Origin of the sequence: Plastoroseomonas arctica (assembly GCF_018128965.1) — a bacterium.
In the GTDB taxonomy this organism is placed as follows: Bacteria; Pseudomonadota; Alphaproteobacteria; order Acetobacterales; family Acetobacteraceae; genus Plastoroseomonas; species Plastoroseomonas arctica.
In genome coordinates, this window is the sequence record NZ_JAAEDH010000013.1 from 1 (window position 1) to 55,720 (window position 55,720).

The 55,720-nt window shown below is 71.0% G+C and carries 55 protein-coding genes and 1 tRNA gene (1 of these 56 cut by a window edge); 27 read left to right on the top strand and 29 right to left on the bottom strand.

Annotation, left to right across the window (positions count from 1 at the left end; genetic code table 11):
- The 3 genes from GXW79_RS12110 to GXW79_RS12120 all read right to left on the bottom strand — a co-directional run.
- On the bottom strand, positions 1-888 hold an 888-nt coding region (locus GXW79_RS12110; RefSeq protein WP_211874656.1), incomplete at its 3' end, for a 3-hydroxyacyl-CoA dehydrogenase NAD-binding domain-containing protein.
- Positions 888-1,805, bottom strand: a complete 918-nt coding sequence (locus GXW79_RS12115) for a dihydrodipicolinate synthase family protein (RefSeq protein ID WP_211874657.1) — start codon at positions 1,803-1,805, stop codon at positions 888-890. The genes GXW79_RS12115 and GXW79_RS12110, both read right to left, overlap by 1 nt.
- Positions 1,802-2,047, bottom strand: coding sequence for a DUF6489 family protein (locus tag GXW79_RS12120; protein ID WP_211874658.1), 246 nt, complete (start codon positions 2,045-2,047; stop codon positions 1,802-1,804). The genes GXW79_RS12115 and GXW79_RS12120 overlap by 4 nt, the downstream gene beginning before the upstream one ends.
- A gap of 79 nt (positions 2,048-2,126) precedes the next feature.
- On the opposite strand from GXW79_RS12120, the gene GXW79_RS12125 reads away from it, so the two are divergent.
- The 3 genes from GXW79_RS12125 to GXW79_RS12135 are packed head-to-tail and all read left to right on the top strand — an operon-like array spanning position 2,127 to position 5,523.
- Complete coding sequence (locus GXW79_RS12125) at positions 2,127-3,377, top strand: TIGR03862 family flavoprotein (RefSeq protein ID WP_211874659.1); 1,251 nt, start codon at positions 2,127-2,129, stop codon at positions 3,375-3,377.
- A 10-nt stretch (positions 3,378-3,387) separates the two neighbouring features.
- The gene (locus GXW79_RS12130) at positions 3,388-4,563 is read left to right on the top strand and encodes a 4-hydroxybenzoate 3-monooxygenase (protein ID WP_367614893.1); all 1,176 of its coding nucleotides are present in this window, start codon (positions 3,388-3,390) and stop codon (positions 4,561-4,563) included.
- A 36-nt stretch (positions 4,564-4,599) separates the two neighbouring features.
- On the top strand, positions 4,600-5,523 hold the full coding sequence (locus GXW79_RS12135; RefSeq protein WP_211874661.1) for an alpha/beta fold hydrolase: 924 nt from the start codon (positions 4,600-4,602) through the stop codon (positions 5,521-5,523).
- Positions 5,524-5,813: 290 nt separating this feature from the next.
- Here the strand turns inward: GXW79_RS12135 and GXW79_RS12140 are convergent, their stop codons facing one another.
- Positions 5,814-7,253, bottom strand: coding sequence for an ATP-binding protein (locus GXW79_RS12140; protein WP_211874662.1), 1,440 nt, complete (start codon positions 7,251-7,253; stop codon positions 5,814-5,816).
- Positions 7,250-7,972 (bottom strand): response regulator, encoded by a 723-nt coding sequence (locus GXW79_RS12145; protein WP_211874663.1) that lies wholly within the window; start codon positions 7,970-7,972, stop codon positions 7,250-7,252. Before GXW79_RS12145 ends, GXW79_RS12140 begins: the two co-directional genes overlap by 4 nt.
- Positions 7,973-8,230: 258 nt before the next feature.
- On the opposite strand from GXW79_RS12145, the gene GXW79_RS12150 reads away from it, so the two are divergent.
- The 5 genes from GXW79_RS12150 to GXW79_RS12170 all read left to right on the top strand — a co-directional run bounded on the left by GXW79_RS12150 (position 8,231) and on the right by GXW79_RS12170 (position 13,174).
- Entirely contained in the window at positions 8,231-8,827 is a 597-nt protein-coding gene (locus tag GXW79_RS12150) for a DNA-3-methyladenine glycosylase family protein (protein ID WP_211874664.1), read from the top strand.
- A gap of 173 nt (positions 8,828-9,000) precedes the next feature.
- A complete protein-coding gene (locus GXW79_RS12155; RefSeq protein ID WP_211874665.1) occupies positions 9,001-9,825 on the top strand; it encodes a hypothetical protein in 825 nt (274 codons plus the stop codon).
- A gap of 78 nt (positions 9,826-9,903) precedes the next feature.
- Positions 9,904-11,880: a DNA topoisomerase IV subunit B gene (gene parE, locus GXW79_RS12160; RefSeq protein ID WP_211874666.1), complete on the top strand. Its 1,977-nt coding sequence runs from the start codon at positions 9,904-9,906 to the stop codon at positions 11,878-11,880.
- Positions 11,877-12,428, top strand: a complete 552-nt coding sequence (locus tag GXW79_RS12165) for a GFA family protein (RefSeq protein ID WP_211874667.1) — start codon at positions 11,877-11,879, stop codon at positions 12,426-12,428. Before parE ends, GXW79_RS12165 begins: the two co-directional genes overlap by 4 nt.
- Positions 12,429-12,712: 284 nt before the next feature.
- Positions 12,713-13,174 (top strand): hypothetical protein, encoded by a 462-nt coding sequence (locus GXW79_RS12170; RefSeq protein ID WP_211874668.1) that lies wholly within the window; start codon positions 12,713-12,715, stop codon positions 13,172-13,174.
- 12 nt (positions 13,175-13,186) lie between these two features.
- On the opposite strand, the gene GXW79_RS12175 is transcribed toward GXW79_RS12170, so the two are convergent.
- The 9 genes from GXW79_RS12175 to GXW79_RS12215 form a co-directional block, all read right to left on the bottom strand.
- Positions 13,187-13,774, bottom strand: a complete 588-nt coding sequence (locus tag GXW79_RS12175) for a c-type cytochrome (RefSeq protein WP_211874669.1) — start codon at positions 13,772-13,774, stop codon at positions 13,187-13,189.
- A complete protein-coding gene (locus GXW79_RS12180; protein ID WP_246503955.1) occupies positions 13,771-14,997 on the bottom strand; it encodes a PQQ-dependent sugar dehydrogenase in 1,227 nt (408 codons plus the stop codon). The genes GXW79_RS12175 and GXW79_RS12180 overlap by 4 nt, the downstream gene beginning before the upstream one ends.
- Positions 14,998-15,167: 170 nt before the next feature.
- Positions 15,168-16,148: a glycosyltransferase family 2 protein gene (locus GXW79_RS12185; protein ID WP_211874670.1), complete on the bottom strand. Its 981-nt coding sequence runs from the start codon at positions 16,146-16,148 to the stop codon at positions 15,168-15,170.
- Positions 16,149-16,150: 2 nt separating this feature from the next.
- Complete coding sequence (locus GXW79_RS12190) at positions 16,151-16,861, bottom strand: class I SAM-dependent methyltransferase (RefSeq protein WP_211874671.1); 711 nt, start codon at positions 16,859-16,861, stop codon at positions 16,151-16,153.
- Positions 16,858-17,616 (bottom strand): class I SAM-dependent methyltransferase, encoded by a 759-nt coding sequence (locus GXW79_RS12195; RefSeq protein ID WP_211874672.1) that lies wholly within the window; start codon positions 17,614-17,616, stop codon positions 16,858-16,860. Before GXW79_RS12195 ends, GXW79_RS12190 begins: the two co-directional genes overlap by 4 nt.
- Positions 17,616-18,014: a GtrA family protein gene (locus GXW79_RS12200; RefSeq protein WP_211874673.1), complete on the bottom strand. Its 399-nt coding sequence runs from the start codon at positions 18,012-18,014 to the stop codon at positions 17,616-17,618. Before GXW79_RS12200 ends, GXW79_RS12195 begins: the two co-directional genes overlap by 1 nt.
- Positions 18,011-18,925: an NAD-dependent epimerase/dehydratase family protein gene (locus tag GXW79_RS12205; RefSeq protein ID WP_211874674.1), complete on the bottom strand. Its 915-nt coding sequence runs from the start codon at positions 18,923-18,925 to the stop codon at positions 18,011-18,013. Before GXW79_RS12205 ends, GXW79_RS12200 begins: the two co-directional genes overlap by 4 nt.
- A gap of 16 nt (positions 18,926-18,941) precedes the next feature.
- Positions 18,942-19,844: a transketolase family protein gene (locus tag GXW79_RS12210; RefSeq protein ID WP_211874675.1), complete on the bottom strand. Its 903-nt coding sequence runs from the start codon at positions 19,842-19,844 to the stop codon at positions 18,942-18,944.
- Positions 19,841-20,659 carry a transketolase gene (locus tag GXW79_RS12215; RefSeq protein WP_211874676.1) on the bottom strand — a complete coding sequence of 273 codons (819 nt, stop codon included), beginning with the start codon at positions 20,657-20,659 and terminating at the stop codon, positions 19,841-19,843. Before GXW79_RS12215 ends, GXW79_RS12210 begins: the two co-directional genes overlap by 4 nt.
- A 150-nt stretch (positions 20,660-20,809) precedes the next feature.
- Between GXW79_RS12215 and GXW79_RS12220 the strand changes: the two genes are divergently transcribed.
- Positions 20,810-22,831, top strand: a complete 2,022-nt coding sequence (locus GXW79_RS12220; protein WP_211874677.1) for a hypothetical protein — start codon at positions 20,810-20,812, stop codon at positions 22,829-22,831.
- 117 nt (positions 22,832-22,948) lie between these two features.
- On the opposite strand, the gene GXW79_RS12225 is transcribed toward GXW79_RS12220, so the two are convergent.
- The 3 genes from GXW79_RS12225 to GXW79_RS12235 form a co-directional block, all read right to left on the bottom strand.
- The gene (locus GXW79_RS12225) at positions 22,949-25,063 is read right to left on the bottom strand and encodes a hypothetical protein (protein ID WP_211874678.1); all 2,115 of its coding nucleotides are present in this window, start codon (positions 25,061-25,063) and stop codon (positions 22,949-22,951) included.
- A gap of 236 nt (positions 25,064-25,299) precedes the next feature.
- Positions 25,300-25,376, bottom strand: a tRNA-Arg gene (locus GXW79_RS12230).
- Positions 25,377-25,427: 51 nt separating this feature from the next.
- On the bottom strand, positions 25,428-26,036 hold the full coding sequence (locus GXW79_RS12235; protein ID WP_211874679.1) for a histidine phosphotransferase family protein: 609 nt from the start codon (positions 26,034-26,036) through the stop codon (positions 25,428-25,430).
- 121 nt (positions 26,037-26,157) lie between these two features.
- Here GXW79_RS12235 and GXW79_RS12240 point away from each other — a divergent pair, with 121 nt between their 5' ends.
- The 6 genes from GXW79_RS12240 to GXW79_RS12265 all read left to right on the top strand — a co-directional run bounded on the left by GXW79_RS12240 (position 26,158) and on the right by GXW79_RS12265 (position 30,171).
- Positions 26,158-26,337 (top strand): DUF3553 domain-containing protein, encoded by a 180-nt coding sequence (locus GXW79_RS12240; RefSeq protein ID WP_211874680.1) that lies wholly within the window; start codon positions 26,158-26,160, stop codon positions 26,335-26,337.
- Positions 26,334-27,080, top strand: a complete 747-nt coding sequence (locus GXW79_RS12245) for a sulfite exporter TauE/SafE family protein (protein ID WP_211874681.1) — start codon at positions 26,334-26,336, stop codon at positions 27,078-27,080. The genes GXW79_RS12240 and GXW79_RS12245 overlap by 4 nt, the downstream gene beginning before the upstream one ends.
- 41 nt (positions 27,081-27,121) lie before the next feature.
- A complete protein-coding gene (gene moaA, locus GXW79_RS12250) occupies positions 27,122-28,120 on the top strand; it encodes a GTP 3',8-cyclase MoaA (protein WP_211874682.1) in 999 nt (332 codons plus the stop codon).
- A 1-nt stretch (position 28,121) separates the two neighbouring features.
- Positions 28,122-28,511, top strand: coding sequence for a hypothetical protein (locus GXW79_RS12255; protein ID WP_246503956.1), 390 nt, complete (start codon positions 28,122-28,124; stop codon positions 28,509-28,511).
- Between the two features lie 77 nt (positions 28,512-28,588).
- A complete protein-coding gene (locus tag GXW79_RS12260) occupies positions 28,589-29,416 on the top strand; it encodes a carbon-nitrogen hydrolase family protein (RefSeq protein ID WP_211874683.1) in 828 nt (275 codons plus the stop codon).
- A complete protein-coding gene (locus tag GXW79_RS12265) occupies positions 29,413-30,171 on the top strand; it encodes an NAD kinase (protein WP_211874684.1) in 759 nt (252 codons plus the stop codon). The genes GXW79_RS12260 and GXW79_RS12265 overlap by 4 nt, the downstream gene beginning before the upstream one ends.
- Here the strand turns inward: GXW79_RS12265 and GXW79_RS12270 are convergent.
- The gene (locus GXW79_RS12270; protein ID WP_211874685.1) at positions 30,161-31,336 is read right to left on the bottom strand and encodes an FAD-binding domain-containing protein; all 1,176 of its coding nucleotides are present in this window, start codon (positions 31,334-31,336) and stop codon (positions 30,161-30,163) included. The two genes, GXW79_RS12265 and GXW79_RS12270, sit on opposite strands and share 11 nt — an antisense overlap.
- A 74-nt stretch (positions 31,337-31,410) precedes the next feature.
- On the opposite strand from GXW79_RS12270, the gene GXW79_RS12275 reads away from it, so the two are divergent.
- Both GXW79_RS12275 and GXW79_RS12280 read left to right on the top strand, forming a co-directional pair.
- Positions 31,411-32,808, top strand: a complete 1,398-nt coding sequence (locus GXW79_RS12275) for a cryptochrome/photolyase family protein (protein WP_211874686.1) — start codon at positions 31,411-31,413, stop codon at positions 32,806-32,808.
- On the top strand, positions 32,805-33,518 hold the full coding sequence (locus tag GXW79_RS12280) for a metallophosphoesterase (RefSeq protein WP_211874687.1): 714 nt from the start codon (positions 32,805-32,807) through the stop codon (positions 33,516-33,518). Before GXW79_RS12275 ends, GXW79_RS12280 begins: the two co-directional genes overlap by 4 nt.
- Before the next feature lies 1 nt (position 33,519).
- Here the strand turns inward: GXW79_RS12280 and GXW79_RS12285 are convergent, their stop codons facing one another.
- From GXW79_RS12285 to GXW79_RS12295, 3 genes are read right to left on the bottom strand one after another with little or no spacing between them, the layout of a single operon-like run.
- Positions 33,520-34,269, bottom strand: a complete 750-nt coding sequence (locus tag GXW79_RS12285) for a creatininase family protein (RefSeq protein ID WP_211874688.1) — start codon at positions 34,267-34,269, stop codon at positions 33,520-33,522.
- Entirely contained in the window at positions 34,269-35,810 is a 1,542-nt protein-coding gene (locus GXW79_RS12290) for a cryptochrome/photolyase family protein (RefSeq protein ID WP_211874689.1), read from the bottom strand. Before GXW79_RS12290 ends, GXW79_RS12285 begins: the two co-directional genes overlap by 1 nt.
- Positions 35,807-36,469, bottom strand: a complete 663-nt coding sequence (locus GXW79_RS12295; RefSeq protein ID WP_211874690.1) for a DUF6134 family protein — start codon at positions 36,467-36,469, stop codon at positions 35,807-35,809. The genes GXW79_RS12290 and GXW79_RS12295 overlap by 4 nt, the downstream gene beginning before the upstream one ends.
- Positions 36,470-36,599: 130 nt before the next feature.
- Between GXW79_RS12295 and GXW79_RS12300 the strand changes: the two genes are divergently transcribed.
- The 8 genes from GXW79_RS12300 to GXW79_RS12335 all read left to right on the top strand — a co-directional run bounded on the left by GXW79_RS12300 (position 36,600) and on the right by GXW79_RS12335 (position 45,953).
- Positions 36,600-37,127, top strand: coding sequence for a SixA phosphatase family protein (locus tag GXW79_RS12300; RefSeq protein WP_211874691.1), 528 nt, complete (start codon positions 36,600-36,602; stop codon positions 37,125-37,127).
- 2 nt (positions 37,128-37,129) lie between these two features.
- Positions 37,130-38,659, top strand: coding sequence for a CYTH and CHAD domain-containing protein (locus GXW79_RS12305; RefSeq protein WP_211874692.1), 1,530 nt, complete (start codon positions 37,130-37,132; stop codon positions 38,657-38,659).
- Positions 38,660-38,799: 140 nt separating this feature from the next.
- Entirely contained in the window at positions 38,800-39,279 is a 480-nt protein-coding gene (locus GXW79_RS12310; RefSeq protein ID WP_211874693.1) for a thermonuclease family protein, read from the top strand.
- 119 nt (positions 39,280-39,398) lie between these two features.
- On the top strand, positions 39,399-40,706 hold the full coding sequence (gltA, locus tag GXW79_RS12315) for a citrate synthase (RefSeq protein ID WP_211874694.1): 1,308 nt from the start codon (positions 39,399-39,401) through the stop codon (positions 40,704-40,706).
- 383 nt (positions 40,707-41,089) lie between these two features.
- A complete protein-coding gene (locus tag GXW79_RS12320; protein ID WP_367614894.1) occupies positions 41,090-41,695 on the top strand; it encodes a hypothetical protein in 606 nt (201 codons plus the stop codon).
- An 87-nt stretch (positions 41,696-41,782) separates the two neighbouring features.
- Entirely contained in the window at positions 41,783-42,523 is a 741-nt protein-coding gene (locus GXW79_RS12325) for a maleate cis-trans isomerase family protein (protein WP_211874696.1), read from the top strand.
- A 63-nt stretch (positions 42,524-42,586) separates the two neighbouring features.
- Positions 42,587-43,552: a tripartite tricarboxylate transporter substrate-binding protein gene (locus tag GXW79_RS12330; RefSeq protein ID WP_211874697.1), complete on the top strand. Its 966-nt coding sequence runs from the start codon at positions 42,587-42,589 to the stop codon at positions 43,550-43,552.
- A 76-nt stretch (positions 43,553-43,628) separates the two neighbouring features.
- Complete coding sequence (locus tag GXW79_RS12335; protein WP_211874698.1) at positions 43,629-45,953, top strand: penicillin acylase family protein; 2,325 nt, start codon at positions 43,629-43,631, stop codon at positions 45,951-45,953.
- 28 nt (positions 45,954-45,981) lie between these two features.
- On the opposite strand, the gene GXW79_RS12340 is transcribed toward GXW79_RS12335, so the two are convergent.
- The 5 genes from GXW79_RS12340 to GXW79_RS12360 form a co-directional block, all read right to left on the bottom strand.
- Positions 45,982-46,581 carry a hypothetical protein gene (locus GXW79_RS12340; protein WP_211874699.1) on the bottom strand — a complete coding sequence of 200 codons (600 nt, stop codon included), beginning with the start codon at positions 46,579-46,581 and terminating at the stop codon, positions 45,982-45,984.
- Positions 46,582-46,724: 143 nt separating this feature from the next.
- Positions 46,725-47,702 carry a tripartite tricarboxylate transporter substrate binding protein gene (locus tag GXW79_RS12345; protein ID WP_281414726.1) on the bottom strand — a complete coding sequence of 326 codons (978 nt, stop codon included), beginning with the start codon at positions 47,700-47,702 and terminating at the stop codon, positions 46,725-46,727.
- Between the two features lie 10 nt (positions 47,703-47,712).
- Complete coding sequence (locus tag GXW79_RS12350; protein WP_211874700.1) at positions 47,713-48,318, bottom strand: carbonic anhydrase; 606 nt, start codon at positions 48,316-48,318, stop codon at positions 47,713-47,715.
- Positions 48,315-49,199: a fumarylacetoacetate hydrolase family protein gene (locus tag GXW79_RS12355; RefSeq protein WP_246503958.1), complete on the bottom strand. Its 885-nt coding sequence runs from the start codon at positions 49,197-49,199 to the stop codon at positions 48,315-48,317. Before GXW79_RS12355 ends, GXW79_RS12350 begins: the two co-directional genes overlap by 4 nt.
- 67 nt (positions 49,200-49,266) lie before the next feature.
- A complete protein-coding gene (locus tag GXW79_RS12360; RefSeq protein ID WP_211874701.1) occupies positions 49,267-50,673 on the bottom strand; it encodes an amidase in 1,407 nt (468 codons plus the stop codon).
- Between the two features lie 97 nt (positions 50,674-50,770).
- On the opposite strand from GXW79_RS12360, the gene GXW79_RS12365 reads away from it, so the two are divergent.
- Positions 50,771-52,069, top strand: coding sequence for a hypothetical protein (locus GXW79_RS12365; protein ID WP_211874702.1), 1,299 nt, complete (start codon positions 50,771-50,773; stop codon positions 52,067-52,069).
- Here GXW79_RS12365 and GXW79_RS12370 read toward each other — a convergent pair.
- From GXW79_RS12370 to GXW79_RS12380, 3 genes are all read right to left on the bottom strand, one after another.
- On the bottom strand, positions 52,051-52,596 hold the full coding sequence (locus GXW79_RS12370; RefSeq protein WP_211874703.1) for a nucleoside 2-deoxyribosyltransferase: 546 nt from the start codon (positions 52,594-52,596) through the stop codon (positions 52,051-52,053). The genes GXW79_RS12365 and GXW79_RS12370 overlap by 19 nt on opposite strands.
- Positions 52,597-52,609: 13 nt before the next feature.
- Entirely contained in the window at positions 52,610-54,190 is a 1,581-nt protein-coding gene (locus GXW79_RS12375; RefSeq protein ID WP_246503959.1) for a gamma-glutamyltransferase, read from the bottom strand.
- A gap of 75 nt (positions 54,191-54,265) precedes the next feature.
- A complete protein-coding gene (locus GXW79_RS12380; protein WP_211874704.1) occupies positions 54,266-54,925 on the bottom strand; it encodes a GntR family transcriptional regulator in 660 nt (219 codons plus the stop codon).
- Positions 54,926-55,132: 207 nt separating this feature from the next.
- On the opposite strand from GXW79_RS12380, the gene GXW79_RS12385 reads away from it, so the two are divergent.
- On the top strand, positions 55,133-55,720 hold the 5' portion of the coding sequence (locus GXW79_RS12385; protein ID WP_211874705.1) for a malate synthase G. The gene runs 1,557 nt beyond the window's last position; the window shows 588 of its 2,145 coding nt (coding positions 1-588); its start codon is at positions 55,133-55,135; its stop codon lies off the right edge, out of view.

Here is a 55,720-nt window from a genome sequence, read left to right on the forward strand (position 1 = left end):
ATCGCGCGCCGCCGCCAGCGCGCGCACGTCGCGGCCGGCCGCCTCCTCGGCGACGCCCGCGACCAGCGCGGCACCCAGCGCCGCATCCACGTCGGGGCGGCCGAGGTCCGCCCACCAGCCGCGCATCGCGGGCAGAAGGTGGTCCAGGAAGTGCTGCATCCCGCCCTCCCCGCCGGCGAGGTGGAAGGTCAGGTGCGGTCCCATCAGCGCCCAGCGCAGGCCGGGGCCCTCGCTGATCGCGGCGTCGACATCGGCGACCGTGGCCACGCCCTCGGCCACCAGGTGCACCGCCTCGCGCCACAACGCCGCCTGCAGGCGGTTGGCGAGGTGGCCCGGCACCTCCTTCGCAAGCGCGATCGGGTGCTTGCCGATGGTGCGGTAGAACGCCATCGCCGCGGCCACCGCCTCCGCGGACGCCTTCGCGCCGCCCACCACCTCGACCAGCGGGATCAGGTGCGGCGGGTTGAACGGGTGGCCGATCACCACGCGCTCGGGATGCGCGCAGCTCGCCGAGAGCTGGGAGGCCATCAGCCCCGAGGTCGAGGACGCGATCACCACATCCGCCGGCAATACCGCGTCGATGGCGGCGAGCAGCGGCTGCTTCACCATCAGCCGCTCCGGCGCGCTCTCCTGCACGAAATCCGCGCCTTGGACGGCGCGCACCGGGTCTGGCTCGAACGTCCAGTTCGCCGGATCGGCGTCCGGCACCGCTCCGAGCTGCGCCAGGCCCGGCCAGGCATTCTCCACCATGCGCCGGATCAGCGCCGGCGCCTCGGGCGAGGGGTCGCTCGCCACCACCGTGAGGCCGCGCGAGAGGAACCACGCCGTCCAGCTCGCCCCGATCGTCCCTGCGCCGATGACCGCGACGCGCTTGATCTCGGCGCGCATCACAGCCGCGACGCCGGATCGCGCGCGCCAAGGCGGGCGAGGATGACCTCGATCTCGGCGATGGTCTCCGCCGTCAGCTTGGGACCCGGGCTGCGCAACGCCGCACTCGCGATCCAGCCGCGGCGCATCAGCACGTGCTTGCGCACCGCCAGCCCCAGGCCCGGCTGCAGCTCGTAGCGGATCAGCGGCAGGTGCAGGTCGAACAGGTCGTGCGCGGCATCGCGCTCGCCCGCGCGCACCAGCGTGAAGACGCGGCCGAGCATCTCGGGGAAGGCGTAGCCGGTCATGATGCCGTCGGCGCCGCGCTCGACCTCCTGCGGCAGGAAGATCCCGCCATTGCCGCCCATGATCGACAGCCGCGCCCCCAGCCGCGCGCGGATCGCGGTCAGCTTGTCGAGCCCGGGATGATCCTCCGCCTTCAGCATCACCAGCCGGGGATCTTCCCCGGCCAGCGCCGCCACCATCGCCGCCGAGAGATGCACCCCGGTCAGCTGCGGATAATCCTGCAGCACCCAGGGCGCATCGCCCACGGCCGCCGAAGCCTGGCGCAGATAGGCCAGCACCGCGTCATCGCCGCGCAGCCCCGGCGCGGGCGCGATCATCACCCCCGCCGCCCCCGCATCCATCGCACCATCCGCCAGCGCACGCATGGCGGCAAAGCCGGGTGCCGAGACGCCCACGATCACCGGCACCCGCCCGGCGACACGGCGCAGCACCACGCCGGTGACCTCCAGAGCCTCCTGCGCATCCAGCTTGGGCGCCTCGCCCATCACGCCGAGCAGCGTGATCCCATTGGCGCCGGCTTCGAGGAAGGCGTCCGTCATGCGCGCGGCGGAGTCCAGATCCAGCGCGCCGGCGTCGGTGAAGGGCGTCGGCGCGATGACGAAGACGCCCGTGGCGGTGTTGTCCAGCCTCATGGCTTGCTCTCCGTCGAGGGTCTCGTCGCGGCCTTGAACAGCGCGCCCATCGCATCCGCCATCCAGTTGGGCTGCGCCATGCGCGTCCAGGCGGCGAGCATCGCCTCGGGCGAGGCGGTCATCTCGACGACCTGCGCCTGCATCCTCTCCAGCATGGCGGCATGGATCGGCGCCACGTCGGGCAGGCCCAGGAAGCGGCGCGCTTCCTCCGGCGTGCAATCGACCTCGACCGTCATCTTCATCGCGGCGCTCCCTGACCCTGGCTTGCACGGGATTCTGGCGCGAAGCGGGCGGCGCGGGAAGGGATGCTATAGGCGGCGCATGAATGCCTCCCCCTCCATCGCCGTGATCGGCGCCGGCCCGGCCGGGCTGATGGCCGCCGAGACGCTCGCCGCCGCCGGCGCGCGGGTCACGATCCATGACCGGATGGCGTCGCCGGCGCGCAAGTTCCTGCTCGCCGGGCGGGGCGGGCTGAACCTCACCCATTCGGAACCGCTGGACGCCTTCATCGCGCGCTACCGCGAATCGGCGCCGCGGCTCGCGCCCATCATCCGCGCCTTTCCGCCCGCGGCGCTGATCGCCTGGGCCGAGGGGCTGGGGCAGCCGGTCTTCACCGGCAGCTCGGGGCGGGTGTTTCCGCGCGCGATGAAGGCCTCGCTGCTGCTGCGCGCCTGGCTGGCGCGGCTCGCCGGGCTGGGCGTGACGCTGCATCCGCGCCAGTCGCTCACCGGCTTCGCGGCCGGTGGCGCAGTGCTGCTCGACGGACAACCGGTGGCCGCGGATGCCGTGATCCTCGCCCTGGGCGGCGCCTCCTGGCCGCGCCTGGGCAGCGACGGCGCCTGGGCGGGTTTGTTCGGTGATGCGATGCGCCCCTTCGTACCGTCCAATTGCGGTTTTACGGTCGCCTGGTCGGCGCCGTTCCGCGCCCGCGCGGCGGGGCAGCCGCTCAAGCGCATCGCGCTCAGCCATGGCGGCGAGACGGTGCGCGGCGAGGCCATGGTCACCGAGGCCGGCATCGAGGGCGGCGCGGTCTATGCCCTCTCCGCCCCGATGCGCGCGGCGATCGCGCGGGACGGCCACGCGACGGCCTCGCTCGACCTGCGGCCGGACCTCACGCTCGCGGATTGCACCACGCGCCTCGCCGCGCCGCGCCGCGGCAACTCCCTGTCGAACCATCTCCGCCGGACGCTGGGTCTGTCGCCGGTCGCCATCGCGCTGGTGCAGGAGGCGTCGCGCGCCAGCGCGCCGACGCAGAAGGCGCATGCGGGTGTATCGGAGCCGCTCGCCGGGCTGGTGAAGGCCTGCCCGCTGCGCCTGGACGCCCCCTTCCCCATCGCGCGCGCCATCTCCTCGGCCGGCGGCGTGGCCTGGGCGGCGCTGGACGAACGCCTGATGCTGCGCGACCGGCCCGGCGTATTCTGCGCCGGGGAGATGCTCGACTGGGAAGCACCGACCGGCGGCTACCTGCTGCAGGCCTGCTTTGCCACGGGGGTCGCCGCGGCGCTCGGCGCGCTCGACTGGGTCGCGCACGCCGGCGCGGGGGCTAGCGCGCCGATCGCCCGGCGCGGCTAGGATGCGCGCCATGCGCACCCGTATCGGTATCATCGGCGCCGGCCCCGCCGGTCTGTTCCTCGCCCACCTGCTGCACCGCGCGGGTATCGAGAGCGTCATCGTGGAGACGCGCAGCCGCGCCGCCGTGGAAAGCACCATCCGGGCCGGGATGCTGGAGGACTGGGTGGTGCGGCTGCTGCGCGCAATGGGCCTTGCGGACCGGCTCGACCGCGAGGCCCATTTTCATGACGGCGTGTCCCTGCAGGTCGGGGCGGTGCGCCAGCACCTGGACCTCGCCGGACTCACGGGCGGCAAGCAGGTGACGATCTATGCGCAGCACGAGGTGCTGAAGGACCTCATCGCCGCGCGCCTGGCCGATGGCGGCGAGATCCGCTTCGAAGCCCATGTCACCGCGCTCGACGGCATCGAGGGCGACAGCCCCGCGATCCACTTCACCGAAGCCGGCGACGCGCGGCGCCTCGATTGTGATTTCATCGTCGCCGCGGACGGCTTCCACGGCCCGGGGCGCGACGCCATTCCCGACGCCGCCCGCCGCGAATACCAGAAGGTCTATCCGTTCGGCTGGCTCGGCATCCTGTGCCACGCGCCGCGCTCCTGGCCGGAGCTGGTCTATGCGCGGCATGAGGATGGGTTCGCGCTGCTCACCACGCGCTCGGACGCGATCCAGCGCCTCTACATCCAGTGCGAGCCGGCCGACCCGATCGAGGCCTGGCCCGATGCGCGCATCTGGGACGCGCTGCATCGCCGCCTCGCCACGCCCGGCTGGTCGCTGACCGAGGGCGCGATCTTCCAGAAGGGCATCATCCCGCTGCGCAGCTTCGTGTGCGAGACGATGCGCCATGGGCGACTGTTCCTGGCCGGCGACGCGGCGCATATCGTCCCGCCGACCGGCGCGAAGGGGCTGAACCTCGCCGTCGCGGATGTGCGCGTGCTCGCCCGCGCCTTCGAACGCTTCTATGCGTACGACGATGCCGCCGGCTTCGACACCTACGCGGCCACGGCGCTTGGCCGCATCTGGAAGGGCGAGCGGTTTTCGTGGTGGATGACCACCATGCTGCACCGCGACCCGAGCGAGACGGACTTCGAACACCGTATCCATGCCGCCGACCTCGCCTATGTCATGGGCTCCACCGCGGCGCAGGCGGCACTGGCGGAGAACTACCTCGGGCTGCCCTTCACCGACTGACCGGCCGCCGCGCCCCATTCCCACATCGGACCCCGCATGAAAATCGCCGCCTACATCCTCGTGCCCCTGCTCGTGATCCTCATCGGGCTCGGCATCTGGCTCTACGACCCGGACAAGCCCCGCGCCGCGCTGGAGGCGCAATATGCGGGCCCGCCATCGCAATTCATCGAGGTCGCGGGCCTGCGCCTGCACATCCGCGACACCGGCCCGCGCGAGGCGCCCGCGCTGCTGCTGCTGCACGGCTTCGGCTCGAGCCTGCACACCTGGGAGGATTGGGCGCGGCTGCTGGAGCCCCGCTTCCGCGTCATCCGCATCGACCTGCCCGGCTTCGGCCTCACCGGCGCCGACCCTACCGGCGACTACACCGATGCCCGCACCATCGCGGTGCTGGCGGCGCTGCTCGACCGGCTCGCCTTGCCGCGCGTGACGGTGGTGGGCAATTCGATGGGCGGACGCATCGCCTGGCGCTTCGCGGCCGCCGAACCCGCGCGCGTCGAGCGCCTGGTGCTGATCTCGCCCGATGGCTTCGCCTCGCCGGGCATCACCTACGACACGCCCGTCGCGCTGCCGGCCATCATGCGCGTGCTGCCCTACACCCTGCCGATGGTGATGCTGCGCGGCACGCTCGACCCCTCCTACGCCGAGCCGCGCCGGCTCACCGATGCGGTCGCCGAGCGCTACCGCGACATGATGCTCGCACCCGGCGTGCGCCGCGCGATCCTGGCGCGCGTGGAACAGCACATCCTGCCCAACCCGGTGCCGCTGCTGAACAGCCTCGCCATGCCGGTGCTGGTCATGTGGGGGGCGCAGGACAAGCTGATCCCCGTGGCCAATGCCCAGGACTACTTGGCGGCAATCCCGCACGCGGCACTCGCCACGCTGCCGACGCTCGGGCACGTGCCGTTCGAGGAAGACCCGGCGTTGTCCCTGCCGCCGCTGGTGGCGTTCCTGGGGGGGTGAGCAAGGTTGGGGGCGCTGCCCCCAAACCCCCGCCGGGGTGTGGAGCCACACCCCGGACCCCACCATCTGTTGGTTCTTGACGGTGGAGGTGGGTTTTTGATGCTCATGCCGTTCGGCTGAGAGGGTGCCGGAGGTCGCGCGTGGCCCCAAGCGCGCTCCGGCACCCTCTCAGCCGAACGGCGCGGCCCCAGACCACCTCACCCCCTCAGGACCAAACCGATGGTGGGGTCCGGGGTATGCCTCCATACCCCGGCGGGGGGTCTGGCGGGGCGGAGCCCCCCAGCCTTGCTTCACGCCGGCAGGGTCGCCACCGCCGTGAGCCCCGCGCCGGCCCGGTTGCGCAGCACCACGTCGCCGCCGTGGGCGCGGAAGATGTTGCGCGCGATGGGCAGTCCCAATCCGGTGCCGCCGGTTTCGCGGTTGCGGCTGGTCTCCAGGCGTCGGAAGGGTTGGAAGACGTTTTCGATCTCGGTTTCGGGGATCCCCGGTCCGTCGTCTTCGATAGCCAGGCGCACGGTGCCGGCCTCGGCGCCGAGGGAGAGGCGCGCGGCGCCGCCGTAGACCAGGGCGTTGCGCACCAGGTTGGAGAGCGCGCGCTTGAGGGCCACGGGGCGTGCGCGCAGCACCAGGTGTTCGGGGCCGGCGTAGCCGATGCGCTCGGCGATGTCGGGGTGCGCGTCCACCGCCTCGTCGGCGACGGTGCGGCAAAGGGCCGCGAGATCGAGCGCGGTGGCGGGCTCGTGGGCGGCTTCGTCGCGCGCGAAGGCGAGGGTGGCGGCGATCATCGCCTCCATCTCGTCGAGGTCGGCGAGCATCTTGCGGCGCTGCTCGTCATCGTCGAGGAATTCGGCGCGCAGGCGCAGGCGGGTGATCGGCGTGCGCAGGTCGTGCCCGATGGCGGCGAGCATCTGCGTGCGGTCGGCGACGAAGCGCCGGATGCGCCCCTGCATGGTGTTGAAGGCGTGCGCGGCCTTGGCGATCTCGGTGGGCCCGCCTTCCTCGAGCGGCGGCGCGTTGACGTCGCGCCCCAGCCGGTCGGCGGCGGCGGCCAGGACCCGCACCGGGCGCGTCAGGCGGTTCACCGCCCATAGGATCAGCAGCACCGCCGCGCAGGTCATCAGGATGAAGGCCGCGAGGAAGGTGTCGGAATGCCATGGCCGGGGGGGCGGCAGTTCGACGCGCAGGTTCACCCAGTCGCCATCGGGCAGTTGCAGCGAGGCGAGGAAGCCGAACGGCCCGTTATTCGCGATCAGGATCTCGCGCGGGGCGAAGCGCGCGAAGGGCGGCGGCAGCCGGCCGCGCGGCGGGTCGCCCATGATTTCCGGTCGGCGACGGTCGTCCATGCCTGGCGGCGGCCGGTGGTCGTCCATGTCGGGCGGTGGCGGCGGTGGGCGCCCATCGGCGAGCTGCTCCAGGCGGAACAGGCGCAGCACGTTGATGGGCGGGCGCGGCATGCCCGGCGTGACCGTCGGCGTCTCGCCGATTTCCGCCGTGAGCCCGTCGGGCAGGTCGAGATCGGCGATCATGCGCATGCGCTGAGCCGGCGGTGCGAGCACCGCGGTTCGCCAGACGCCAAAACTGCGCGCGGTGATTTCGCGCGCCTGCGCCAGGCGCTGCAGGTCGACGCGATCGAGCGCGTGGATGCCGAGCCCCGACGCCTGCACCACCATCAGCGCCAGGATCAGCACCAGCGCGGTGCGGCCGCCGAGCGAGCGCGGCAGCAGCGTCATGTCTTCACGACGTCGGCCGAGAGCACGTACCCGCCGCCACGAACCGTCTTGATGACCGAGGGATTGCGCCCGTCATCCTCGAGCTTGCGCCGCAGCCGTGACACGGCGACATCGATCGCGCGGTCGAAGGGCCCGGCCTGGCGGTTGTGCAGCAGGTCCATCAGCATGTCGCGCGTGAGCACGCGGTTGGGCCGATCCAGCAGCACCAGCAGCAGCTCGTACTCGCCGCCGGTGAGCGGGATCTCGGTACCCTGAGGGTTGAGCAGGCGGCGGCGCGCGGGTTCCAGCACCCAGCCGGCGAAGGTGATGGCGCGCGCGGGCGGTTCCTTCGGCCGGCCCTCGCCGCCGCCCGGCGCGCGGCGCAGCACGGCGCGGATGCGCGCATGCAGCTCGCGCGGATTGAACGGCTTGGGCACGTAGTCATCGGCACCGAGTTCCAGGCCGATGATGCGGTCCGTCTCCTCTCCCATCGCGGTGAGGATGACGATCGGCACGTCGGACTGCGTGCGCAGCCAGCGCGCGAGATCCAGGCCCGGCTCGCCCGGCATCATCAGATCCAGCACCACCAGGTGGTAGCGGCCGAGCGGCCAGACGCGGCGTGCCTCGCGCGCGTCGCGCGCGACGGTGACGCGCATGCCCTGGCGTTCGAGGAACTTGCCGAGAAGTTCGCGGATTTCTCGGTCATCATCGACGACGAGGATATGCGGTGTTGCGTCCATGGCTGTTACAATAGCCCGGATCGCCGCGCTTTCAGCCCACACTTGTAACGCCGCGTTGCTACAGGCCAAACCGTTGCGTAGCGTTTCCGTGTGAGCCATTCGCGCGGCTTGGAGAATGGCTCGATGCCCCCCATCTGCTCATCACCACCGGCGCCGCCCAACTCCCCTCCGGGCGCCCGGCGGAATACCGCGGCGGGGCCGTCCTCCTCCCCCTTGGACGCCCCGCCGCCCCCCCTCCCCCCTTGGGCACAATCCGGATTGCTGGCGCTGGAAACGGCGCATGGCGATCTCGCGCGCATTCGCCCCGCGGCGGGCCCGCTGCCCTGGCGCCAGCGCGATCCCGGCTTTCCCGGCCTGCTGCGCGCCATTTGCGGGCAGATGATCAGCAACGCCGCGGCCGCCGCGATCTGGGGGCGGCTCTCCGCCCTGCCCGGCGCGCTGACGCCGGCGGGGCTTCTCCTCCTCGACGACGCCGCGTTCCGCACCGCGGGTCTCTCCCGGCCGAAGATGCTGCACGTGCGCGCGCTGGCGGAAGCCTGCGCGAGCGGGCGCCTCGACCTCGACGCGGTGGCGCTGCTGCCCGATGGCGCGGCGATCGCGGCCATCGCGGCGATCCCCGGGCTGGGGCCGTGGAGTGCCTCCATCCATCTGCTGTTCGGGCTGCAACGGCACGATGTGTTTCCGCCCGGCGACGTGGCGTTGGCGGCGGGGCTCGCGCATCTGCGCGGGATGGAAGTGCGGCCGACGCCGAAGGCGCTGGTCGCTATCGCGGAAAGCTGGGCGCCGTGGCGGTCGCTGGCGGCGCGGCTTCTGTGGCATCATTGGCGACATGCGACGGGACGTGGGGCCGAGTAAAGAAGGCTGGGGAAAAGAATTTCCCCAGACCCCATTCTTGATTTTTGATTTATTGGTGCTGGTTGTCGGGTAGCACCAATAGATAAAAACAAAAGAATAGGGGTTTGGGGGAAATTCTTTTCCCCCATGCTTGCTTCCTTGCACACTCAACGAATTTCCTGCATGGTTCCGCAATGATTCGCCCCCTCCTCGCAGCAAGCGCCATCCTCCTCCTCGCCGGCTGTGCCCGTCCCGGCGGGCTCGCCGACACCCGCGAGGGCTGTGCCGCGCAGGCCTCCAGCTTCATCGGCGCCGGCGATTCCTTTGTGCGTCCCACGCAGGGGCGGGCCGATCTCTCGCGGCAGCGCGGCGGGGATACGAACCTTCAGGCCACGCTCGCGCGCGAGAACAGCGACCTCGACAGCCTCCAGATCGCCTTCGACAGCCTGCTCTATTGCCGCTGGATCGAAGCCCGCACCGTCCGCGCGGACCTCACCGCCGGCCGCGTGCCGCGCGCGGAGTCCGAGGCGCGGATGGCGGCGCTGCGCGCCCGGCTGCGCGCCGACCTGGCCCGCGCCCGCGCCGTGCTCGCCGAGCTCGAGCGCCAGGCGGCGACGCGGGTCGCGGCGCTGGAACAGGAAGCGCCAGGCGTCACCGCCACCGCGCCGCGCGGGCGTGGCGCGAACCAGCCGCGCCCGGTGGTAGCCGCGGCGACCGTGCTGCTGCGTCTTCGCCCCGAAGGCGGCGCGCCGGAAGTCGGCCGCGTCGCCGCCGGGGAGAGCGTGTCGGTGCGCCCGGCCGCGGGCGGCTTCGCCGCGGTCGAGAGCGGCGGGCAGATCCGCGGCTATGCGCCGGCCGGCGCCTTCCAGATTGCCGAGCGCACCGCGCGCCCGGCCGAACGCGCCGCAAGCCCGATCCGCACCCTGGCCGCGACCAACATCGCCCGGCGCGAGAATTTCGCCGAGAGCGTGTCGCTGGCCGAAAGCTCCGCCGTCTCGGGCTTCGAACTCGCCACCTGAACCATTGCGGCGACTCGCGGGGCGCGTTGTAGCGCTCGGCGGCGCTCGCTATGGTGGGCGCCTGCTAGGGAACAAGACATGAACGATCTGTTCGGCCGCGGCGCCAAGGCACCGGCGCTGTCCGATACCTATTCGGCCAAGGACATCGAGGTGCTGGAGGGGCTGGAGCCCGTCCGCCGCCGTCCGGGCATGTATATCGGCGGCACCGACGAGGGCGCGCTGCACCACCTGGCCGCCGAGATCATCGACAATGCGATGGACGAGGCGGTGGCCGGGCACGCCGACCGCATCGACGTGACGCTGGAGGCCGGGAACTGGCTGACGGTGCGCGACAATGGGCGCGGCATCCCGGTGGACCCGCATCCGAAATTCCCAAAGCTTTCGGCGCTGGAGGTGATCTTCACCACGCTGCATTCGGGGGGGAAGTTTTCCGGCAAGGCCTATGCGACCTCGGGCGGGCTGCACGGGGTGGGGTCGTCGGTGGTCAATGCGCTGGCCTCCACGATGGAGGTGGAGGTTGCGCGCGACCGGGTGCTGTGGTCGCAGCATTTCTCGCGCGGCAAGCCGACGACGAAGCTGAAGAATCTCGGCCCGGTGCAGAACCGGCGCGGGACGCAGATCAAGTTCCAGCCGGATACGGAGATCTTCGGGCCGCTCGCGTTCAGCGCGGCGCGGCTGTACCGGTTCTGTCGGTCCAAGGCGTACCTGTTCAAGGGCGTGGAGATCCGCTGGTCCTGCGATCCCGCGCTTGTCCCCGGTGGCGACACGCCGGCGACGTCGGTGCTGCATTTCCCCGGCGGGCTGCTCGACTTCCTCGGCTCCGCGACCGAGGGCCGCTCGCCGGTGGTGCCCCTGCCCTGGGCCGGCGAAGGCAATTTCCCCGATGGCGCCGGCCGCGCCGAATGGGCGGTGACCTGGTTCGAGCAGGGCGAGGGGTTCCTCTCCACCTACGCCAACACCATCCCCACGCCGCAGGGCGGCACGCATGAGGCGGGGTTCCGCGCGGCGATCGTGAAGGGGCTGCGCGCCTATGGCGAGCTGAAGAAGGAAAAGCGCGCCGCCAGCGTCACCGCCGAGGACCTGTTCGGCGGCATGGCCGCGATGCTCTCCGTCTTCGTGCGCGAGCCGCAATTCCAGGGCCAGACCAAGGACCGGCTGACCAGCCCGGAGGCGGCGCGGCTGGTCGAGGGCGCGCTGCGCGACCATTTCGACCATTGGCTCACCGGCGACCCCATGAACGCGGACAACCTGCTCGCCTACGCGATCGAGCGGGCGGAGGACCGCATCCGCAGGCGCGAGCAGAAGGACACCCCGCGCAAGACGGCCACGCGCAAGCTGCGCCTGCCCGGAAAACTCTCGGACTGCGCGCGAGAGAGCAGCGAGGGCACGGAGCTGTTCCTGGTCGAGGGCGATTCCGCCGGCGGGTCGGCCAAGCAGGCGCGCGACCGCGAGACCCAGGCGGTGCTGCCGCTGCGCGGCAAGATCCTCAACGTGGCGTCCGCGAGTGCGGACAAGCTGCGCCAGAACCAGGAGCTGAAGGACCTCATCGAGGCGCTGGGCTGCGGCGTCGGCGAGCGCTTCGACATCGCGCGCCTGCGCTACGGCCGCGTGGTCATCATGACCGACGCCGACGTGGACGGCGCGCATATCGCGGCCCTGCTGATGACCTTCTTCTACAAGGAGCTGCCGGAGCTGGTGCGCCAGGGCCGCATCTTCCTTGCCCAGCCGCCGCTGTACCGGCTGCAGGCGGGGGGTGTCTCCATCTACGCGCGCGACGATGCGGACCGCGAGAAGCTCATCAAGACGCGGTTCAAGGCGTCGCAGAAGGTGGAGGTCAGCCGCTTCAAGGGCCTGGGCGAAATGCCGCCCTCGGCGCTGAAGGAGACGACGATGGACCCGAAGAAGCGGGTGCTGCTCAAGGTGGTGCTGCCGCCCGAGGAGCGCGCCAAGACCGCCGAGCTGATGGAGGCGCTGATGGGCCGCAAGCCGGAGCTGCGCTTCAAGTTCATCCAGGACAACGCCGCCCGGCTCGACGCCGAGGCGGTGGATGCGTGAGCGGCCAGGGGCGCCTCCGCCTCGCCTGCCGCTGCGGGGCGGTGGCGCTGGAGGCGGAAGGGCCGCCGATCGCGACCGTCGCCTGCTTCTGCACGAGCTGCCAGGAGGCCGGGCGCCGCTTCGTGCCGCCGGGCGCCGCGGCGCCGATGCTCGACCCCGATGGCGGGACGTCGGTGGTGCTCGTGCGCAAGGACCGGGTGCGATGCCTGTCGGGCGAGGACCTGCTGGAGGAGCGGCGGCTCGCGCCGGCATCGCCGACGCGTCGGGTGTTCGCCACCTGCTGCGATTGCGCGATGTTCGTCGATCTCGCCAGCGGTCACTGGCTGTCGCTCTACCGCAACCGCATCCCGGCCGGCGCCCCGCCGCTGCAGATGCGCCTGATGACAAGCCGACGGCGCGCGGGCGTCGAGCTCGCCGGTGACGTGGCGAATTTTCCCGGCGTTTCGGCTCGGTTCATCGCAAAGCTGGCCCTCGCCTGGATCGGGATGGGCCTGCGCCGGCCGAGGATCGCCTGGGGCAGGCCGGCCGGGGCTGCGCGCGCTGCCTGACGCGCATGGCGGGGCGGGAGACGCGCCGCCGGCGGCCGCGATCGAGCGGCTGGTGAACATCCATCGCGGCCAGATCGCAGCGAATTACGAGGCCGAGGCGGCCCCGGTCCCGGCACGGCTCGCGGCCGAGTAGCACCCCCACCGCCACGCCGTTTCCACGTTGCGCGGGCGGCCACGCCGTGGTTCGCTTTGGCGTCCAGGGCCAGGCCATGACGCGCCGAGCGGATTGCCCATCCGTCTCGCTCCACAAGGGTGCCAGGTCCTCGCCAGTGAGGATGCGCACCATGCCGATGCCCTCTCCATCTCGCCGGGCGCTGTTCGCCGCGGCACTCCCGTGTCTGATGCCGCTGCGGGCCGCCCTGGCCTTCGAGCTTGTCTCGCGGGAGGAGGTCGCGGCGTCCGCCGCCGGTCCGACACCGCCGCTGACCCGCTCCGTCATCATCGGCGGTCCGAATATCGAAGTCGATTCCCCCGGTGGATCGCTCTCATCGGGGCAACCCGTCGCCTTTCGCCTGCGCTTCGTCCCGGCCGATGGCGCCCCCATCGATCCGGCAAGCTTCCGCGCCTATTACGGCAGCTTCGGCATCGACATCACCGGCCGCATCCAGCCGCGCGCCAGGATCAGCGCCCAGGGCCTGGTCGCGGAGGACGTGACGGTGCCCGCGGGGCAGCATCGCGTGCTGCTGACCATCGCGGACACCCAGGGCAGGGTCGGACGGCGCGAGGTGCGGTTCTCGGTGGCCTGAGGCGCGCCGGCGTCAATCCAGCTGGGACAGGTAATGCGCGAGGGCGGCGATCTGCGCATCCGTCAGCCCGACCACCGCGCCGTTCATCTGCGTATCCGGCCCGGCCCGCGTCCCGTCGCGATAGGCGATCATGGCCGTCTCCAGATACTCCTCCCGCTGCGCCGCGATGCGGGGGATCTGGTTGCGCCCGCCATAATCGGCGACGTGGCAGGTGGCGCAGCGGCGCGGCCCGCTCAGCGCCTGGCCGGCGGCGAACAACGCCCCGTCGCGCGGCCGCCGCTCCTCTGGCGGGCCGGGCGGCAGCGTCGCGAAATAGGCGGCGAGATCCTCGATGACCTGGTCGGGCAGGTTCGCCGCGAAGGGCGCCATGACCGGCGCGTCGCGCAGGCCCTCGCGCAGCAGGATCATCTGGATGGTGATGAACTCCGCCGGCTGTCCCGCGAGCGAGGGGATGGTCGGCGTCTGGCTGCGGCCATTGGCGCCGTGGCATTGGGCACAGGGGATGGCGAGTTCGGCGCCGCGCCGCGCATCCTGCGCATCCGCGACCCCGACGGTCGCGGCGGCCAGTAGGGCCGCCGCCAGCCAACGCGCCAGGATCACTGGCGATAGGTGATGCGGTAGATCGCACCCATCTGCTCGCCCGAGACCAGCAGCGAGCCGTCGCGCATCACGTGCACCTCGGCCGGGCGGTCGAGGAAGCGCTGGTTCGCATCGTCGCGCAGCCCGGTCAGGAAGGGCTCGACCCCCGTCACGTTGCCCTGCGCATCGAGCCGCGCGACCACCACGTCATAGCCGCTCAGCCGGTTGCGGTTCCAAGAGCCGCGGCGGGCGACGAAGATCTGGTTGCGATACGCCTCGGGGAACATCGTCCCGGTGTAGAAGCGCATCCCCAGCACGGCGGTGTGGCCGCCGAGCAGGGCCGCGGGCTGGGCGAATTCGGCGCAGGCGCGGCCGCGGTTGTGCTCGGGGTCGGCCCAGCTGCCCAGGCACATCGGGAAGCCGAAATCCTCGCCGGTGCGGCGCACGCGCAGCAGCGAATCCTCGGGGCTGTCATCGCCGATCCAGTCGCGGCCGTGGTTGGTCGCCCAGAGCTCGCGCGTCACGGGGTGATGCGCCATGCCCACGGAGTTGCGCACGCCGCGCGCCTCGATGCGGCGATCGGAACCGTCGGGCATGAAGGAGACGAGCAGCGCGAAGCGGTCACGGTCGAATTCGCACACGTTGCAGGGCGCGCCGACATTCGTATAGATCCGGCCATCGGGGCCGAGCTCGGCGAATTTCCAGAAGTGGTTGCCGCCATGCTCCTGCTCGGTCGGCAGGCCGAAGGCCGCCGTCAGGTCGACCGGCGTGGGCGTCGCGTCGGGCGTCGCCTCGACATTGTCGTAGCGCAGCACGCGGTTGGCCGCGAACACCATCAGGTTGGGGCCGACCATGACCAGGCCCGAGGGGTTGGGCAGGCCCTGGGCGAAGACCCGCGTGGCGGTCGTCCCATCCGCGTTGCGGCGGATCTGATAGACGCGGCCGATGCCGCGCGTGCCGGCGTACAGCGTGCCGTTGGGCGCCTCGGCGATGGCGCGCACGCCGGGGATGCCATGGGCGAAAAGCTCGGCCTGGAAGCCTGCCGGCACGCGGATGGCGGCGATCGGCACCTGGTCGACCGGCGTGGCCGTCAGGCGCGGCGCATGGGGCGCGAGGGTGGAGCCCTCGGGGCGGCCGACCGCCCAGCCCGGGACGGGGGCGGCCGCGGGCGCTGGTGCCTGGGCGAGGGCCGGGGCGGCCATCAAGGCCGCGGCCAGGCCGAAGAAGACGCGTCTGAAGGCCATGTTTGTTTTCTCCCTGCGGCCCGGATGGGCGGTCGCTGCGAGAGGGAAGTATGAAAGTGGCGCCGATGCAAGACGGGCGATGGGAATTCCGAGGCGATGCGCCGCGCCTGGCGCTGGCGCCCGGGTCGGGCGTCGCCGAAGCTGACCGCGGATCGGCCCGCACAGCGACATCATTCCGGGGTCGCGTCCTTCAGTGGCGATTTGTCGCCAGTGATGTTGATGCGTTCCCGCTCCACGACGACCGGACCCCGTCGCACCTGTGCATGAATGGCGGTGATGTACTCGCCGAGCATCCCGATGAACAGCAACTGCACGCCAGCGAAGAAGAATATGGCCACGATGATGGTCTGCGTCCCGGCCGGCGCCGATGACGGCACGAACAGGGCGAGCAGGACCGTCAGGATCGCGTAGAGCATCGACAGCGCGGCGATCGCTGCACCCAGGAAGACACACAGGCGCATCGGCGCATTGGTGAAGGCGAAGATGCCGTTCATCGCCTGGTCCACGAGGCGCACCAGGTTGTTCTTCGAGATGCCGCGCTTCCGCGCCGCCCAGGTATAGGGAAGGATCAACCGCCGGAACCCGGCCGAGGCGATGATGCCGCGGATATAGGGGTACTGGTCGTGGTGGCTCACCACCACCTCCCACACCTTGCGGTCGATCAGCTGGAACTCGCCGACATTCTCCGGGATGTCGAAATCGGAGAGCGTATTGACGATGCGGTAGAACAGGCCGCGGGAAAACCGCAGTGCGAAGGTCTCCTCGCGATTGGTCCGTGCGCCGGCCACCACCTCGATCCCGGATTCCCAATGGCGCACCATCTCGGGGATCATCGAAGGCGGGTCCTGCAGGTCGACCGGCAGGAAGACCAGGACCGCATCGCCGGTCGCGTAGCGCAGCGCGTTGAAGTTGGAGCGGAACGGCCCGAAATTCCGGGCGTTCAGGATCACCTTCATCCGCGCATCCCCGGCGGCCAGGCGGCGAAGGATCGCCACCGTACCATCGGCGGAATCATTGTCGGCGAAGATGTGCTCCCGCTCGTGATGCGCGAGCGGCCCGCCCGGATCGAACAGCGCGACCACCGCGGCGTGGCAGGCCTCGACATTCTCCTCCTCGTTGAAGCACGGCGAGATGATGGAGATGCGCGCCACGCTCAGGCCCTCGCGGTGATGAAATGCGATTGCGCCAGCCAGCGCGTGAGTGCGGTGGCCTGCAGCAGCGGCTCCACCGCCAGGACCGGACGCGTCAGTGCGGATGGCAGGCCGGGTAGCAGGAAATCGCGCGTCTGCACCGCGACCTCGTGCCAGCCCGCCTGCGGCAGGACGCGCAGCAGCTCGCCGCGCGTGAAGGCCATCTCGTCGGGCTCCAGATGCGCCCAGCGCCGCCCGACCCGCGTGCCGAAGATGAAGGCGCAGTAGGGGTTGGCGAAATTCGGCTCGATGAAGGCGAGGCCGCCGCCGGCCTCGCTCACGCCGTGCAGCGCGCGCAGCACGGTGTCGAGCTGCACCACCAGGTGGTGCAGGATGCCATTGCCGTAGACGAAGTCGAAGCGCCCCAGGGCCAGCGCGTCGGGGCCGAGCAGGTCCAGCCGCTCGAAGCGCAGGTTGGGCGCCTGGTGGGCCGCCCGCGCCTGCGCGAGGAAAGCCTCGCTGAGATCGACCGCGACTACCTCGGCGTCGAGCGCCGCGGCCATCGCCGCCGCTGCCTCGCCGGTGCCGCAGCCGATCTCGAGCACGCGCCTGGCCCCCGCCCGCCGGGCCTCGCCGGCGAACCAGGCATGGCGCCGGGCGGCGCGGAACGGCGTTGTCCCGACCGGCGCGAAGACCTGGTTGAAGCCGCGTTCGTCGCGCAGCGCGATCGTCATGCGGGGCCCTTCCGCGCCTCGGCGCCGTAGCCGAGCGGGTCCATCGGCGACCCCCAGCCGCCCCACAGCGAGCCATGCGCCACGGCCAGCGCGACGCCCGCGACGGGTGCGAGCACCAGCAGCGCCGGCAGCCGCCAAAGCAGCGCAAGTTCCGGCCGCGCGAGGCGCATGCCGATCACGATCAGCTTGTTGGCCAGCACCGCGAGATCATCGCCGCGCTCCTCCACCGAGACCTCCGCGAAACCGTCCAGCAGGCGCGCCAGGCGGAACCGCGTGAAGCGGTGATAATCATGCGGCGCGTGATGCACCCGCGCCGCGAAGGGCACGGTTATCAGCAAGGTGCCGCCCGGCTTGAGCACGCGGCGCATCTCCGCCACCAGCGCCTCGGGCGCCTCGGCGTGCTCGAGCACCTCGGTGCACAGGACATGGTCGAAATGGCCATCGCCGAACGGGATGGACACGCCATCGAAGGGCAGCACCTCCGGGTGCCGCGCCATGCCGAAATCCGATGCCGCCGGAACATCGATGCCCGTGTAGCGCGCGCCCGCACCCAGCAGCCCGCGAAACGGCATCTCGCCGCAGCCGACATCGAGCACCGCGCCCTGCCACTGCGCGAGCCGCGGTGCCAGGAAGCGGGTGCAGGTGAGCAGTTGCAGATCCACCACCATGCGCAGCGCGAAGGCCGCCCTGCCGAGCAGCCCCTCGCCGCGGCGCACCGGGATCGGCTTGAAGGCCTCCTGCGGATGCCCGCGCATCAGGACCCCCACGCTGGCACCCCGGGCGCGGATCGACGGAAAACGAAGCGCTGCATGCCCAGGTAGCCGATCGCCGCCAGCACCGGCAGCAGCAGCGCCTGCGCAAGCAGCGGCCCCACGCCCGCCGCACCCAGCGCCCGCAGCAGCGCGAAATTGACCGCCCCCAGTGCCGCGTAGAACAGCACGAAGCGCGGCAGCAGCGACCAGCGCGCATCGCCGAACACGAGCCGCCCATAGCTGCGGAAGTTGAACAGCATCGCGAGCACGGTCGCCCCCGCGACCGCCACCCAGAGAGCCACGCCGGTCGCCACGAACGCGGCATAGCAGCCATAGCCGAAGGCGGTGTTCAGCCCGCCCGTGGCGAGGAAGCGCAGCACGCGCCGGGTTCCGTCCGTCATCCGCGTGCCTCGCGGTACCAGGCGATGGTGCCCTCCAGGCCCTCGCGCATGGCGAGCCGTGGCGACCATCCCGTCGCTGCGCGCAGCCGGGTGGTGTCCGCCTGCATGTGCATCACCTGGTCGGGCCGGAAGGGGATCTCGCCGAACACCAGCTCCATTCCCGGTGCCGCCAGGTCGCGGATCATCTCGACGACGCGCCGCACCGCGATCGCCTCGCCCGAGCCGAGGTTGAACACGCCCTCCGCCTGCGCCGTCGCGGCGGCGAGCAGCGCATCGGCCACGTCATCCACGTGCAGCCAGTCCCAGCGCTGGGTGCCGAGCGTGGTCTTCGGCCGCCGCCCCGCCAGCATCTCGGTGATGAGCATGGGGATCAGCCAGCCATCATTGTCCTGTGGGCCATAGGTCGAGAACAGCCGCAGCCAGGCATGCCGCATCCCCGATTGCGCGGCGAGCTGGCGGGTGAGGAACAGCGAGGCGACCTTCGCCGCACCATAGAGAGTGGTGGGCGTCGGCAAGCCGTCCTCGCGCATCGGGTTGCCCGCACCGTATTCGCCCTGCGAGCCCATGCCGACGAAGCCGCCAATGCCCGCCGCGGCGGCGGCCTCCACCAGCGTGCAGCTCGCCTCCACATTGTCGGTGATCTGGCGCCGGTCGAAGCGCTGCGCATTGCCCACGCCGGACCAGGCGCAATGGATCACGCAATCGGCCCGCGCCTCGGCCAGCAGAGCCGCGAGGGCGTCCGCGTCGCGCAGATCGACCTCGCGATGGATGAACCGCCCGCGCAGCGCGGCCAGGCGCGGCGCCGGCTCGCCCGGGCGGATCGGCGCCCAGACCTCGTGGCCGGCGGCGATCGCGCGGGCCAGCGTCGCGGCACCGACGAAGCCCGCGGCACCGGTGAGGAACAGCCTCATGCCAGGATCCGTTTCGTCACAGCAGCCCCGCCGCCTGCTCGGCGATGTCCCCGATGCGATCGAGCATCCACCCCTGCGATCCCACCTGTCCGCGCAGCGCCTCTGTCACGCCCCATTTGCCGAAGGCGGGGGCCAGGCGATTGGCGATCAGCACATCCGCGACGCGGCTGCCGAATCCGCCATCGACATTGTGCTCCTCGATGGTCAGGACCGCACGGTGCGTGCGCGCCGCCTCGCAGATCGCCGCCGCATCCATCGGCCGGATGCCGGGCATGCTCGCGACGGAGGCGCCGATGCCGCGCGCGGCCAGCGCGTCCGCCGCGGCCAGCGCGCGCCCCAGCACGGGCCCGGTCGCGAGAAGTGCCACATCCGCGCCGCGGCGCAGCCACACCGCTTGGCCGATCGCGATCTCCGCATCCGGGGCATGCAGCACCGGCTCCCCCGCGCGGCCGAGCCGGAGATAGGCGGGGCGGCGGCGGCGCATCAACTCGCCCAGCAGCGCCACCGCCTCGACCGGATCGGCGGGACAGGCCACCGCGATGTTGGGCAGCATCGCCATGATGCCGAGATCCTCGACCCCATGATGCGTGTAGCCCTGCGCGCCATAGGCGAAGCCGCCGCCGACCGCGATCACCATCACCGGCAGGTCGTGGTAGCAGACATCGTTGCGCAGCTGCTCGAGGCAGCGCAGCGTCGGGAAGTTCGCGATGGAATAGACCACGACCTGTCGCCCGCTGAGCGCGAGCCCGGCCGCGATGCCGACCATCGCCTGCTCGCACACGCCGACATTCGCGTATTGCCCGGGCAGGGCGTCGGCGAACTGCTCCAGCACCGAATAGCCCAGATCGGCGGTGAGAAGCATAACATCCGGGTGCGCGCGGGCGTACTGCGTGAGCGCCTCGATCGTCTCCGTCCTCACGCGTCGAGCTCCGCCAGCGCCTGTTCCAGCTGCGCCGCGTCCGGGTTGCGGTAGTGCCAGAGCAGCCGGTCCTCCATGAAGGACACGCCCTTGCCCTTCACGGTATGCGCGACGACCACGGTGGGACGCCCCGGCGCGACCGGCGGGCCGGCGAGTGCGGCACGCAGCGCGGCATGGTCATGCCCGTCGATCTCGTGCACGCCCCAATTGAAGGCGGCGAATTTCGCGGCCAGCGGGTGCAGCTCGCTCACCTCGGCGACGGTCCCGAAACTCTGGATCTTGTTGTAGTCCACGATCGCGACCAGCCCTTCGAGGCGGAAATGCTGGGCGAACTGCACCGCCTCCCAGTTCGATCCCTCGTCGAGCTCGCCATCGCTCAGCACGCAGAAGGCGCGCCAGGATGCGCCCGCCCGCTGCGCCGCCAGCGCCATGCCGGCGGCGACGGGCAGGCCATGGCCGAGCGAGCCGGTGCTCAGCTCCACGCCGGGGACGCTGCGCGTGACGTGCCCCGCGAGCCTACCGCCATCGGCGGCGTAGGTCGCGAGCTCCGCGATCGGGAAGAAGCCCATCTCCGCCAGCGCGGCATAGACGATGGCCGCGGCGTGGCCCTTGCTGACCACCAGGCGATCGCGATCGGGCCAGTCAGGGCGCGCGGGATCGGCGCGCAGCACCGCGCCATGCAGCACCGCGAGGATATCCGCACTGGACAGGCAGGACCCGATATGGGAAGCGCGCGCCGCATGGGTCATGCGCAACGCATGCGCCCGCAGCCTCTTCGCCAGGCCCAGGGTGTCCATCATATTGACCAGTGTCACTCTGTTCCCCATCGCGATCGCGCGCCGGCGCGCCTTGCGTCACTGCATAGACGGGTTGCGGTCCTGGTTGCTAGCACCCCGGCCATTCTCGCCCCGCCGGCCTGACAACCGCTTCGCCGAACGCGCCATCGTTGCACGGCTCGTCGCGCCATGAAGCGCCCAGGCTGGCTATCGCGTTTCGGCGAGAGCGCCTTTGCGCCATTGGCTGCGGCCGACCGCGCGGCATTGGGCCTTGTCGCCCTGGCGTTCGCGGCGGGGTTGCTCGTCTTCCTTGCCTTTCCGGCCGATCCCGCGCGCCTTGCCCGTTTCACGCCCGAGCAGGTCGCGCTCTTCCAGATCGCCGATTCCATGCCCCAGCGTCGCGCGCTGCTGGCCTTCCTGGGGTGCATTCTCGTCGGCGCCGTTCTGCTCCGCTTCCGTCCCTGGACATCGCTGCGCTTCGGGACGCGCTGGGCCGTGCTCCTCGGCATGGCGGCGCTGGTGCTGCCGATCGTGCAGATCCTCACCCTGGTCGACGCGCTTCCCCTGCTGCCGCCCGACGACCGCGTGCACCGCGCTCTCCTGATGCTAGGCTACGCCGCCGCGACCGCCACGTTCATCGCCCATCGCCATGTGCCCTCGGCCGCGCTTGCCGTCGTGATCGCGGCCGGGCTCGTGCTGGCGTGGTGGCCGCTTCAGGCGGGCGGCATGCAGCGCGTCAGCGTGCCGCTGATGCCCATGGTCGACCAGCATCTGGCAGCCGTGTTTTCCGGCGGCGACATGCTGGCTGCCGGCCTCCGTCTCTTTGCCGATATTCCCACCAGCTACGGCCTGCTCACGCCCCTGGTCATCGCCACCGCCGCCAAGGCCGGGATCGTCGTCGATTTCCTGCGTCTGCTGCACCTTGTCGAATTCTTCCAGGGCCTGGCCCTGTGCCTGTTCCTGGCCTGCGGCTGGGAGCGCAGCCGCGGCGCCCCGGTGCGGGCGCGCCTCGGGGTCCTGCTGCTCATCCTGCTCTGCGGCGTTCCGTTTCTGTCGATGTCGAATTTCGCCGTCCTGCTGCCGAACGCGTCGGGCTTTCGCTTCGTGATGTTTCCGCTTGCGGTCCTGTGCCTGGGACTGCTCCAGCGTACGCCGCTTGTCCCGGCGACGGTGCTCGCCGGCGCGCTCGCGGCCCTGGCCGTTCTGCACAACACCGAAACCGGGATCGCGATCACCGTTGGCCTCGGCCTGGCATGGCTGCTCGTCGCTCGCGACGCCGGTCTGCGTGTCGCCTTGCCGGCGCTGGCTGCCGGGCTTGCCGCCGCGCTGTGCATGCTGGCACTTCCCATTCTGCTCCATCTCGCCGCCACGGGTGCCTGGCTACCCCTGGACGTGGGCCGCGGCATGTCCCTGTTCCGCCGCTTCGGGGAAGGTTTCGGCGGCCTGGCCCTGCCGTTCCGGCTGACCGCCCTGCTGATCTTCCTCCATGCCGGCTATGTCCTCACCCGGAGCCTTGCGAGCCTGCTCGGCCGCCCCGGTCCCCGGCCCGACATCGCCAGCGCCGGCATCGCCGCGATGATCATCGTCTGGGCGCCCTATTATGCGAATCGCCCGGATGACTGGAATCTCTGGAGCTTCATTCTTCTCGAAACACTGCTCCTCACCCCGCTCATCGCCGCGGGCGTGTCGCGCACGGTTCTGGCTGGCCTGGCGCTGCTGCTGCTGCTGCCCGCCCCGGTCCTCACGGCCCGCAGCAACGACTTCTACCTGCGCAGCATGCTCGCGATGCCGGTGACCAAGCGCTGCGGCGCGGGCCTCTCCATCCCGCCCGGCGCCTGCACCGAACACCATGCGCGCGCGGCGGAGCTTCGGGGTGCGGCGCAGCCTGGCGGCGTGCTCTGGATCACGGCCTACCCTTACCTCACCTTCCAGCTCACACGCCTGCGGCCGTTCATCGGGCCACTCGATCTCTATGCAACAGCGCTGACGGAGGCCGAGCTGCTCGCTCTCGCCGATCGTATCCGCAGCGCAGCGCCCCGCGTCATCCTGATCGACGGGGCCGCCGGGACAACGATCGGCGACGCGGTTCCAGCGCCCATGCGCGCGCTCAATCGCCGCATCGCGAACCTTGCTGGATATACGCGCTGCTCCGCACACCGGATGGTTTACTGGGAGGTATGGATGCCGGCGGGCGGGTGCGAGCCGTCCTGATGGACGAGTGCGGCCTCGGGGTACGCGCCTGTGACGTCGATCGGTCATGTTGATGGCTTCGCCAGATGGCGCGCTTCGGCGCTACTATCACAGCGCCGGACCGCCCAGCGCAAATCCCTATCTATCTGCCGACCCCAACCCGTTTCGGGACGGACTGCTAGAGGGGGCAAGTATCTCGGCAGAAGGCACCGCTGCCGACCGGCGCATGAAAGTGGTGGCGCAGGAACCGGCGGCTTCCTCAGGCGGCATGGCGGGCGATACCTGTCTCGCCGCCCTGGGTTGTTCGCAGCGTGGCGCGAGTCGGTAGGCCGTATACGCGCCGGTCTGGTGCCGCTCCGTCACCTCGTAGCTGGCCGTGAAGGTCGCTAGCCAAGACGCCGATTGGCCGTCCTCGATCACCAGCCAGCCCGGCCGCGCGAAGCGCCGCGCACCTCGCCGGACCACCCGCTCCATAATCGCCGGCGGCAGCAAGCTGTAATTCGCGACGTTGTTCACGCCGGTCCAGGCCTCGCCAGCCGGATGGCGCGGCAACAGCATCGTCGCGCTTACCAACACTGGCGCCCCCTCGCCGCGCGAACGAACCCAAGCCAAGGCCGCCGCCGCCTCCGCCGATCGGCCGGCCGGCAGCCCCGCATGGCGGTCCAACAGCGTGGCGGCATCCGCACCTTCGAAGCCGATCCGCGACAGCAGCCGCGAAGGCCCTATCTCGAACGCCTTCCCGCTGCGCCAGACCTCCAGCCAGCCCCCCCCGCCGAGCGACGCGCCCCAGGCGACGATGCCCGCCATCACCGTGCGAGCGAAACCGCCGATCAGCCGAGGCCCTGCCACGACCGCCGCAGCGGTCAAGCTAACCACCAGAAATGGCAGGATGTTCAGGATATTGTTGTCGTGGCTGCGCCCCAGGAAATAGCAGGCCGCCGCCATCAGGCCTAGCAACGCTGCATTCGCCTGACGGATGTTGAGCGCCGATCCCCTCACCATCGCCACCATCGCGGCCAAGGCGGCGCCGACGGCGAGCCACATCGGACCCAACAAATTGGGCGACAGCGCGCCAGGCGGGTTCGCCACATAGGTTAGGTAGCCGGCCAGCGACGGCCAATCGCCAAACCATAGCCGAAACGCAAAGCTCGCTGCCGCCAGCGCCAGAACCGTGGTCCCCAGCGCTTGTCCCACGCAGCGCAGCACCGGCGCGACCGCCCGAACGCCGGTCGCGCGGCCGCCATCCACCATCCGCAAGGCCAGACACGGCCAACGAATCAGCGTCACGCAGTATGCGGCTTCTGGCGACCACAGCAGGCCCAGCAGCCACAGCGCTGTCTCCCACCCGTCCCAGACGACACCTCGTCGGTTGTTGCGCAGGACGCGCAGCAGCAGCGCCGAGACCGGCAAATAGCGCAAACCGCCAACCGAGGGCGTCGCGAGGCCGCCAAGCCAATCCGGAGGATAGGCGGTCCATAGCGTGACCGCTGCCACCAGTGCCAACACCGCCAGCGCCGTCGCCCCGATCGCCGCCGGCCGCGCGATGATCAGCACACAGCCTCCGAGCGCCAGAAGATGCAGCGTATTGGTCGCCGCGACGACCGCATACATGCCGGTCCAGCAATCTTCGCCGCATGCGGCGGCGATCAGCAGCGTCGGGCCAATTCCGTACTGCACAAGAAAATCCCGGTATGGAATCCCACCCGAGAGCAAACCCTCCACAGGGGCGATATAGGCGCTCCAATGGTGCCACAGCACCCAAAAGGCAGTAGGCGCCGCATAGACGCCGGTCGAGGATGCCGAAACGATTCCGACCGCGCCAAGCAATATGAGCACGATGGCCCGCGTGGCCCGCCCGGCGTCCCGCGTCACCAGCCGCGCCAATGCGGCAATGCCGAACCCAGCGACAATGAAGCCGCCAAGTCGCCATGGCCCCAGCACGGAGCCGGCATCCCACCAGACCATCGTCGAAAGCAGCGGCAGTGCCGCCAGCCCGCCCAGCGCCGGCGCCAAACTCCGCCCCGCCAGAGGCACCACCAGCAGCGGCCCGACCAGCAGCGGGACCACGCCTAGGTTCAACCCCCGCGACCAGAATATCGCGGCGGCGAGCGCCACAATGCCGGCGCCAAGCGCGACGTCCATCGAGACGGCGCGGAGGCGCGGCCAACAAGCGAGCAGAAACGGGAGCGCAGCGCTGGCGGCAAGCAAGGCGCCATAACCGCCGATTAACCAAGCCTTGCCATCAAGCAACAACGCGGAATCCTTAGTTATCTGCGGCTACCTATACGACATCGATGAGGGCAGGGAGTGCCGACCTCCTCGCGCTCCGAATTAGAGGTAGCATTCCAAAATTGCGCGCGCGCTTCGCCCCATCGGGGGCGGCTGAGACCAGCGAGAAACAAAACGCCAGACGGAGTCGGCAAGAGGTCCGCAGTCCATGGGTCCGCAAATTAAGAGCGCGACCACGTCAGCTAAGCCATTGACTGATTTGGCGTCCCCGGCGGGATTCGAACCCACGGCCCCCAGATTAGGAATCTGGTGCTCTATCCGGCTGAGCTACGGAGACCCGGCCCGGCTATAGCATCCCGCGCGCAGCCCTGGGAGATGCGCCGGCACCTTACCCCGGGCCCAGCACCAGCGCTGGCGGCGCGCCATCCCCCCCCGCCGCCCCCAGCCGCACCCGCCATCCCGCGCCGTGGGCCAGCGCGACCAACCAAGGCGCCAGCACATAGCGCGCCGTCATTGCCTCGCTCAGGGCCGCACCCTCCAGCGCCGCCGGCAGCGTCGCCGGCCACGCCGCGTTGCGCCCCTCGACCCGCAGTTCGAACCCCGCGGCCCCACCCTCCAGCGCGACCGTCCCGCCTCGCGGCAGCGCCTCCGCCGCCAGCAGCACGGCCGCCACCAGCATGGCCGAGGCGTTCGGCTCCAGCGCCAGCCCGTGGTCGAGTGCCGCCGTCAGCAGCGTGCGCCGCTCGGCCAGCGCCGGGGTCAGCAGCGCCACGATCCCCACCCCGTCGCCCGGCCCGCTGCCGGCGAGGGCGCGCATCACCATCAGCCGCCCGCGCATCACGCCTGCCGCTTCGCGCGCCAGCGCCAGCGCCTCGGCATCACCGGCCTCGGGTGCGGCGACGAGGTCGAGCGCGCCCACCATGGTGCCGAGCGAGCCGCTCAGGTCATGGCAGAACCGCGCGCAGAGAAGCTGGGCCAGCCGGGTCTCAGGTGCCAAGGCGTCGATCCCTCACGTGGCGCCGCTATGCAGGCGGCGCGGGCGCAGTATACCGGCCAGCCTGAACCGGATTTGCTAACAAATCATTCCGAACGGAGTCGACGCCCAGGATGCCGCCCCGATGACCAGCATGATCCAGCCGGGCATGCGCGTTCGCCACCCCGGGCAGCCGGATTGGGGCGTCGGCCAGGTGCAATCCGTGGTCGGCGACCGGGTGACGGTGAATTTCGAGAATGCCGGCAAGCTGCTGATCAACACCGCCGTCGTCAGCCTCGACGTCGAGGATGACGCGCCGCGATGACCGCCGAACTTCTCGAGGGGCTGGTGTCGTGGCGGATGCTGGCCGCCGCCTGTGCTGTCGTCGTCGCAGGGCTCATGCGCGGCTATGCCGGCTTCGGCACGGCGATCCTGCTCGCGCCGATCTTCTCGGTGCTGTGGGGGCCGCGCGCGGGCATCCCCATCCTGCTGATCATGGAGATGCTGGTCTCGGTGCAGCTGGTTCCCAAGGTCTGGCGGCAGGCGAACCAGCGGGTGATCCTGCCGCTCGGCCTGGCCGCGTGCCTCGCCACGCCGTTCGGCGCCTATGTCCTGCTCACCGCCGATGGCGTGGTGCTCAAGCGCGTGATCGGCGCGCTGGTGCTGGTGTTCGGCGTGCTCATCCTCTCGCCCTGGCGCTATCGCGGCACCCGCCCGCTCGGACTGAACATCGCGGTGGGCACCGTCTCGGGGCTGATGAAGGGTGCGACGGGGATGAGCGGGCCGCCGGTGATCCTGTACCTGCTCTCGGGGATGGAGGCGGCGCGCGAGCACCGGGCGAACCTGATCCTGTTCTTCGCCACCATCGCCATCGTCTCGGTGCTGCCGCCGCTGATCGCCGGGCTGATCGACCTGACCGTGGTGGTGCGCACCCTGGCCCTTCTGCCGGTGATGCTGGTCGCGGTGCCGATCGGGGCGCGGCTGTTCCATGTGGTGCCCGAGCGCTGGTACCGCCGCTTCGCCTTCGCCATCCTGGTGCTGGTGGGCGCCATCGCGTTGATCGCATGAGGGGCTTGCCATTGTGGGGGTCGGGGGACCAAATCCCCCCCATGCCGCTCATCGACCCCTTTGCCCGCGCCATCAGCTACCTGCGCGTCTCGGTCACCGACCGGTGCGACCTGCGCTGCGTCTACTGCATGGCCGAGGACATGACCTTCCTGCCCAAGGCGGAGATCCTCTCGCTCGAGGAGCTGGACCGGCTGTGCGGCGCCTTCATCGCCTTGGGCGTCGAGCGCATCCGCCTGACCGGCGGCGAGCCGCTGGTGCGCAAGAACGTCATGCAGCTGGTCCGTGCGCTGAGCGCCCGGCTGGGCGAGGGCGGGTTGCGCGAGCTCACGCTCACCTCCAACGGCACCCAGCTGGCGAAATACGCCGAGGAGCTGGCGCGTGCGGGGATCCGCCGCATCAATGTCAGCATGGACACGCTGGACCCGGCGGCCTTCGCCTCGGTCACGCGCTGGGGCAAGCTGGACCAGGTGCTGGACGGCATCTTCGCGGCCAAGGCTGCCGGCATCGCCATCAAGATCAACGCCGTGGCGCTGAAGGGCGTGAACGAGCACGAGTATGACCGCATGCTCGCCTGGTGCGGCGAGCACGGCTTCGACCTGTGTCTGATCGAGACCATGCCGATGGGCGATATCGGCGGCGACCGCACCGACCAGTACCTGCCGCTCAGCCGCGTCCAGGCGCGCCTGCAGGAACACTGGACGCTGGAGCCGACCGACTATCGCACCGGCGGCCCCGCCCGCTATTTCAACGTGCGCGAGACCGGACGGCGCATCGGCTTCATCACGCCGATGACCCATAACTTCTGCGAAAGCTGCAACCGCGTGCGGCTGACCTGCACCGGCACGCTGTACATGTGCCTGGGCCAGGAGGATGCGGCCGATCTCCGCCGGCCGCTGCGCGACGCCGGCACCGATGATGCGGGGCTGCATGCCGCCATCCGCGACGCCATCGCCCGCAAGCCCAAGGGCCATGACTTCGTCATCGGCCGGCGCGAGGACGGTGCGGCGTCGCCGCGGCATATGAGCGTGACGGGGGGCTGACATGACCGAGTACCTGGGGGCGCTCGCCGCCCGCCTCGCCATTCCCGGCCTGCCGGACTGGACCGGCCTCGTGCTGCTGCTGCTGGTGGCGCTGGCCGGCCTTGCCTTCCTGCTGATGCCGTTCTCGGTGTTCGGCCTGAAGGGCCGGCTCGACGTGATCGAGGCCCAGCTCGAGGATCTGCGCGCCGAGCTGCGCGCCCTGCCCATGCGACTGAACGACGCGCCGCGCCCGCGCGGCCGCTCGGTCGAGGAGGATTGGGTGGAACCGCCGGCCACGCCGCGCAACACCGCCCCGCCGCGCAGCGCGCCGCCGGTGCCCCCGCCGCCGGCCTGGCCCGAGGCGCGCGGCAGCCGCGCCGAGCCCAAGCTGGACTGGCCGCCCCGGCGCTGATCCCCCCCGGCTGGTAAAATTCCGCGAAGCGGCCGAAAACCGCCGGGAAGCTCCTCCATCCCGCCGAGGTCCCCCGCATGCGCATCAGCGTCATCCAGATGAACCAGGGCAGCGACAAGGCGAAGAACATCGCCGATGCGGAGCAGCTGATCGCCGCCGCCTGCGAGTCCGATCGCCCACACTTGGTCACCCTGCCCGAAACCTGGACCAACCTCGGCGGCGGGCGCGAAGCGCGCGAACGTGCGGCCGAGATCCTCCCCACCCCCGGCGAGGAAGGCGGGCCCGCCTATGAGGCGATGCGCGCCATCGCGCGCCGCCACGAGATCCATGTCCACGGCGGCTCCATCGTTGAGAAGGGGATGGAGAAGCTGTTCAACACCACGCTGGTGTTCGACCCCGAGGGCGTGGAGATCGCGCGCTACCGCAAGATCCATTTGTTCGACATCACCGGCCCCGACGGGACGGGCTACCGCGAAAGCGCGCTGTATGGCGGCGGCGACCAGATCGTCACTTTCGCCGCCCACGGCATCACCTTCGGCTGCACCATCTGCTACGACGTGCGCTTCCCCGAGCACTACCTGGCCCTACGCCGCGCCGGCGCCGAGGCGATCTTCATCCCCTCCAACTTCACCCTGATGACCGGCAAGGATCACTGGGAGGTGCTGATGCGCGCGCGCGCCATCGAGACCCAGTGCTGGATCATCGCCGCCGCCTCCACCGGCAGCTACGAGGAGCGCGGCGCCCAGCGCCAGGTCTATGGCCATTCGCTGATCGCCGATCCCTGGGGCCATGTGGTGGCCAAGTGCTCCGACGGCGTGGGCTTCGCCACCGCGCATCTGGACGCAGCACTCACCGCACGCGTGCGGCGCGACATGCCCGTGCTCGACCATCGGCGCCTCGCGTGAGTTTTTCCCTGCTCGCGGCCCCGACCGAAGCGGCGCAGTCCGCGCGCGCGCGACTCAAGGCGCTGCACGGCGACACCCCGCCCGACAAGGCCGACATCATCGTCGCACTCGGCGGCGACGGCTTCATGTTGGAGACGCAGCACCGCTTCCTCGGCCAGAACCGGCCGATCTACGGGATGAATTGCGGCTCGGTCGGATTCCTGATGAACGATTACCGCGAGGATGACCTGCCCGTGCGCCTCGCCGCCGCGCAGGAGGCGCTGCTGCACCCGCTGCGCATGATCGCGGAATCCGACACCGGGCGGCGCACCGAGGCACTCGCCATCAATGAGGTATCGCTGCTGCGCGAGACGCGCCAGGCGGCGAAGCTGCGGATCCTGGTCGATGGCAAGCAGCGCCTCGCGGAGCTGATCTGCGACGGCATCATCGTCTCGACCCCCGCCGGGTCCACCGCCTACAACCTCTCCGCCCACGGGCCGATTGTTCCCCTCTCCGCCAACCTGCTGCCGATGACGCCGATCTCCGCCTTCCGCCCGCGTCGATGGCGCGGCGCGCTGCTGCCCTCCGAAGTGACGGTGGTGTTCGAAATCCTCGAAGCCGAGAAGCGCCCGGTGGCGGCGGTGGCCGACTACACCGAGATGCGCGACGTGCGCCGCGTGGAGGTGCGCGAGGATCGCTCGGTCTCGCTCACCCTGCTGTTCGACCCGGACCATGGGCTGTCCGAACGCATCATCGCGGAGCAGTTCACGGTCTGACGAGGCGCCCGATCAGGCTCGGAATGTGCTCGCGGAAGGCGAAGAAGCCTTTCGTCGCCAGCGGCCAGCAGGCCGCATCCCAGTCCCGCATCACGCGGTGCAGCCGAATGCCGTGCGCGGCGAGCGCATCGCCAAGCGGCGCCATCGCATCGGCGACCCAGCCCACCGGCGCGTAAGGCGTCACCAGGTCGCGCAGGCCGGTGCGCAACCCCCAATCCACCACGCCGTCAATGGCAAGGCCCTCGCCCGGCACGCCGAAATGTGCCTCCGCGCGATGCAGGGCGTCGGCCATGGCCGCCTGCGTGAAGCCGATCACGCCAGCGGCCACGGGACGGGGCGAGCGCCGCGCCGGCAGCGCGAACCCGGCCAGCGCCACCACCCGCGCGGCCCCCAGCCCCAGGCTTTCGGGATGCAGATCATCCTCATGCAGCAGCAGCCCCACCGGCCCGTCCGGGGGGATGTCGCCCGGTGCGAGCCGCATCGGCGGCGGCGGTTCGGGCGCGGCGATGGCAGTCGGCGTCTCGTTCAGCTGGCCCACCGGGTTGAAGCGCCCCGCGGTGAACCGGGCGATGTTGTCCGCCCGCGCCGCGTAGGGATTTCCGCGGGTCTGGATGCCGGCCACCCAACGCCAGGACAAGGTGTTGGACGCCGCATCGCCATCGAGCAGATGGCGGAGGAAGAAATCCGCACCCAGCACCCAGGGCAGGCGGAGGGTGAAGATCCAGATGCTGGCGAACCACATGCGCGCGTGATTGTGCAGGTATCCGGTCTCGCGCAATTCGCGCGCCCAGGCGTCGAAGCAGGCGATGCCGGTTTCCCCCGCGACGGCCGCGACGTAATCCGACGTCGCCTCCGCCGCGGCGAGCTCGGTCCGGTAGGACGCCCAGACACCCGGCCGCAGCTCCAGCCAGCCCTTCCAGTAGCTGCGCCAGAACACCTCGTGGATGAATTTTTCTGCCCCCTCCGCGCCGTGCGCGTCGAGCGCCGCGAGCACCAACTCGTGCTCCATGACCAGGCGGTGCCGCACCCAGGGCGAGAGGAGCGAGACGTCGCGATCGGCGCCGGCGCCCGGGTCGTGATTCCGCCCCTCCGCATAGGCCCGGCCCATGCGCGGCGCGAAGCGCGCGAGCCGCGCCAAGCCGGCCGCCCGGCTCGGTGTCATCATGTCGGTCGTGCCCTCTGCCAATGCCTTGCGCGCCACGCGCTGGCGCCGATCCGTCCAGCCCCTAAGTTAGCGCCATGCCCGATCCCGCAATCCTCTGGTTCCGCCAGGACCTCCGCCTCGCCGACAACCCCGCGCTCGTCGCTGCCATCGCGGCGGGGCCGGTGCTGCCGGTCTATATCCTCGACGACGACGCCGCCGGGCCATGGGCACCGGGCGGGGCGGGGCGGTGGTGGCTGCATCACTCGCTGGCAAGCCTCGGGGATGCGCTGAAGGCCACGGGCGCCCCGCTGACCCTGCTGCGCGGGCGGGCGGAGACGCTGATCCCGGCCCTCGCGCAATCCGTCGGCGCGACGCAGGTCCATGCCGGCCGCCTCGTGGAACCTTTCGCCCGCGAGCGCGACCACCGCATCGCCGAAGCGCTGGGCGCGGTGGGTGCGACGCTCACCCTGCACACCTCATCCCTGATCGCCGAGCCGCACCGCATCCGCTCCGGCGCGGGCACGCCGTTCGCGGTCTACACGCCGTTCAGCAGGGCGATCTTCGCGCTTGGCGAACCGGACGCGCCGCTACCGGCGCCAAAGCGCATCGCCGGCGTGCCCCCGGCGCCGGACAGCCTGACCCTCGACGCGCTCGACCTCCTGCCCAGCCGCGACTGGGCGGACGCCTTCCCCGAGCTCTGGACCCCCGGCGAGGACGGCGCGGCCGCGCGGATCAAGCGCTTCACGCCCAAGGCGCTGAGGAGCTACGGCGACGACCGCAATGCGCCGGGCATCGCCGGCACCTCCGGCCTCTCGCCGCATCTGCATTGGGGCGAGGTCTCGCCGCGCCAGGTCTGGCACGCGGCGCGGGAGGCGGGTGCGGAGGGGCAGGACACCTTCCTCAAGGAAATCCTGTGGCGGGAGTTTTCCTACCACCTGCTCTGGCACCGGCCGGAGTTGCCGGAGACGCCGCTGCGCAAGGAGTTCGAGCGCTTCCCCTGGAAGCGTGACGCCAAGCTTTTGCGCGCCTGGCAGCGCGGCCAGACCGGATACCCGATCGTCGATGCCGGCATGCGCCAGCTCTGGACCCATGGCTGGATGCACAACCGCGTGCGCATGATCACCGCGAGTTTCCTGATCAAGCACCTGCTGCAGCCGTGGCAGGATGGGGCTGCGTGGTTCTGGGACACGCTGGTCGATGCGGACCTCGCCTCCAACAGCGCCTCCTGGCAATGGGTGGCGGGGTCGGGGTCGGACGCCGCGCCGTATTTCCGGGTGTTCAACCCGATCCTGCAGGGCGAGAAATTCGACGGCGCCGGCGCCTATGTGCGCCGCTACGTGCCGGAATTGGCCGCGCTGCCGGACAAGCTGATCCAGCGCCCCTGGGAAGCGCCGCCCGAGCTGCGGGCGACGGTCGACTACCCCGCGCCGATCATCGCGCATGATGAGGGCCGCGCGCGCGCCTTGGCGGCCTTCGCGTCCCTGAAGGGATGAGGCCCTTCACGCGCGACGACCTGCGCGCGCGCGGTTTCACAGGCCTGCGCGTGGTCGGCGACGTGCATGGCGAGGCAGCCGCGTTCGAGGCCGCCTGCGCGGGGGCGACGGCCGACCGCTTGTTTGTGGTGCAGCTGGGCGACCTGACCGACCATGGGCCGGACAGCCCCGCGGTGCTGCGGCGCATGTTCGGGCTGATCGATGCCGAGGCGGGGCTGTTCCTGCTCGGCAACCATGACCACAAGCTGCGCCGCGCGTTGGTCGGCGCGAAGGTGGACACGGCGAACGGCCTGGCCCTAACGCTCACGCAGATCGAGGCCGCGCCCGACCGCGAGGCGCTGGTCGCGCGCACCATCGCGGAGATCGCCCGCGCCCCGGCCTGGCTGCGGGCGGGACCGTCCTTCTTCGTCCATGCCGGCTATCACGATGCCATGCTGCACAACCCACCGCCCGAGGATGCCGGCGCGCGCAAGCCGGATGGCGTGGTGACGCGCGCCCTGTTCGGCCAGGTCACCGGCCGCCTGCGTGCGGACGGGTTTCCGGAGCGGTTGCATGAATGGATCGTGCGTATCCCCGCGGGCCTCACCGTCTATTGCGGGCACGAGGTGCGCAGCCGCGACGGGCTGCCCTACCGGGAGGGTAATGCCGTATTCCTGGACACGGGGGCGGGTAAGGGCGGGCACCTCAGCTGGGTGGATTTGCCCTTCTGAATCACCAGAGCAGCGGGTTGCGCAGCATCGCCGCGATCTTCTCCGCCGCGATCGCCAGCAGCTTCTCGCCCTTCTCGGCACTGGCGGTGCGGGCATCGCCGACCACACCGCTCGGGGTGATCGCGGCGAAGCTTTTGCGGCGGTAGAGGTTGGCCGGCTGGCCCTCGACGCGCGTCGTCATCGGGCCATGCGCCTCGGGCAGCATTTCGGGCCGCACGCAGCCCGGCGCCAGCGCCATCACCATCGAGGTCTCGGCCTCGCAGGCGTGCATGACGTTGCCCTGCGTCTCCAGCACCGGCGCGAAGGCGTCGCCGATGATGTGCCAATAGGTGCCCGCCGCCACGGGGATGCCCAGCTCGATGGAGAGTTCCGAACCCGCGACAGCGACGGCCTCGGCATTGCCGCCATGCCCGTTGAGCAGCATCACGCGGGTGAAGCCGGCCCGTGCCGCGGATCGCACCACGCCGCGGATCACCCCAAAAAAGGCGGCGTAGTCCAGCGTCACCGTGCCGCCGAAGGCCATGTGGTGCTCGGCGAGGCCGGTCCAGATGCACGGCGTGACCACCGCTTCCTCGCCCAGGATCGCGGCGACGCGGGCGGCGACGCCCGTCGCGCAGAGGATGTCGACGCCGGTCGCCAGATGCGGCCCGTGCTGCTCCAGCGAGGCCACCGGCACGATCACCATTGCGCCGGCCTTGGCCCGCGCGTTGAGCTCGGCGGCGGTGAGGCGCATCCATTCATTCTCGGCCATCACGTGTACCCCTTCATCAGATCGCTTTCGAGGAAAGCCGCTGCCTGGGCGCGGATGTCGCGCAGCTTGGCCGGCGCCATTCTGCGCAGCCCCATCAGCGGCATCGCCATGCGCGGGTTCTTGGCGAAACGCTCCGCGTGGCGGGCGACAAAATCCCAGTACAGCGCGTTGAACGGGCAGGCATCGGCGCCGACCGCCTTCTTCACGTCGAAGGCGCAGCCGCGGCAATGGTCGCTCATCCGGTTGATGTAGGCGCCCGAGGCCGCGTAGGGCTTTGACGCCATCACCCCGCCATCGGCGAACAGCGCCATGCCATGGGTGTTCGGCAGCTCGACCCATTCATAGGCGTCAGCGTAGACCACCAGGTACCATGCGTTCACCGCGACGGGATCGAGCCCCGCGATCAGCGCGAAATTCCCGGTCACCATCAGGCGCTGGATGTGGTGGGCGTAGGCGCGGTCGCGCGTCTGGGTGATGGCGGCGCGCAGGCAGGCCATCGGCGTGTCGCCGGTCCAGTAGAATTCAGGGAGCGGGCGGGTGGCCTCCAGCGCGTTGGTCTGCGCATAGCCTGGCATCTTCAGCCAGTAGAGCCCGCGCACATATTCGCGCCAGCCGAGGATCTGGCGGATGAAGCCTTCCACGGCGTTGAGCGGTGCCTGCCCGTCGCGCCAGGCATCCTCGGCCGCGTGGCAGCATTCGCCCGGCAGCAGCAGCCCGGCATTGAGGCTGGTGGAGATCAGCGCGTGGAACAGCGTCGCCTCGCCCTCGGCCATCGCGTCCTGATAGTCGCCGAACTGGGAGAGGCGATGGGCGACGAAATCATCGAGTGCGGCGCGCGCATCCGCCGCGGTGACCGGCCAGTCGAAATCCTCGGCCGCGCCGAAATGCGCGCCGAAGCGGGTGGCGACCAGCGCCATCACCGCGCGCGTGACGGCATCGGGCGGGAAGCGTTGCGGGCGCGGCGGTGCCACGTCGCGCGGCAGCGGGCGGCGGTTCTTCGCGTCGTAGTTCCAGGCCCCACCGGCGGGTTCGTCGCCCTCCATGAGCAGGCCGGTCCTGGCGCGCATCTCGCGGTAGAAGAACTCCATGCGCAGCTGCTTGCGCCCCTTCGCCCAGCCGGCAAAGCCATCCAGGCTGCACAGGAAGCGCGTATCGGCGCGGATCTCCACCGGCACGCCCGTCGCCGCCTCCCAACCGCGCATCGCCTCGCGCACGCGCCATTCGCCGGGCTCGGTCGAGATGATCGCGTCGGGCTTCAGGCGCCGCGCGGCGCGCAGGACCTCGCCCGAAAAGCTGCCGGAATTGTCCGCATCATCGAGGCGCACATAGGCGATGCGCACGCCGCGCGCCTCCAGCTCGGCCGCGAAATGCCGCATGGCGGAGAGCACCAGCACGATCTTCTGCGCGTGGTGCGGGACGTAGGTGCACTCCTCCTGCACCTCCATCATCAGCACCGTGTCGCGGGCGGGATCCAGGCCATCCAGCGCCGAGAGCGAATGCGAGCACTGGTCGCCCAGCACCACGCGCAGCGCGCCACTCATGCGGGGGCGTATTCGATGTCGTTGCCATCCTCGCCGCGCGCGGAGAAGCCGACCCAGCGGCCGGCCGCGTCGTAGCGCGCCACCGCCTCCACCTCGCCATGGCACACACGCGCCTCGCGCCCGACTTCCCAGGTGATCGCCAGCAGCTTGCCCGTCGTGGTGCCGAAGATCGGCACCCGCCCCAGCCTCTGCGGTTCCCACCATGACAGCGGCGCGGCCTCGGCCGGCAGGCGCTGCGGGCCCTCGGTGCCGTCCAGCAGCACCGCGCCCGCCACCGCCTCGCCGCGCACCTCCACGATGCGGCCGTTGCGGTTGAGCCGCGACGTCACGCGGCGGAAGCGCCCGCCCTCCGTCACCTCCTCGTAGCGATGCTCGAAGCGGTAGACGACGATGCCCAGCACGCGCGGCACGACGAGGAATTCCGAGGTCGCAACGCGCTCGCGCCCGGCCTGGGCGAAGTGGACGGTGTGGGTGCCGACCTGCTCGCCGCGGCGCATCACACGGAAGCTGAAGTCGCCCTCCTCGGCGCGTGCGCGGGCCGCCAGCAGCAGCGCCGGGGCCGCGAGGACCGCGCGGCGCCGCGTGCCGCGCGACCGCTCCTGGATGACCTCGCCATCGCCCATCGCCATCATCGCCTCGCCTTCCGCCACCGCGGCCATCGATCCGGCCCACGCGAGGGCAAACTGCGCGCGATCGCCGTCGCGTCAAGCCTTCGTAACCGAGCGTTGCGCGGCAGGCGCGTCGGTCGGGGCGCGACAGGGCGCGGCGCGCATGGCATGATCGCGCCCCATGCGCCAACTGCTCCTGCTGCGGCACGCCAAGTCATCCTGGGATGACCCGAAGCTGCCCGACCACGCCCGCCCCCTGAATGCGCGCGGCAAACGCGCCGCATCGGGCATGGCGCGCGCCATGCGTGAGCTGGGCCTTTCCCCCGACGTGGTGCTGGTCTCCTCGGCCAGGCGGACGCTGCAGACGCTGGAGGCGCTGGCCCCGCTGCCGGACAGCCCGATCATCATGCCGATGGACGATCTCTACCTCGCTCCCTGGACGCGCCTGCTCGAGCTGGTCCGCCGGGTGCCGGAGACGGTGCGCTCCGTGCTGCTGATCGGCCACAACCCCGGCCTGCACGACCTGGCCCTCGCGCTCCCTGGCCCCGGTGGCCTTGCCAGCGCGCCGGCGCTGCGCCTGGCCGATGCCTACCCGACCTGTGGCCTCGCGGAATACTCCGTCGCCCTGCCCTGGCCGCAGCTGGAGACCGGCGGCGGCCGCCTGGTCCGCTTCCTCCCCCCCGCCGACCTGCCCGAGATGGCGGGCTGAGCATGCCCGACCAGGACGTGCCGACGGCCGAGATCATCGAGATCCCGCCGCCGCCCGAACCGCCGGCGGCGGCGAGCCTCACGCTCGAGGTTGCGCTACCGCCCGAGGATGCCGCGCGCCTGTCGCGCCTGCCGGCGATCGCGGCCCGGCGCAACGGGCGCAGCCGCGGCGCAGCCGAGAGCCTGCTCTGGCTCGACACCCCGACCGGGACGCTCGCGGCCGAGGGCCTCGCGCTGGAGCAATCGCCGCGCGGGCAGCGCAGCCTGATCCGCGCCCTGCCCGCCCCGCACGGTGCGAGCCACCCCGGCGCCGCGCCCGAGACCCTGCCGATCGAGACGCTGCCCGAATGCGCGCCCGAGGCGCCCTACATCTCGATCGCCGCCTTCGACGGCCGCCGGCTGAGCTTCACCCTCGACGACCCGGCCGGACCGGTCACCGCCATCCTGCGCACCGGCAAGCTGCGCGCGGTGGCTGCCGAGCGCGAGATCGCGCGCCTCACGCTCACCGGGCCGCCCGGCGCCGTCGTCGCCATGATCCAGGCGATCGCGGCCGAGCTGCCCGCCCTGCCCCCGCTCGCGAGCCTCGCCGAGGAAGCCCGGGCGCTGGCCCACGGCATCCCCGCCCGGCCGCGCCGGCGCGGCGCGCCCGATCTCGCGACGGCGGAGACGGTGGCCGACGCCCTGGCCCAGGCGAGCGGGCATCTCGCCGATGCGGTGCTCGCGATGGCCCCCCTGGTCGGCGCCGATGCCGGGCCCGAGGGCGTGCACCAGATGCGTGTCGGGCTGCGCCGCCTGCGCTCGATGCTCAAGCTGATGCGCAAGGCCGCCGACGGACCGGCGCCGCGCGCGCTGGAGGACGGTCTCAAGACCCTGCTCGCCTATCTTGGCCCGGCGCGGGACTGGGACGTCTTCACCCGCGGTCTCGGCGCCCAGGTGGCCGAGGCGATGCCCGGCAACCGCCCGATCGCGCAGTTCCTCGACGCCGCCGAGCAGCGCCGGCAGGAAGCCTATGTCGCGCTCGAGGCTTTCCTCGCGGGGCCTGGGTATCGCGCCATCGCCTGGGAGCTGGCGGCGTTTCCGGCGACCCTCGCCTGGCGCGAGGGCGCATCGGCGGATGCGCTGGCGCTGCAGGCCACGCCGCTCGAGGCGTTCGGCGCCCACCTGCTCGGCCGCCGCTGGAAGGGGCTCGCCCGCGACGCCGCCGGGATGGAGGCGATGGACGGGGAGCGCCTGCACGAGATGCGGCTGGACGCGAAGCGCCTGCGCTACGCGGCGGAACTCTTCGCACCCCTGTTTGCCCCGCGCCGAACGCGACGTTTCCAGAAGCGCCTGGCGGCCTTGCAGGAGGCGCTGGGGCTTGCCAATGACGCGACAGTGGCGTCCAATCTGGCGCAGTCACTGGCCAATGGCCGCGCAGAGCGGTCCTTCGCCATCGGTGTCGTGACCGGATGGGCGCAGGCTCAGGCGGTGCGAATCCGTCGGGATGCCGAGGATACCTGGACCGCGCTTGACGCTGCCGGACCCTTCTGGTAGCCGCCATTCACGTTTCAGTGAGATGTCTGCCGCATTGCGGTATACTGTTACGCTGACCGCTTCGGAGCTGCTCGATGTTGCCGAGACGCCGGATATTCCGCCCTGCACCCTCCGCCAGACGCCTTGGCGGGGCTTTCGCCGTGTTCACGGTCGCCGCCCTCACCTCCCTGCTCCTGGGACTTGGCCTGCCGACGAACCTGTTCGGTTCGGCGCCGCGCGAGCAGGAGTGGTCGGCGCAGTTTGGCGACGTGCGGATCGTCGATGGCGAGACCCTGCGCCTGGGTGAACGCGTCCTCCGCCTGGCCAATCTCGACGCGCCCGAGCGGGGGCAGAGCTGCCGCGACGCGGGCGGGGCGCGGTTCGATTGCGGGGATGCCGCCGCCGCTGCCCTCGCCAGGCTCATCGCCGGCCGCCCGGTGATCTGCCGCGTCTCCGGCCGGGATAGCTTCGGCCGCGGCCTGGGCAGTTGCAGCGCTGGCGGGCTCGATCTCAATGCTGGCCTCGTGGCATCCGGCTTCGCGGCGGCCGATGGCGCGAGCCTGCGGCTGGTCGAGCAGGAGGCCCGGCGCGCGGCGCGCGGCCTGTGGGCGGGCACCACCCCGGCCTGGACGCAGCGCTAGGCGCACCGCTTCGTGGGGCTTGGTTAACGGCCTGTCAGGTTTGCCATTTCGGCCCGCCTGCCGATATCGTGCGGTGCAACATGCGGCCGCCAGCCGCGCCCTCGCCAAGGATCCATGCCATGAGCCAGCCGGCCTATAAATCCGTGACCATGACGCTCGACGGCACCAACAAGAGCCTGACCTTGCCGCTGGTCAGCGGCACGCTCGGCCCGCAGGTCGCCGATATCCGCAAGCTGTACAACGAGCTCGGCGTCTTCACCTACGACCCCGGCTATGGCGGTACCGCCGCCTGCGACAGCAAGATCACCTATATCGACGGCGACGAGGGCATCCTGCTCTACCGCGGCTACCCGATCGCGCAGCTGGCCGAGCAGAGCGACTTCGTCGAGGTCGCCTACCTGCTCATGCATGGCGAGCTGCCCTCGCCGGCGGAGCTTGCCGAATTCACCACCGGCGTGACGCGCCACACCATGCTGCACGAGCAGATCCGGAATTTCCTGAACGGCTTCCGCCGCGACGCCCACCCGATGGCCGTCATGTGCGGCGTGGTCGGCGCACTCGCCGCCTTCTACCACGACAGCCTCGACATCCATGACCCGGAGGTGCGGCGCATCTCGGCCTTCCGGCTGATCGCGAAGGTGCCCACGATCGCCGCCTGGGCGTACAAGTATGCGCTCGGCCAGCCCTTCATCTATCCGCGCAACGACCTCAGCTACGCGGCGAACTTCCTGCACATGCTGAACTCGGTGCCGGCCGAGCCCTACGAGGTCTCCCCGGTGCTCGCGCGCGCGATGGACCGCATCCTCGTCCTGCATGCGGACCACGAGCAGAACGCGTCCACTTCGACCGTGCGCCTCGCGGGCTCGACCGGGGCGAACCCCTTCGCCTGCATCGCGGCCGGGATCGCGGCGCTGTGGGGCCCCGCCCATGGCGGTGCCAACGAGGCGGTGCTGAAGATGCTGGCCGAGATCGGCCATGTCGACAACATTCCCGCCTTCATCGCGAAGGTGAAGGACAAGAACTCCGACGTGAAACTGATGGGCTTCGGCCATCGCGTGTACAAGAACTTCGACCCGCGTGCGCAGATCCTCAAGCAGAGCTGCGACGAGGTCCTGAAGGAGCTCGGCGTCAACGACGAGCCGCTGCTGCCGCTCGCGATGGAACTCGAACGCATCGCGCTGACGGACGAGTATTTCATCTCGCGCAAGCTCTACCCGAACGTCGATTTCTACTCGGGCATCATCCTCAAGGCGATGGGCATCCCGACGTCGATGTTCACGGTGATCTTCGCCGTGGCGCGCACCGTCGGGTGGGTCAGCCAGTGGAAAGAGATGATGGAGGACCCGACCCAGCGCATCGGCCGCCCGCGGCAGGTGTATACGGGTGCAACCACGCGCGACTACGTGAAGCTCGACGCCCGCGCCTGAGCAAGCATTGGGGGGTGGGTTCACCCCCCAAATTGCTCGCCGTCGTCGCGCCGGCCCATGCAGCGCGACTGACCGGATCCAGTCCGGAACGAAATCACATCAGAACAGAAACGAAGAACCACGCGGGAGGCGTCATCTCGCGTGCGTTCTATTGGCTAGCGGCTGGCTGCGGGTTGGCTGCTGATTCATGCATGACTCAATTGATTCGATTTGATTCTGAACACAACTTATGCGGGAAAAACCTTGATAGCATCATTCGAAAGTCTCTTGATTTTGTTCCAAATTATAACGAATGATGAATCTCTGAGTTGCAAATCTTTGTGAGAACTCAACCTATGAACGCAATCTCCCGCCCTTTCGGTCCCAAGCCTTTTGACAACCTCGTGCGCACCCGACTGCAAGCCTGGCCGCAGCACCCACCCGGCGCACCCTTCCCGGGCCGCTGGCTGCGCGGGCGCCCGGGCAACGACATCACCTCCCAGCCCTACCTGAAGCTGCCCGGCAGCCGGAACATGCGCACCATCCCGGACGGGCTGTGGCTCTGTTTCGGGCCGAACCCGGACGATCCCTATGTGGACATCCTCTGCATCGAGGCCTGCTCGACCACGCAGAACATGTTCGACAAGCGCGCCCGCTTCGCGCCCAGCACCTGCTCGCTCCAGGTCTGCTGCCCGCTGCCCTGGCTGTTCAACGACACCGAGGACCAGCCTGTGGACGGCTTCCCGCCCGGCACGCCGCGCTGGCGCATCGTCGGGCTGCACAAGCACGAGCCGACCCAGGCGCTCATCCTGCCGGTGCGCGACCTGCGCGTGATTTACGGGCTGCGGGGGAAGAACTACGAAGGCTTCGCCCGGCACCAGGTGGCCCATGGGCACGAGTTCTTCTGCCCGATGGAGGCGCTGACCGCGCAGGATGGGCATGAGAACCCCGCGCTGCGCAGCCTGATCGCGCGGGCCTCGGTCAGTGCGGCGTTCATGCATCACGCCTGAGCCGCAAGACCAGGCGCGCCACGCGTGCTTGCATCCGCGGGATGTTTGGTTCATCGGCCGGGTGGAACGCCCCTGGAGACAGCCTTCATGCACGATGACGCGGCACGGATGGGGGGCACCCGCCTCGGCATGCTCACGCCCTCCTCCAACACCGTGCTGGAGCCCGCGACGGCCTGGCTGCTGGCGGGCACGCCGCACACTACCGCGCATTTCCAGCGGCTGCGGGTGCTGCGCATCGGCATGGACCCGGCGCTCAACGCGCAGTTCGACACCGCGCCGATGGTCGCTGCCGCCGAGTTCCTGGCCGACGCACAGGTCCATGCGCTGTGCTGGAACGGCACCTCGGGGTCCTGGCTCGGCCTGGACGCCGACCGCGCCTTCTGTGCCGCGGCCACAGCCGCGACCGGCCTGCCCTGCATCACCGCCACACTCGCGCTGCACGACGCGCTGGCCGCCCTCGGCGCCCGGCGCATCGCGCTGGTGACGCCCTACCTTGCGGAGATCCAGGACGCCATCGTCGCGAACTTCGCCGCCGCCGGCATCGCCACCATCGCCGAGCGCCATCTGGAGGACCCGGGCAATTTCAGCTTCGCCGGCCATCCCGCCGCCAAGGTGGACGCCCTGGTCCGCGAGGTCGCGGCGGAGCGGCCGGACGCCATCATCATCCACTGCACCAATTTCCGCGGCACCGAAGGGGCTGCCGCCATCGAGGCGGAGACCGGCGTCCCGGTGCTCGATTCCATCGCCGTGTCGCTCTGGGGCGCGCTGCGCGCGGCCGGTGCACCGACCGCGCCGCTGGCCCGGCACGGGCGCCTCTTCACCCTGTAGGGCTTCCGTTCCAGACTGCCTCCCGAAGGCCCGGACCAACCGGCCTAGACGAGGAGGACGCCCATGCTGCGCCGCGCCGCGATCGCCGCCATCCCGCTCGCCCTCGTCGCGCTGCACGCGCTGGCGCAACCCTACCCCAGCCGGCCCATCACCATCGTTGCCGCCGGTGCCGCGGGCGGTCCCACGGACACCATCGCCCGCATCACCGCCGAGGCGCTCGGGCGCCAACTGAACAACACGGTGGTGGTGGAAGCGATCGGCGGCAGCACGACCGGTCCCGCCCGCGTCGCCCTGGCCAGGCCCGATGGCTACACCCTGCTGATCAACAATATCGGCCTGGCGTCGCAGGCCACGCTCTACCGCCGCCTGTCCTACAACCCGCTCACCAGCTTTGCCCCGCTGGGCCTCGTCTCCGATGCGGCGATGACGGTGGTCGCGCGCACCGACTTTCCCGCCGAGGACATGCGCGGCGCGATGGCGGACCTGCGCCAGCGCGGCGATGCCGTGAACTTCGCCGCCGCCGGGCTGGGCTCGGCCGCCAACCTCTGCGCGCTGCTGGTCCAGGGCGCGGCCGGCACGCAGGCGACCATGGTGAATTTCCGCGGCACCGCGCCGGCCATCGCCGAACTCATGGCCGGCCGCGTCGACCTGCTCTGCGACCAGGCGACCAACACAGTGTCCTTCATCCGCGACGGCCGGGTGCGCGCGCTCAGTGTGAGCAGCCCCGCCCGCCTGCCCGGCCTGCCCACCATCCCCACCACCGCCGAGGCGGGCTTTCCCACCATCGCCATGTCCACCTGGCACGGCTTCTACGCCCCCGCCGGCACGCCCGAGCCCATCCAGGAACGGCTCTCGGCCGCCTTGCGGGGCGCCATGGCCGACCCCGCCCTGCGCCGCCGCTTCGCCGACCTGCTGACCGACCCCGCCACCGAGGAGCGCGCGACCATCGCCTTCCACCGCGCCTTCCTCGCCGAGGAGGTGGCGCGCTGGCGCCCGGTCATTGAGGCCTCCGGCGCCTACGCAGACTGAGACTCAGCACCGCAGCGGCTCAGAATTCATCCGACCGAGGGTTTGCGACCCTCCTCCGCCGCCCCATGCTAGCCGCATGGCATTCCTGTTCCGCTTTCTCGGCCGCTGCGTGCTCGCCCTCGCCCTGCTGATCCCGGTCGCGGTGTCGGCCGCCGTGGGCCTCGTCTGGTGGACGCTGCCGCCCGAGCATGCCGAGGTGCGGATCCCCACGCTCGACGCCCCCGTGGCCGTCACGCTCGACACGTACGGCATCCCGCTCATCCGCGCGTCCACCGAAGCCGATGGCAACCGTGCGCTTGGCTGGATGCACGCGCGCGACCGGCTGTTCCAGATGGAGATGATGCGCCGCGGCGCCACCGGGCGGCTATCCGAGATCGCCGGCACCGCCACGCTGCGTCTGGACCGCTTCACCCGCCTGCTGGGCCTCGCCCAGCGCGCGGAGGCCGATTTCGCCACCCTGCCCGAACCCACGCGCGCAGCGCTCACGCAATATGCCGAGGGCGTGAATGCCTGGATCACGGCGCATGGCCGCTTCGCCGCGCCCGAATTCCTCATCCTCGGCGCGCCCGAGCCCTGGCGGCCCGCCGACAGCCTGCTCTGGGCCAAGGTGATGGGGCTGTGGCTGTCGGGCAATTGGCGCGAGGAAATGAACCGGATGCGCCTGGTCGGCCGCCTGCCGCCCGAGCGCATCGCCGAGCTCTGGCCGAGGGACACCACCCAGGGCCGCCCGGACGAGGCCGAGCAGCGCGCGGCGCTGCCGGGGTTGGATCGCCTGGCCGCGCAGATCCCGGTCTTCGGCATCGACGCGCCGCTGCCGGCCTCGGCCTCCAACGCCTGGGCGGTCACCGCGGCGCGGGCGGCGGGCGGGGCGCCGATGCTGGCCTCCGACCCCCACCTCGCCTTCTCCGCGCCCATCCTGTGGTACCTCGCGCGCATCGAGCTGCCGGAGGGGCGCTTCCTCGCGGGGGCGACGGCGCCGGGAACGCCTTTCGTGGTGATCGGGCGCAACCGCGACCTCGCCTGGGGCTTCACCACCACCCAGTCCGACACCCAGGACCTGGTCTATGAGCGCGCGGCGGGCACCGGCTACGCCACGCCGCAGGGGCCGCGCGCCTTCACCACGCGCACCGAGACCATCGCCATTCGCGGTGCGCCGAGCGAGACGCTGACCGTGCGCGAGACCCGCCACGGGCCGGTGCTGACCGACCTCGACCCGGCCCCGCGCGCCGACGGGCTGATGATCGCGATGGCCATGGCGAACCTCGCGCCCAACGACACCGCGGCGGCCGGGCTGCTCGCGCTCAACCGCGGCACCACGCTCGCCGATGCGCGCGCGGCGGCGGCCCTCATCACCTCGCCGCCGCAGAACATGATGGTCGCCGCGCGCTCGGGCGAGATCGCGATGTATCTTACCGGCCGCACGCCGCTCCGCCGCTCGGGCGACGGCACCCGGCCCTTCGAGGGCTGGAACCCGGGCCAGGGCTGGTCCGGCTTCGTGCCGTTCGACGCCATGCCCCATGTCGAGAACCCCACCTCCGGCCTGCTCGCCAACGCCAACAACCGGCCCTCGCCGCCGGACCATCCGGTCTTCCTCGCCGCGAGCTTTCCCGGCAGCTGGCGCTTTCAGCGCGCCATGGCGCTGCTCAACGCGCGGCCGCAGCACAGCACGGCCGATTTCGCGGCGATGCAGGTGGACACGCTCTCGCTCTTCGCGCGCGCGATGCTGCCGGCGCTGGCGACCATGCCCCGCCCGGAGGGGGCGGCGGGTGCGGCGCTCGACCTGCTGCTCGCCTGGGATGGGCAGGCGAGTGCCGCGCTGCCGCAGCCGCTGATCTTCAACGCCTTTATGGAGCGCTTCGGGCGCTGGGTGATGCGCACGGCCGGGCTGGCGGAGGACGTCCACGCCCCGAGCCAGGAATTCCTCGCCGCGGTGCTGGACGGGCGCCTCGCCCACTGGTGCGGCGCGGCCGGCTGCGGGCCGCTGGCGGCGACGGCGCTGGGCGAGGCGGTGCGCGCCATCAGCCGAGAACAGGGCCCCGACCCCGCCGCCTGGCGCTGGGGCGCGGCCCATGCGGCGCGGTTCGAGCATCCGATGCTGCGCTTCATCCCCGCACTCGCGGCGTTGACGCGGATGGAGGTCCCGGCCTCCGGCGATGGCGACACCTTGCTGCGGGCTGGATTCCGCGGCGAGGATTTCACCGCCATCCACGGCGCCGGATTGCGCGCGGTGTTCGACCTCTCCGATCCCGACGGCACGCTGGCGGTGATCGCGTCCGGGCAATCCGGCCATCCGATGAGTCGGCATTGGCGCGATCTGCTGCCGGCCTGGCGGGATGGGCTGGTGCTACGGCTGGATGGGCGCGGGACCGGCGGCGGGAGCGTGGTGCTACGGCCGCAATAACGCACTCACGGCGCGTGCATCGGCCCGTTCAGCGCCGGCGCGTGTAGGCGTACCGGTTCGCGAGCCACATCACGCCGGTCCCGTCCGCGAGCATGAAGCGCTGCTCCTTGGCGTCGTGGTCGGCATCGAGCTCGATGACCGCCTGGTCCATCGACACCATCTGGCCGGTCACCCCCGCGCCCGGACCCGCAAGGGCGAAGGGTTCGAAGACGACCGTGAAGCGCCCGTCCTGCCCGCGTCCGAAACTGGTCGCCCACATGATGCCTACCGGGAAGCGAGCATCCATCGAGACGTATTTCCAACGGCCTTCGACGCGGTTGAAGCTGAGATAGTCGATCCGCCGAAAGTCGGACCCGGGTGGTCCCGGCGGGAAGGTGATGACCTCCTGGAGGATGGAGCCCACCGTGGTCCGCTCGGCCACGGCCCGGATCGTCGTCGGCTCCGCCCCGGGCGCAGACCAGGATGTCAGGACGACGTCATAGGTTCCGATGCGCTGCGCGAGGCGCGCATTCTCGGAGCCAAGCTCGTTCATGCGAACCTCGGCGCTTGGGGCCGGCTGCGCGAAACCCACCGCGGGTGCGGCAATGGAGGCAAAAATCAGCGCGCAGAGCCGAAAACGGGAGGACATGGCGATCCTTTGACACCGAGCGTTCAAAGGCAAGAATGCCAGCGTCTCGGCAGTGTCATGATTTCGGGCCTGAAACGCAGCCTTCAAGCCCTGGACGAGCGGCTGCCGTCGTTCGGGCCGCGCCCGGTGACGCGGGCCGGATCTCAATCGATCCGCCCGATCCGCTGCACCACGGCTGCCAGCCGCGCCGCATCCGCGGCCGCGAAGCGCGCGAAGGCGTCCCCTTCCCTGAAGTCGATGGCACTCCCCGCCGCCGTCAGCGCGCGTACCACGTCGCCATCCTGAACTGCGGCCGCAAACCCCGCGCGCAGTCGCGCGGCGATGGGCTCCGGCGTCGCGGCTGGCGCGTAGGCGCCGCACCAGATGTAGTATTCGACGCCGGCAAAGCCCTTGGACAGAAGCGTCGGCACCTGCTCGAGCCCGGCGATGGGGTTGGCCCCCCAGCTCGCCAGCACCCGCAGCCTTCCATCCCGCACGTGCGGCGCGATGGGCCCAGGGCCCGAGGCCAGCGCCTGCACCTGGCCGCCCAGCAGCGCCGTCAGCGCCGGCCCGCCGCCCTGGAACGGCACGTGCAGCAGTTCCACATCCGCCGCCGCCGCCAGCATCGCCATCGGCAGATGCAGCGCCGAGTAATTGCCCGACGACGAGAACGGGATCGCCCCCGGCCGCCGCTTGGCATCCGCCAGAAACTCCTCCAGCGTCTGCCAGGGTGCGGCCGCCGGCACCGCCAGGAGCACCGGGTCCGCCGTCACCAGTGCGAGCGGCTGCAGCTGGTCCAGCGTATAGGCCGGCGCCCGGCCGAACAGCCGCGCCGCCTCGGGCAGCACCACCACCGAGGACAACGCCATCAGCACCGTCAGCCCATCCGGCGCCGCGCGCGCGACCGAGGCATTGCCGATCTCGCCGGCCGCGCCCGGGCGGTTCTGCACCGGCACCGCCACGCGCCATTGCCGCTCCAGCGAGGCCGCGACCGGGCGCGCCACCACATCCGCCTGGCCGCCCGGCGGGAAGGCCACCACCATCGTCACCGGGCGGCCGGGGAATTCGCCCTGTGCGCGGGCGCCAGGCGCTGCGGCGAGGCTCAGGGCGCCCAGCGCGGCGCGGCGGGTGATGGTCATCATGGCAATTCCCTCAGGACACCGGCACGAAGGCCGCGCCGCGCAATTCCGACAGCACGCCGTCATGGATGCCGAACCGGAAGCCGGCAAGCTCAAGCTCCCCCGACGCCACCGGCCCGGCGATCCAGGGAAAGGTCATCAGGTTGGCGAGCGACAGCCGCACCGCCGCCTCCTCGCCCCAGGTGAGCGTCGCCTCGCCGCTCAGCCCCACGGGGATGCATTCTAGGATGGAGTGCGCCATCCCCACCCAGGGACCCACGAAATCGCTGGCCTCCGGCGGCACGCCCTCGACGATGCCGCGCACGCCCCCGCACAGCGCGTGGCCCAGCACCACGATGCGCCGCACCTTCAGCACCCGCACCCCGTACTCCAGCGCCGCGCTGGTCCCGTGGCACCCGCCATCCGGCGCATAGGGCGGCACCTGGGCGGCGATATTGCGGACCACGAACAGCTCGCCCGGTGCCGCACCGAACACCGTCTGCGGATCGACGCGGCTGTCCGAGCACGCGATCACCATCGTCGCCGGGTTCTGGCCCAGCGTCAGCGCCTCGTAGTGCGCGCGCGCTGAGGACCAGGTTTCGGCCCGGAAGCGGCGATAGCCGTCGAGCAGCCGGTTCATGCGACGGTATTCTCCAGCACGCCGATGCCGGTGATCTCGATGCGCACCACGTCGCCCTTGGCGAGGAAGCGCGGCGGGTTGAACCCGATGCCCACCCCCGCCGGCGTGCCGGTCGCGATGACGTCGCCAGGCTCGAGCGTGATGGCGGCCGAGATCGCGACGATCAGCGTCGGGATGTCGAAGATCAGGTCGGAGACCGGCGCGTGCTGCCGCTGCTCGCCATTCACCCAGGTGGTGACCATCAGCGCGCCGGGGTCGGGCACCTCGTCGGCGGTCAGGATCGCGGGACCCATCGGGCAGAAACTGTCCAGCCCCTTGCCCAGGATCCACTGGCTGTGCCGCTTCTGCAGGTGCCGCGCGGTCACGTCGTTGACGATGGTGTAGCCGAACACGTGCTTCATCGCGTCGGCATGCGCGATGCCGCGCCCGCCCTGCCCGATCACCACCGCCAGCTCGCCCTCGTAGTCGAGCCCCGCGGTCGGATCGAGATCTCCCAGGATCGGCTCACCCTGCGCGATGATCGCGGTGTGCGGCTTGGTGAACACCACCGGGAACGGCGGCACCACATCCTTCGCCCCGCCATCGAAGCCGGAGCCCGCGAACTCCTTCGCATGCTCGTGGTAGTTCTTGCCCACGCAGAACACGTTCTTCGGCGGGCGCGGGATCGGCGCCATCAGGATGGCGTTGGGCACCACCGGCGCCTTGAGCGCGGCGGCCTGCGCGCGCTCCAGCATCGCGGCACCGCCGGCGATCAGCGCGGGCATGTTGTCCCACGAGACGGCGGGGTCGACGGCGGCCAGGTCACGCACCGCCCCCTCCGCATCGAGGGCCCCGATGCGCTCGCCGATGTTGCCGGGGCGCTTGTAGGTGACGAGACGCATGGCGAGACTCCGCGGGAAGAAGAAAGCGCCGGGGAAAGGAATTTCCCCGGACCCCATTCTTTTATTTTTATTCCTTGGCGCTGACCATGGGAGGGGGCGGCAGCGTCACGGCGTGCTCCAGAACGCGGGCGGCCTTCAAGACGAGGTCGTCGCGGTAGAGCGCTGCCGCCAACTGGACCGCGCGCGGCAGGCCGGCCTCGTCAAGGCCAATCGGCACAGTGATCGCCGGCTGGCGCGTCAGGTTGAAGGCGAAGGTCCAAGGGGCCCAATCCCGCCACAGCGCCTGCGCGGCATCGATCACCGGGCCGCCGATCGGCAAGGCCGCCGTCGGGGTCGCGGCCGTCAGAACCAGGTCGTACCGCTGGTGGAACCGCGCCATCGCATGCGCCGCCTCGATCCGCAGCGCATCGGCGGCGAGGAAATCCACCGCCGACATGCCCGCCTCGCGTGCCGCGACCTCGAGGATGCCCGCGTCAAGCAGACCATGCTGCTCGGGCGGAATGCCGGCCACCACCTTCGCCAGTGCCACGCCCCAGACGCGGCCGAAGATCGCGCGCGTGTCCGGCAGACCGGGGTCGGCCTCCTCGACCGCCGCGCCGGCATCGGCCAGGACCCGCGCGGCCAAAGCGAGCGCCGCCTCACCCTCCGCGTCGAGCGGCGCGTCGAACCCCCACCGCCGCACCAGCGCCACGCGCAGGCCGCGCACGCCATCCTCGATGCCGTCGCGCCAGTCACGTTTCTCGTCGGGCAGGCAGAAGGGATCGCGCGCATCGAAGCGCGCCATCACGTTGAGCATGAGCGCCGCATCGCGCACGCCCCGCGTCATCGGGCCCGCGCAGGCGACATTGGCGAAGGCACCCAGCGGCCACTGCGGCACCCGCCCAAAACTCGGCTTCAGCCCCACCAGCCCGCACCAGGCGGCGGGAATGCGCACCGAGCCCCCCGCATCCGTGCCCACATGCAAGGGCCCGAACCCCGCCGCCCCCGCGGCCCCCGCGCCGGAGGAACTGCCCCCCGGCGTGCGCTCGCGGTCCCAGGGATTGCGGGTGATGCCGTGCAGCGGGCAGTCGCCGGGCGATTTCCAGCCGAACTCGGTCGTCGTCGTCTTGCCGATGATCACCGTACCCGCGGATTTCAGGCCGAGGACCACCGGCGCATGCTCCGTGGCAGGCGTCGCCTCGGTGGTGCGGCTGCCGCGCCGCGTCGGCAGGCCCGCCATGTTGAGCAGGTCCTTCACCGTGGCCGGCACGCCGTCGAGCGGGCCGATCGGCCGGCCGGCCATCCAGCGCGCCTCGCTCTCGCCCGCCGCGCGCAGGGCCTGGGGGTTCATGCAGGCGAAGGCGTTCACCCAGGGGTTGAAGCGGGCGACGCGTTCCATCACCGCTTTCAGCACCTCCACCGGGCTGAGGGTGCGACGCGCGAAATGGGTCACCATCGCCTCGGCGGAGAGCAGGGCGGGGTCGGTATCGGGCATGGGCGAGGGTCTCCGGCTGGGGCCAGATTGGTCTGCCGCGCGCCATGCGTCGAATCTTCGCGAGACAGATCGCGGCGTCGAGGCGATGCTCGCGCCCATGCGATCGATGCTGTCCGCCCCCGTGCTGCGCGCGCTTGCCGCCTGCCTCGCCGCGCTGCTGGTCACCGCCGAGCTGGCCGAGGCGCGCGTCGGGCGCAGCGGCGGCAGCCGCGCCCTGCGCCAGCAGGAGGACGACCTCGACTTCCAGCCGGAAGTCTTCGCCCCCGCCGCCACGCCGCAGCCCGCACCGCCGCCGGAACCGCCCCCTGCCCCGGCCTTTCCGGTCACCATCTCCGGCTCGCTCGACAGCCTCGCGGTGATGGAGCGCGCCGGCGCGCAGGGACTGGGGCGGCGGCAGACCGCCACCAGCGCCACCGACCTCGGCATCAACCTGGCCTTCCCGGAGGGCTTCACCCTCGCCGCGCTGTTCCGCGCCGAACCCGTTCCGCAAACTTCGGCGAGCCAGGGCCTGCCGGCGCACGCGGCCTGGGTGGAGACGCTGGTGCTGCGCTGGGATATCGGCACCTGGACCTTCTTCGGGGGAAAAATCCATCCGCGCTTCGGCGTCGCATGGCAGCGCGCGCCCGGCCTCTACGGCGCCGACCTCGCGGCCGAATACGAACTGCGGGAAAAACTCGGCTTCGGGGTGCAGCTCGACATCCGCGAGCTCACCGCGCTCAACCCCGACTTCGGCATCCACATCCTGCAATTCGAGGTGTTCCGCGCCGACACCTCGCTGCTCACCGCCGGCGTCGGGCATCCGCGCTGGACCTCGCCCGAGGGGCGGCTGCGTTGGCGCAACGGCCGCGACCTGGGCGGGGCCGACAACACGCCGGGCATGGGCGGCTTCGCCCTCTCGCTGACCGGCAGCGACATCGAGATCCCGGGCGCGGAGGGCAGCACGCTCGGCTACGCCTTCTCCTACACGCGGCGCGAACCAGGCCAGGATGCGAATGCCGCGGAGCGCGCGCGGCGCGAGGATGGCCGGCTCGCCTTTCTGCGCGGCCATTTCGAGCTGCCGCTGAACCTGGTCCTCGAAGGCATGGGCGAGATCGCCCGGCTCGATGCGACGGAGGGATTTGCGGGACGGCGCACGCTGTCGACCACCGGCGCGATCACGCTGCGCCGCGGCGCCCTCGCCTTCAGCTACGTCCAGGCGGCGCGCAGCACGCGCGAGCTCGGACGGCCCGACAACATCCGCCAGCGCAGCGTGAACGCGACGCTCGATATCGGCGCGGCGACGGGGATCGAGATCCTGGGGCCGGTCTCGATCAGCCTCGACGCGCGCCAGACGGTCGAGGGTGGGCGGCGGAGCGAGGCGCAGGCCGCGGTGCTGCTCTACAGCGCAAGCTTCTGATCCGCCGCGGCAGCGCGCACGCAGGCCTCGAACACCGCAAGTGAATCGAAGGCCAGGTCTCGGCCATCCTCGGGCGTGAGGAAGGTGCGCACCGCACCCGCGATCATCAGGTTGTCGGGCAGGCCGAAGCCGCCGACCGTCAGGCCCGCCATCGGGTCGGGCACCGCGGCCACTTGCGCGGCCGAGCGCGCCGCGAAGGGTTGCGCGCTGTTCGTATAGCCATAGGCGGGCCGCCCGCGCCCGAGGAACCAGCCCAGCTCCACCAGCGTCCCGGCATCGGCAGAGGCGCCGCGGAACGGGGTGAGGTTCGCGATGACGATGTCGGCCGCCTCCATCATCGCGACATCCTTAGCGAAGATCGCGCGCCAGGCCTCCGCCTCATCCATCGCGGCGAGCGTCGCGATATCCTCGTTCAGCGGCGAGAGGCCGCGGATGCCGTGCCGCGCGCAGATGGCGAGTTTTTCTGCCGCATGCGCGCCGGCGTTGGGCAGGAACACGTCAGGGCCGGCGAGGTAGGCGGAGATCATGTCCCCCGCCTTTTCACGTTTCAGCCAGCGCGGCGCTCCAGGGCGACATGGCGTCGGTGATGCCGACGCGCTCGCCATCGGGCATCACGCGGATCAGGTTCGGGCAGGCGAAGTTCACCGGCATGGTGGCGTGCTCCACCTCGGTCACGCTCGCGCCCTCGGCGAGCAGCGCGCGGGTCTCGGGCGAGAGGCGGCGGTCGGCGGTGACACCCTCGGGGCCGCTGACGTCGATGCGCGGGTGGTGCGCGGCCTCTTCCGGGTCCATGCCGAAATCGGCGGTGAAGGCCAGCATCTGGAACACCGCCGCCATGATCCGCCGGCCACCGGAGGCGCCGGCGGCGATGATGGGCGCATCACCCTCGGCGAGGATCACCGGGCACATGTTGCACAGCGGCCGCTTGGCCGGGGCGATCGCGTTCGCCGCTTCGGGGCGCGGGTCGAACCACATGACGCCGTTGTTCATCAGCACGCCCGAACCCGGCAGCACCAGGCGGCTGCCCATCGACGAGAGCAGCGTCGTCGTCATCGCGACCATCAGCCCGTCGCCATCGACGGCGGTCAGGTGCGTGGTGCAGCTTTCCGCGGCCAGCGGCTCGGCATCGCCCAGGCCCGCGAGGCGCTCGGCATAGGCCGCGCGCGTCTCGGCGGCGAGGCGCGCATACCACGCGGCGGATGGCGCGCCGCCGCCGTAATCGGCATCGCGCATGCCGGCCAGGACGCGCTTCAAGGTCGGCGCCGCGGTCAGCCCATTGGCGAGGAACAGGCGCCGCCCGCGCCATTCCTGCTCCAGCGCCGGCAGCCAGCGCGCGGTGCAACCGGCGAGATCCTCGGCGCCGACAAAACCTTCGAGCGCGGCGAAATCCGCCGCGATCGAGGCCGCGATGTCGCCGCGATAGAAATCATCCAGGCCCGCCTGCTGCAGCCGCTCCAGCGTGGCAGCCAGGTTGCCCAGCTTGAAGAAGCCGGGGCTGCCCTGGTAGGGCGCGACGGGGGGCAGGCCGTTGGGCAGGTAGATGCGCGCGCTCTCGGGATAGAGCCGCAGCACGGATGCGCTGTTCGCGACCTTCAGCGTGGTGAACCAGTCCTGCGCCAACCCGCGCTTCGCATAGGCGACCGCGGGTGCCAGCACATCGGCGATCGGCAGGCGCCCATGCTTCGCGTGCAGCGCGGCGTAGCCCGCGACCGAGGACGGCACCACGCAGGAGAGCGGGCCGTGCACGTTCACGTCGCCCGCGACCTCCGGCCAGGGGAACAGGTCGAGCTTCATCTTGCCCGTCATGGGATAGGCGGAGGGGCGCAGGTTGCGCGGCGAGACGGGCCCGAAATCCAGCGTCTCGCAGGGCTGGCCCGGCGCCATCACCTGGGCGAAGCCGATGCCGCCCAGGCCGGAATTCCACGGCTCAAGTGCCGCCAGTGCGAAGGCGGTCGCGACCGCGGCATCGGCAGCACTTCCGCCGGCCTCGAGCATGGCCACGCCCGCCTCGGCCGCGCCGCGCGCCTGGGAGGCGACCATGCCGCCGCGCCCGCGCGCGGCCGGCTTGCGGATCTCCCAGTGCTGGGTGGTGTGCGGGGCGGGGATGAAATCGAGGGCCATGGCGCGGGTTCCGGAAGCGGACCCGCATCGTCCGGCCGCTGGGCGCCGACCGCAAGGGGGGCCGGCGCCGGCGCCTCAGTTCCCGCGTTCGGCCATCCTGCGGTGCAGGACGGCTTCGAAATCGACCACCATCACGGGCGCCAGATGCGTCTCCAGCCGTTCGACCGCCGCCGCCGCGTCGCGCGCCTGCATGGCATCGACGATGGCGTCGTGCTGGTCAGCCAGCATGCCGGTCCCATCCTCGCTGTGCACCAGGCTCCACAGCACCGCGACCTGTCGCGCGATGGCGGACCAGGTCGCGAGCAGCGTCGCGTTGCCGGTCGCGACGCAGATCGCGCGATGGAAGGCACGATCGGCCCGGCGCTGCACGGTCGGCTCGGCGGTCGCCGATGCGCGATACAGCCGCGCCGCCTCGCGCACCTCGGCGAGGGCCTCGTCGGAGGCATGCGCCACGCAGTCGCGCACCGCCATGGCTTCGAGCGCGCTGCGCACCCGGGCGATGCTCGCGGCCGTGGGATTCGTCACCGACATCAGCCGCATGCCGCGATAGGGGATGGAAATTACCACCCCCTGGCTCTCGAGCAGGCGCAGCGCCTCGCGCACCGGAACGCGCGAAATGCCGAGCTGGCGAGCAATATCGGCCTCGACGAGCCTGTCCCCAGGTAGAAAAACGCCTTCGGAAGCGGCGTCGATGATGAGATCGGCGGATTGGTCCACCAGTGTCCGTGGCTTCATGCTGAGCATTGGAACCTTTGCTCGGCGGAGCGGCGGAAGACTTGGTAATTGTATACGATCTGTCCCGGCAAGGGCACTGCTCCAGTTCGAATATTTGTAACTGAGCATGAAATTCGGGTTCTCGCGCGACATATGTTTCACCCTTCCCCTCTGCCTCGGCTTGCGTCAAAGACCGAAGTCTGACGCCCACACGCGGAGGTTTAAGTGATGCAGGTCACCAGCGGACTCGTCGTCGCACCGATTTTGCGGTCTTTTTGCGATAGCGAGGCCCTGCTGGGCACCGGCGTCGACCCTGCCGAATTCTGGGCGTCGCTCGAAGCGATCCTGCGCGATCTGGCCCCGGTGAACGCCGCACTCCTGGCCAAACGGGACGCGCTGCAAGCCGAAATCGATGCCTGGCACCGGGCCAATCCCGCCCGACCCGTCGATGCGGCCGGCTACAAGGCGATGCTGGAGCGGATCGGCTACCTGCTGCCCGACCCGGGTCCCTTCTCCGTCACCACCGCGAATGTCGATCCGGAGTTCAGCACCATCGCGGGGCCGCAGCTTGTCGTGCCGGTCAACAACGCGCGCTATGCGCTGAATGCCGCGAATGCGCGCTGGGGCAGCCTGTACGACGCGCTCTACGGCACCGATGCGCTGGCCCCCGTCAGCACCGTGCGCGGCTTCGACCCCGCCCGCGGCGCACTGGTCATCGCGGAGGCGCGGCGCGTGCTCGATGGTGCGGTCCCGCTCGCGGCCGGCAGCCATGCGGATGCGACGGGCTATGCGCTCAACGCCGGCGGCCTGGCCGTC

Bases quoted from the DNA above. Each gene is read 5' to 3' on its own strand.
- moaA (WP_211874682.1), top strand. From the start codon at position 27,122: ATGCCGCTCATCGACCCCTTTGCCCGCGCCATCAGCTACCTGCGCGTC.
- GXW79_RS12305 (WP_211874692.1), top strand. From the start codon at position 37,130: ATGCCCGACCAGGACGTGCCGACGGCCGAGATCATCGAGATCCCGCCG.
- GXW79_RS12290 (WP_211874689.1), bottom strand. From the start codon at position 35,810: ATGAGTGGCGCGCTGCGCGTGGTGCTGGGCGACCAGTGCTCGCATTCG.
- GXW79_RS12360 (WP_211874701.1), bottom strand. From the start codon at position 50,673: ATGCCCGATACCGACCCCGCCCTGCTCTCCGCCGAGGCGATGGTGACC.
- GXW79_RS12300 (WP_211874691.1), top strand. From the start codon at position 36,600: ATGCGCCAACTGCTCCTGCTGCGGCACGCCAAGTCATCCTGGGATGAC.
- gltA (WP_211874694.1), top strand. From the start codon at position 39,399: ATGAGCCAGCCGGCCTATAAATCCGTGACCATGACGCTCGACGGCACC.
- GXW79_RS12155 (WP_211874665.1), top strand. From the start codon at position 9,001: ATGATTCGCCCCCTCCTCGCAGCAAGCGCCATCCTCCTCCTCGCCGGC.
- GXW79_RS12325 (WP_211874696.1), top strand. From the start codon at position 41,783: ATGCACGATGACGCGGCACGGATGGGGGGCACCCGCCTCGGCATGCTC.
- GXW79_RS12275 (WP_211874686.1), top strand. From the start codon at position 31,411: ATGCCCGATCCCGCAATCCTCTGGTTCCGCCAGGACCTCCGCCTCGCC.
- GXW79_RS12240 (WP_211874680.1), top strand. From the start codon at position 26,158: ATGACCAGCATGATCCAGCCGGGCATGCGCGTTCGCCACCCCGGGCAG.
- GXW79_RS12335 (WP_211874698.1), top strand. From the start codon at position 43,629: ATGGCATTCCTGTTCCGCTTTCTCGGCCGCTGCGTGCTCGCCCTCGCC.
- GXW79_RS12220 (WP_211874677.1), top strand. From the start codon at position 20,810: ATGAAGCGCCCAGGCTGGCTATCGCGTTTCGGCGAGAGCGCCTTTGCG.
- GXW79_RS12380 (WP_211874704.1), bottom strand. From the start codon at position 54,925: ATGAAGCCACGGACACTGGTGGACCAATCCGCCGATCTCATCATCGAC.
- GXW79_RS12355 (WP_246503958.1), bottom strand. From the start codon at position 49,199: ATGCGTCTCGTCACCTACAAGCGCCCCGGCAACATCGGCGAGCGCATC.
- GXW79_RS12115 (WP_211874657.1), bottom strand. From the start codon at position 1,805: ATGAGGCTGGACAACACCGCCACGGGCGTCTTCGTCATCGCGCCGACG.
- GXW79_RS12245 (WP_211874681.1), top strand. From the start codon at position 26,334: ATGACCGCCGAACTTCTCGAGGGGCTGGTGTCGTGGCGGATGCTGGCC.
- GXW79_RS12195 (WP_211874672.1), bottom strand. From the start codon at position 17,616: ATGCGCGGGCATCCGCAGGAGGCCTTCAAGCCGATCCCGGTGCGCCGC.
- GXW79_RS12330 (WP_211874697.1), top strand. From the start codon at position 42,587: ATGCTGCGCCGCGCCGCGATCGCCGCCATCCCGCTCGCCCTCGTCGCG.
- GXW79_RS12140 (WP_211874662.1), bottom strand. From the start codon at position 7,253: ATGACGCTGCTGCCGCGCTCGCTCGGCGGCCGCACCGCGCTGGTGCTG.
- GXW79_RS12255 (WP_246503956.1), top strand. From the start codon at position 28,122: ATGACCGAGTACCTGGGGGCGCTCGCCGCCCGCCTCGCCATTCCCGGC.
- GXW79_RS12285 (WP_211874688.1), bottom strand. From the start codon at position 34,269: ATGGCCGAGAATGAATGGATGCGCCTCACCGCCGCCGAGCTCAACGCG.
- GXW79_RS12200 (WP_211874673.1), bottom strand. From the start codon at position 18,014: ATGACGGACGGAACCCGGCGCGTGCTGCGCTTCCTCGCCACGGGCGGG.
- GXW79_RS12295 (WP_211874690.1), bottom strand. From the start codon at position 36,469: ATGGCCGCGGTGGCGGAAGGCGAGGCGATGATGGCGATGGGCGATGGC.
- GXW79_RS12130 (WP_367614893.1), top strand. From the start codon at position 3,388: ATGCGCACCCGTATCGGTATCATCGGCGCCGGCCCCGCCGGTCTGTTC.
- GXW79_RS12340 (WP_211874699.1), bottom strand. From the start codon at position 46,581: ATGTCCTCCCGTTTTCGGCTCTGCGCGCTGATTTTTGCCTCCATTGCC.
- GXW79_RS12180 (WP_246503955.1), bottom strand. From the start codon at position 14,997: ATGGCCTTCAGACGCGTCTTCTTCGGCCTGGCCGCGGCCTTGATGGCC.
- GXW79_RS12350 (WP_211874700.1), bottom strand. From the start codon at position 48,318: ATGAACCGGCTGCTCGACGGCTATCGCCGCTTCCGGGCCGAAACCTGG.
- GXW79_RS12270 (WP_211874685.1), bottom strand. From the start codon at position 31,336: ATGATGACACCGAGCCGGGCGGCCGGCTTGGCGCGGCTCGCGCGCTTC.
- GXW79_RS12365 (WP_211874702.1), top strand. From the start codon at position 50,771: ATGCGATCGATGCTGTCCGCCCCCGTGCTGCGCGCGCTTGCCGCCTGC.
- GXW79_RS12125 (WP_211874659.1), top strand. From the start codon at position 2,127: ATGAATGCCTCCCCCTCCATCGCCGTGATCGGCGCCGGCCCGGCCGGG.
- GXW79_RS12205 (WP_211874674.1), bottom strand. From the start codon at position 18,925: ATGAGGCTGTTCCTCACCGGTGCCGCGGGCTTCGTCGGTGCCGCGACG.
- GXW79_RS12170 (WP_211874668.1), top strand. From the start codon at position 12,713: ATGCCGATGCCCTCTCCATCTCGCCGGGCGCTGTTCGCCGCGGCACTC.
- GXW79_RS12190 (WP_211874671.1), bottom strand. From the start codon at position 16,861: ATGACGATCGCGCTGCGCGACGAACGCGGCTTCAACCAGGTCTTCGCG.
- GXW79_RS12345 (WP_281414726.1), bottom strand. From the start codon at position 47,702: ATGATGACCATCACCCGCCGCGCCGCGCTGGGCGCCCTGAGCCTCGCC.
- GXW79_RS12370 (WP_211874703.1), bottom strand. From the start codon at position 52,596: ATGATCTCCGCCTACCTCGCCGGCCCTGACGTGTTCCTGCCCAACGCC.
- GXW79_RS12375 (WP_246503959.1), bottom strand. From the start codon at position 54,190: ATGGCCCTCGATTTCATCCCCGCCCCGCACACCACCCAGCACTGGGAG.
- GXW79_RS12260 (WP_211874683.1), top strand. From the start codon at position 28,589: ATGCGCATCAGCGTCATCCAGATGAACCAGGGCAGCGACAAGGCGAAG.
- GXW79_RS12145 (WP_211874663.1), bottom strand. From the start codon at position 7,972: ATGGACGCAACACCGCATATCCTCGTCGTCGATGATGACCGAGAAATC.
- GXW79_RS12135 (WP_211874661.1), top strand. From the start codon at position 4,600: ATGAAAATCGCCGCCTACATCCTCGTGCCCCTGCTCGTGATCCTCATC.
- parE (WP_211874666.1), top strand. From the start codon at position 9,904: ATGAACGATCTGTTCGGCCGCGGCGCCAAGGCACCGGCGCTGTCCGAT.
- GXW79_RS12120 (WP_211874658.1), bottom strand. From the start codon at position 2,047: ATGAAGATGACGGTCGAGGTCGATTGCACGCCGGAGGAAGCGCGCCGC.
- GXW79_RS12280 (WP_211874687.1), top strand. From the start codon at position 32,805: ATGAGGCCCTTCACGCGCGACGACCTGCGCGCGCGCGGTTTCACAGGC.